This is a genomic window from Shewanella sp. SW1 (assembly GCF_025653545.1).
In the GTDB taxonomy this organism is placed as follows: domain Bacteria; phylum Pseudomonadota; class Gammaproteobacteria; order Enterobacterales; family Shewanellaceae; genus Shewanella; species Shewanella oncorhynchi.
Map to the genome: position 1 here is coordinate 1 of NZ_JAKKSG010000030.1, position 57,525 is coordinate 57,525.

At 43.8% G+C, this 57,525-nt stretch carries 60 protein-coding genes, 4 tRNA genes and 1 pseudogene; 33 read left to right on the forward strand and 32 right to left on the reverse strand.

Annotated features, from left to right (window positions below; all coding sequences use genetic code 11):
* Positions 1-236 (forward strand): annotated as a pseudogene (locus L5M71_RS20865) (ISAs1 family transposase); the annotation flags it as partial.
* On the opposite strand, the gene L5M71_RS20870 reads toward L5M71_RS20865, so the two are convergent.
* From L5M71_RS20870 to L5M71_RS20920, 11 genes are all read right to left on the reverse strand, one after another.
* The gene (locus L5M71_RS20870) at positions 224-451 is read right to left on the reverse strand and encodes a hypothetical protein (RefSeq protein ID WP_263209587.1); all 228 of its coding nucleotides are present in this window, start codon (positions 449-451) and stop codon (positions 224-226) included. The pseudogene L5M71_RS20865 and the gene L5M71_RS20870 overlap by 13 nt on opposite strands.
* 97 nt (positions 452-548) lie before the next feature.
* Positions 549-920, reverse strand: a complete 372-nt coding sequence (locus tag L5M71_RS20875) for a cytochrome c3 family protein (protein ID WP_263209589.1) — start codon at positions 918-920, stop codon at positions 549-551.
* Positions 921-932: 12 nt separating this feature from the next.
* Positions 933-2,432 carry a flavocytochrome c gene (locus L5M71_RS20880; protein ID WP_263209591.1) on the reverse strand — a complete coding sequence of 500 codons (1,500 nt, stop codon included), beginning with the start codon at positions 2,430-2,432 and terminating at the stop codon, positions 933-935.
* A gap of 966 nt (positions 2,433-3,398) precedes the next feature.
* Complete coding sequence (der, locus tag L5M71_RS20885) at positions 3,399-4,865, reverse strand: ribosome biogenesis GTPase Der (protein ID WP_263209593.1); 1,467 nt, start codon at positions 4,863-4,865, stop codon at positions 3,399-3,401.
* Positions 4,866-4,944: 79 nt separating this feature from the next.
* Positions 4,945-6,132 carry an outer membrane protein assembly factor BamB gene (bamB, locus tag L5M71_RS20890; protein ID WP_028761250.1) on the reverse strand — a complete coding sequence of 396 codons (1,188 nt, stop codon included), beginning with the start codon at positions 6,130-6,132 and terminating at the stop codon, positions 4,945-4,947.
* A gap of 11 nt (positions 6,133-6,143) precedes the next feature.
* On the reverse strand, positions 6,144-6,764 hold the full coding sequence (locus tag L5M71_RS20895; protein WP_168824527.1) for a tetratricopeptide repeat protein: 621 nt from the start codon (positions 6,762-6,764) through the stop codon (positions 6,144-6,146).
* Positions 6,765-6,777: 13 nt separating this feature from the next.
* Positions 6,778-8,055 (reverse strand): histidine--tRNA ligase, encoded by a 1,278-nt coding sequence (gene hisS, locus L5M71_RS20900; RefSeq protein ID WP_263209595.1) that lies wholly within the window; start codon positions 8,053-8,055, stop codon positions 6,778-6,780.
* 144 nt (positions 8,056-8,199) lie between these two features.
* A complete protein-coding gene (ispG, locus tag L5M71_RS20905) occupies positions 8,200-9,315 on the reverse strand; it encodes a flavodoxin-dependent (E)-4-hydroxy-3-methylbut-2-enyl-diphosphate synthase (RefSeq protein ID WP_105251894.1) in 1,116 nt (371 codons plus the stop codon).
* Between the two features lie 48 nt (positions 9,316-9,363).
* Positions 9,364-10,434 carry a RodZ domain-containing protein gene (locus L5M71_RS20910; RefSeq protein WP_263209597.1) on the reverse strand — a complete coding sequence of 357 codons (1,071 nt, stop codon included), beginning with the start codon at positions 10,432-10,434 and terminating at the stop codon, positions 9,364-9,366.
* On the reverse strand, positions 10,431-11,219 hold the full coding sequence (pilW, locus tag L5M71_RS20915) for a type IV pilus biogenesis/stability protein PilW (protein ID WP_028761255.1): 789 nt from the start codon (positions 11,217-11,219) through the stop codon (positions 10,431-10,433). Before pilW ends, L5M71_RS20910 begins: the two co-directional genes overlap by 4 nt.
* Before the next feature lie 32 nt (positions 11,220-11,251).
* Positions 11,252-12,373: a bifunctional tRNA (adenosine(37)-C2)-methyltransferase TrmG/ribosomal RNA large subunit methyltransferase RlmN gene (locus L5M71_RS20920; RefSeq protein WP_028761256.1), complete on the reverse strand. Its 1,122-nt coding sequence runs from the start codon at positions 12,371-12,373 to the stop codon at positions 11,252-11,254.
* 151 nt (positions 12,374-12,524) lie between these two features.
* On the opposite strand from L5M71_RS20920, the gene L5M71_RS20925 reads away from it, so the two are divergent.
* On the forward strand, positions 12,525-13,616 hold the full coding sequence (locus L5M71_RS20925) for a CNNM domain-containing protein (RefSeq protein ID WP_028761257.1): 1,092 nt from the start codon (positions 12,525-12,527) through the stop codon (positions 13,614-13,616).
* A gap of 144 nt (positions 13,617-13,760) precedes the next feature.
* A complete protein-coding gene (locus L5M71_RS20930) occupies positions 13,761-15,506 on the forward strand; it encodes a bifunctional metallophosphatase/5'-nucleotidase (protein ID WP_263209599.1) in 1,746 nt (581 codons plus the stop codon).
* Between the two features lie 84 nt (positions 15,507-15,590).
* Here the strand turns inward: L5M71_RS20930 and L5M71_RS20935 are convergent, their stop codons facing one another.
* The gene (locus tag L5M71_RS20935; RefSeq protein WP_113939435.1) at positions 15,591-16,484 is read right to left on the reverse strand and encodes a LysR substrate-binding domain-containing protein; all 894 of its coding nucleotides are present in this window, start codon (positions 16,482-16,484) and stop codon (positions 15,591-15,593) included.
* Between the two features lie 183 nt (positions 16,485-16,667).
* On the opposite strand from L5M71_RS20935, the gene L5M71_RS20940 reads away from it, so the two are divergent.
* Entirely contained in the window at positions 16,668-17,111 is a 444-nt protein-coding gene (locus L5M71_RS20940; protein WP_263142350.1) for a DoxX family protein, read from the forward strand.
* A 13-nt stretch (positions 17,112-17,124) separates the two neighbouring features.
* A complete protein-coding gene (locus tag L5M71_RS20945) occupies positions 17,125-17,835 on the forward strand; it encodes a pirin family protein (protein ID WP_263209601.1) in 711 nt (236 codons plus the stop codon).
* 251 nt (positions 17,836-18,086) lie between these two features.
* Here the strand turns inward: L5M71_RS20945 and L5M71_RS20950 are convergent, their stop codons facing one another.
* The 5 genes from L5M71_RS20950 to L5M71_RS20970 form a co-directional block, all read right to left on the reverse strand.
* A complete protein-coding gene (locus L5M71_RS20950) occupies positions 18,087-18,611 on the reverse strand; it encodes a GNAT family N-acetyltransferase (RefSeq protein ID WP_263209603.1) in 525 nt (174 codons plus the stop codon).
* A gap of 166 nt (positions 18,612-18,777) precedes the next feature.
* The gene (locus tag L5M71_RS20955; RefSeq protein WP_113939433.1) at positions 18,778-19,299 is read right to left on the reverse strand and encodes a GNAT family N-acetyltransferase; all 522 of its coding nucleotides are present in this window, start codon (positions 19,297-19,299) and stop codon (positions 18,778-18,780) included.
* Between the two features lie 186 nt (positions 19,300-19,485).
* Complete coding sequence (locus tag L5M71_RS20960) at positions 19,486-19,788, reverse strand: hypothetical protein (protein ID WP_006082493.1); 303 nt, start codon at positions 19,786-19,788, stop codon at positions 19,486-19,488.
* A 125-nt stretch (positions 19,789-19,913) separates the two neighbouring features.
* Positions 19,914-20,123 (reverse strand): DUF3820 family protein, encoded by a 210-nt coding sequence (locus tag L5M71_RS20965; RefSeq protein WP_006082494.1) that lies wholly within the window; start codon positions 20,121-20,123, stop codon positions 19,914-19,916.
* A gap of 152 nt (positions 20,124-20,275) precedes the next feature.
* The gene (locus L5M71_RS20970; RefSeq protein WP_263209605.1) at positions 20,276-20,746 is read right to left on the reverse strand and encodes a GNAT family N-acetyltransferase; all 471 of its coding nucleotides are present in this window, start codon (positions 20,744-20,746) and stop codon (positions 20,276-20,278) included.
* 526 nt (positions 20,747-21,272) lie between these two features.
* Here L5M71_RS20970 and L5M71_RS20975 point away from each other — a divergent pair.
* The 6 genes from L5M71_RS20975 (at position 21,273) to L5M71_RS21000 (ending at position 27,358) form a co-directional block, all read left to right on the forward strand.
* The gene (locus L5M71_RS20975) at positions 21,273-22,076 is read left to right on the forward strand and encodes a division plane positioning ATPase MipZ (protein WP_263209607.1); all 804 of its coding nucleotides are present in this window, start codon (positions 21,273-21,275) and stop codon (positions 22,074-22,076) included.
* The gene (locus tag L5M71_RS20980) at positions 22,036-22,473 is read left to right on the forward strand and encodes a CopG family transcriptional regulator (protein ID WP_263209609.1); all 438 of its coding nucleotides are present in this window, start codon (positions 22,036-22,038) and stop codon (positions 22,471-22,473) included. The genes L5M71_RS20975 and L5M71_RS20980 overlap by 41 nt, the downstream gene beginning before the upstream one ends.
* Positions 22,474-22,722: 249 nt before the next feature.
* Positions 22,723-24,126: an ABC transporter substrate-binding protein gene (locus L5M71_RS20985; protein ID WP_263209635.1), complete on the forward strand. Its 1,404-nt coding sequence runs from the start codon at positions 22,723-22,725 to the stop codon at positions 24,124-24,126.
* Positions 24,113-25,852 (forward strand): GGDEF domain-containing protein, encoded by a 1,740-nt coding sequence (locus L5M71_RS20990; RefSeq protein ID WP_263209637.1) that lies wholly within the window; start codon positions 24,113-24,115, stop codon positions 25,850-25,852. The genes L5M71_RS20985 and L5M71_RS20990 overlap by 14 nt, the downstream gene beginning before the upstream one ends.
* A 109-nt stretch (positions 25,853-25,961) precedes the next feature.
* The gene (locus tag L5M71_RS20995; RefSeq protein WP_263209611.1) at positions 25,962-26,786 is read left to right on the forward strand and encodes a zinc-dependent peptidase; all 825 of its coding nucleotides are present in this window, start codon (positions 25,962-25,964) and stop codon (positions 26,784-26,786) included.
* A 23-nt stretch (positions 26,787-26,809) separates the two neighbouring features.
* Positions 26,810-27,358, forward strand: a complete 549-nt coding sequence (locus tag L5M71_RS21000) for a nuclear transport factor 2 family protein (RefSeq protein ID WP_131523664.1) — start codon at positions 26,810-26,812, stop codon at positions 27,356-27,358.
* A gap of 97 nt (positions 27,359-27,455) precedes the next feature.
* Here L5M71_RS21000 and L5M71_RS21005 read toward each other — a convergent pair whose 3' ends face one another.
* The gene (locus L5M71_RS21005) at positions 27,456-28,931 is read right to left on the reverse strand and encodes an HDOD domain-containing protein (RefSeq protein WP_263179622.1); all 1,476 of its coding nucleotides are present in this window, start codon (positions 28,929-28,931) and stop codon (positions 27,456-27,458) included.
* Positions 28,932-29,125: 194 nt separating this feature from the next.
* Complete coding sequence (gene ltaE / locus L5M71_RS21010) at positions 29,126-30,139, reverse strand: low-specificity L-threonine aldolase (RefSeq protein ID WP_263209613.1); 1,014 nt, start codon at positions 30,137-30,139, stop codon at positions 29,126-29,128.
* A gap of 343 nt (positions 30,140-30,482) precedes the next feature.
* Here ltaE and L5M71_RS21015 point away from each other — a divergent pair, with 343 nt between their 5' ends.
* The 3 genes from L5M71_RS21015 to tpx all read left to right on the forward strand — a co-directional run bounded on the left by L5M71_RS21015 (position 30,483) and on the right by tpx (position 32,650).
* Positions 30,483-31,073: an OmpA family protein gene (locus L5M71_RS21015; RefSeq protein ID WP_263209615.1), complete on the forward strand. Its 591-nt coding sequence runs from the start codon at positions 30,483-30,485 to the stop codon at positions 31,071-31,073.
* 32 nt (positions 31,074-31,105) lie between these two features.
* Entirely contained in the window at positions 31,106-31,933 is an 828-nt protein-coding gene (locus tag L5M71_RS21020; RefSeq protein ID WP_028761273.1) for a mechanosensitive ion channel family protein, read from the forward strand.
* 123 nt (positions 31,934-32,056) lie between these two features.
* Positions 32,057-32,650, forward strand: a complete 594-nt coding sequence (gene tpx / locus L5M71_RS21025) for a thiol peroxidase (RefSeq protein WP_105251878.1) — start codon at positions 32,057-32,059, stop codon at positions 32,648-32,650.
* A 75-nt stretch (positions 32,651-32,725) separates the two neighbouring features.
* Here tpx and L5M71_RS21030 read toward each other — a convergent pair whose 3' ends face one another.
* Both L5M71_RS21030 and L5M71_RS21035 read right to left on the reverse strand, forming a co-directional pair.
* Positions 32,726-33,367, reverse strand: coding sequence for a trimeric intracellular cation channel family protein (locus tag L5M71_RS21030; protein ID WP_028761275.1), 642 nt, complete (start codon positions 33,365-33,367; stop codon positions 32,726-32,728).
* Positions 33,368-33,727: 360 nt separating this feature from the next.
* The gene (locus L5M71_RS21035; protein ID WP_028761276.1) at positions 33,728-34,288 is read right to left on the reverse strand and encodes a DUF4136 domain-containing protein; all 561 of its coding nucleotides are present in this window, start codon (positions 34,286-34,288) and stop codon (positions 33,728-33,730) included.
* 180 nt (positions 34,289-34,468) lie between these two features.
* Here L5M71_RS21035 and L5M71_RS21040 point away from each other — a divergent pair, with 180 nt between their 5' ends.
* The 4 genes from L5M71_RS21040 (at position 34,469) to ruvX (ending at position 36,379) form a co-directional block, all read left to right on the forward strand.
* Positions 34,469-34,786: a hypothetical protein gene (locus L5M71_RS21040; RefSeq protein ID WP_259213137.1), complete on the forward strand. Its 318-nt coding sequence runs from the start codon at positions 34,469-34,471 to the stop codon at positions 34,784-34,786.
* Positions 34,787-34,964: 178 nt separating this feature from the next.
* Entirely contained in the window at positions 34,965-35,294 is a 330-nt protein-coding gene (yciH, locus tag L5M71_RS21045) for a stress response translation initiation inhibitor YciH (RefSeq protein WP_263209618.1), read from the forward strand.
* A gap of 66 nt (positions 35,295-35,360) precedes the next feature.
* Positions 35,361-35,924, forward strand: a complete 564-nt coding sequence (locus L5M71_RS21050) for a YqgE/AlgH family protein (protein ID WP_263209620.1) — start codon at positions 35,361-35,363, stop codon at positions 35,922-35,924.
* Positions 35,925-35,953: 29 nt separating this feature from the next.
* Complete coding sequence (ruvX, locus tag L5M71_RS21055; RefSeq protein ID WP_006082513.1) at positions 35,954-36,379, forward strand: Holliday junction resolvase RuvX; 426 nt, start codon at positions 35,954-35,956, stop codon at positions 36,377-36,379.
* A gap of 87 nt (positions 36,380-36,466) precedes the next feature.
* Here the strand turns inward: ruvX and hemH are convergent, their stop codons facing one another.
* From hemH to L5M71_RS21075, 4 genes are all read right to left on the reverse strand, one after another.
* Entirely contained in the window at positions 36,467-37,480 is a 1,014-nt protein-coding gene (hemH, locus tag L5M71_RS21060) for a ferrochelatase (RefSeq protein ID WP_263209622.1), read from the reverse strand.
* Positions 37,481-37,512: 32 nt separating this feature from the next.
* Positions 37,513-38,052, reverse strand: coding sequence for a glutathione peroxidase (locus tag L5M71_RS21065; RefSeq protein ID WP_263178175.1), 540 nt, complete (start codon positions 38,050-38,052; stop codon positions 37,513-37,515).
* A 186-nt stretch (positions 38,053-38,238) separates the two neighbouring features.
* Positions 38,239-39,351, reverse strand: coding sequence for a PilT/PilU family type 4a pilus ATPase (locus L5M71_RS21070; RefSeq protein ID WP_028761282.1), 1,113 nt, complete (start codon positions 39,349-39,351; stop codon positions 38,239-38,241).
* 9 nt (positions 39,352-39,360) lie between these two features.
* Entirely contained in the window at positions 39,361-40,398 is a 1,038-nt protein-coding gene (locus L5M71_RS21075; RefSeq protein ID WP_006082517.1) for a type IV pilus twitching motility protein PilT, read from the reverse strand.
* A 35-nt stretch (positions 40,399-40,433) separates the two neighbouring features.
* Here L5M71_RS21075 and L5M71_RS21080 point away from each other — a divergent pair, with 35 nt between their 5' ends.
* The 8 genes from L5M71_RS21080 (at position 40,434) to L5M71_RS21115 (ending at position 47,531) form a co-directional block, all read left to right on the forward strand.
* The gene (locus L5M71_RS21080; RefSeq protein ID WP_113939493.1) at positions 40,434-41,132 is read left to right on the forward strand and encodes a YggS family pyridoxal phosphate-dependent enzyme; all 699 of its coding nucleotides are present in this window, start codon (positions 40,434-40,436) and stop codon (positions 41,130-41,132) included.
* A 217-nt stretch (positions 41,133-41,349) separates the two neighbouring features.
* Positions 41,350-42,168 carry a pyrroline-5-carboxylate reductase gene (gene proC / locus L5M71_RS21085; RefSeq protein WP_173497619.1) on the forward strand — a complete coding sequence of 273 codons (819 nt, stop codon included), beginning with the start codon at positions 41,350-41,352 and terminating at the stop codon, positions 42,166-42,168.
* A 46-nt stretch (positions 42,169-42,214) separates the two neighbouring features.
* Positions 42,215-42,763 (forward strand): YggT family protein, encoded by a 549-nt coding sequence (locus L5M71_RS21090; RefSeq protein WP_105251874.1) that lies wholly within the window; start codon positions 42,215-42,217, stop codon positions 42,761-42,763.
* Entirely contained in the window at positions 42,763-43,068 is a 306-nt protein-coding gene (gene yggU, locus L5M71_RS21095; protein ID WP_219233939.1) for a DUF167 family protein YggU, read from the forward strand. Before L5M71_RS21090 ends, yggU begins: the two co-directional genes overlap by 1 nt.
* 119 nt (positions 43,069-43,187) lie before the next feature.
* On the forward strand, positions 43,188-43,622 hold the full coding sequence (locus L5M71_RS21100) for a DUF4426 domain-containing protein (RefSeq protein WP_263209625.1): 435 nt from the start codon (positions 43,188-43,190) through the stop codon (positions 43,620-43,622).
* Between the two features lie 122 nt (positions 43,623-43,744).
* Entirely contained in the window at positions 43,745-44,362 is a 618-nt protein-coding gene (gene rdgB, locus L5M71_RS21105) for an RdgB/HAM1 family non-canonical purine NTP pyrophosphatase (protein WP_131523655.1), read from the forward strand.
* Positions 44,362-45,528, forward strand: a complete 1,167-nt coding sequence (gene hemW / locus L5M71_RS21110) for a radical SAM family heme chaperone HemW (protein WP_263209628.1) — start codon at positions 44,362-44,364, stop codon at positions 45,526-45,528. The genes rdgB and hemW overlap by 1 nt, the downstream gene beginning before the upstream one ends.
* Before the next feature lie 152 nt (positions 45,529-45,680).
* A complete protein-coding gene (locus L5M71_RS21115) occupies positions 45,681-47,531 on the forward strand; it encodes a DUF885 domain-containing protein (RefSeq protein ID WP_263209630.1) in 1,851 nt (616 codons plus the stop codon).
* A gap of 704 nt (positions 47,532-48,235) precedes the next feature.
* Here the strand turns inward: L5M71_RS21115 and L5M71_RS21120 are convergent.
* The 5 genes from L5M71_RS21120 to trmB form a co-directional block, all read right to left on the reverse strand.
* Complete coding sequence (locus tag L5M71_RS21120; RefSeq protein ID WP_006082526.1) at positions 48,236-49,177, reverse strand: LysR family transcriptional regulator; 942 nt, start codon at positions 49,175-49,177, stop codon at positions 48,236-48,238.
* A 439-nt stretch (positions 49,178-49,616) separates the two neighbouring features.
* Positions 49,617-50,438 (reverse strand): YggN family protein, encoded by an 822-nt coding sequence (locus L5M71_RS21125; protein WP_113939415.1) that lies wholly within the window; start codon positions 50,436-50,438, stop codon positions 49,617-49,619.
* A gap of 182 nt (positions 50,439-50,620) precedes the next feature.
* Positions 50,621-51,535, reverse strand: coding sequence for a glutaminase B (glsB, locus tag L5M71_RS21130; RefSeq protein ID WP_113939414.1), 915 nt, complete (start codon positions 51,533-51,535; stop codon positions 50,621-50,623).
* Positions 51,535-51,861: a YggL family protein gene (locus L5M71_RS21135; protein ID WP_028761293.1), complete on the reverse strand. Its 327-nt coding sequence runs from the start codon at positions 51,859-51,861 to the stop codon at positions 51,535-51,537. Before L5M71_RS21135 ends, glsB begins: the two co-directional genes overlap by 1 nt.
* A 48-nt stretch (positions 51,862-51,909) precedes the next feature.
* Complete coding sequence (gene trmB, locus L5M71_RS21140) at positions 51,910-52,626, reverse strand: tRNA (guanosine(46)-N7)-methyltransferase TrmB (protein ID WP_105251866.1); 717 nt, start codon at positions 52,624-52,626, stop codon at positions 51,910-51,912.
* Positions 52,627-52,826: 200 nt separating this feature from the next.
* Here trmB and mutY point away from each other — a divergent pair, with 200 nt between their 5' ends.
* Both mutY and L5M71_RS21150 read left to right on the forward strand, forming a co-directional pair.
* Positions 52,827-53,933 carry an A/G-specific adenine glycosylase gene (gene mutY, locus L5M71_RS21145; RefSeq protein ID WP_263209633.1) on the forward strand — a complete coding sequence of 369 codons (1,107 nt, stop codon included), beginning with the start codon at positions 52,827-52,829 and terminating at the stop codon, positions 53,931-53,933.
* A 2-nt stretch (positions 53,934-53,935) separates the two neighbouring features.
* Positions 53,936-54,214 (forward strand): oxidative damage protection protein, encoded by a 279-nt coding sequence (locus L5M71_RS21150; protein ID WP_011788659.1) that lies wholly within the window; start codon positions 53,936-53,938, stop codon positions 54,212-54,214.
* An 86-nt stretch (positions 54,215-54,300) separates the two neighbouring features.
* On the opposite strand, the gene L5M71_RS21155 is transcribed toward L5M71_RS21150, so the two are convergent.
* The gene (locus L5M71_RS21155; protein WP_028761297.1) at positions 54,301-54,876 is read right to left on the reverse strand and encodes a YceI family protein; all 576 of its coding nucleotides are present in this window, start codon (positions 54,874-54,876) and stop codon (positions 54,301-54,303) included.
* A gap of 4 nt (positions 54,877-54,880) precedes the next feature.
* Positions 54,881-55,432: a cytochrome b gene (locus L5M71_RS21160; RefSeq protein WP_219233931.1), complete on the reverse strand. Its 552-nt coding sequence runs from the start codon at positions 55,430-55,432 to the stop codon at positions 54,881-54,883.
* A 389-nt stretch (positions 55,433-55,821) separates the two neighbouring features.
* On the opposite strand from L5M71_RS21160, the gene L5M71_RS21165 reads away from it, so the two are divergent.
* The 5 genes from L5M71_RS21165 to L5M71_RS21185 form a co-directional block, all read left to right on the forward strand.
* Positions 55,822-55,897: transfer RNA gene (locus tag L5M71_RS21165), tRNA-Phe, on the forward strand.
* 34 nt (positions 55,898-55,931) lie between these two features.
* A tRNA-Thr gene (locus L5M71_RS21170) sits at positions 55,932-56,007 on the forward strand.
* A 563-nt stretch (positions 56,008-56,570) separates the two neighbouring features.
* Positions 56,571-56,646, forward strand: a tRNA-Phe gene (locus L5M71_RS21175).
* Positions 56,647-56,690: 44 nt separating this feature from the next.
* Positions 56,691-56,766, forward strand: a tRNA-Thr gene (locus tag L5M71_RS21180).
* 638 nt (positions 56,767-57,404) lie between these two features.
* Positions 57,405-57,525, forward strand: a 121-nt coding sequence (locus L5M71_RS21185) for a transposase family protein (RefSeq protein ID WP_263205711.1), incomplete at its 3' end; no start/stop codon positions are given.

Genomic DNA, 57,525 nt, shown 5'->3' on the forward strand with positions numbered 1-57,525 from the left:
CTCATTGGCAAACTGAAAATAATCAACATTGGCTTTTAGATAAGCTATTTCAAGAAGATAAGCAGAAAATGTATGATGAAGATGGCGCCAGTATCTTGGCCATTTTACGCCGCTGGGCCTTAAATCTGGTGAAATTACACCCAGCTAAAACCAGCCAAACTCAAAAATTTAATCGAGCATGTTGGAGTGATGACTTCAGAGAAGAGATTATTTTTGGAACTGGTCAAAAAGTGTAATCAGCCCCTGCATCTTCAGCAGCATCAATTGGAGCTTTATAAGACGCTCGAATACGTTCCCAACCTTCTTTAGAAATACTAACATCTTCACCTGACTTAGATATTTCCCAAAGTTTATCAACTGTCAATGAAGTGCCATCAAGAGTATAAGTTGCCGCGATGGAAGTCATAGGTAATATGGCTGCTATCACAATAGGTATCATTTTTAATTTCATGTTAAAACGTCCATTAATATTATGTGAGATTTTAAAATCTAATTTTACTTACATATTAAAACCTATTAAATGCCAAATTAATAAGTTAATTAAAAAATTATTTTAAGTTTGGAAATTCCACTATATGACAATCATTACATATAGCATGTGATGGTTTGTGCTCTGAATGACATGCTGTACACTCCAATGTATTTCGATAATGAGCAGAATCATGGGGGAATTTATCAAACTTATTTTCTTTAGTTGGAATTTCATCCATAGTGCCATGACATCGAATACAAGAGCTTGAATCTGGTCGTTCAGTAGGCATACTCTTACCATGGCACGTTTTACAGCTTCCACTTTTCCCCATCAATTTAAAATGATGTTCTTTAATGGGAACTCCACTTAAGGCGTTATCTGCAGAAAATGCAAATAAAGACGTCATTAATAAAGCACTAACTAAACCTAATTTAGATATATATTTCATTATTATCACCCATTACACTTTACGAATGGCAGCTTGATTACCTGCAATTTGCCCAAAAACTAAACCATCAATTGATGAGCAACCACCTAGTCGGTCCATTCCATGTGTACCGCCGGTAACTTCACCAGCTGCAAACAAACCTGCAATCGGTTCACAAGTATTAGAATCAATGACTTCTGCGTTAGGAGTAATAGCGACACCTCCCATACAATAATGCAATTTTGGTGACAAACGGATTGAATAATAAGGAGGTTTTAAAATTGTTTTTTCATCTAACGGTTTATTAAATGGATCTTTTGCTTTACCTTGAACAATTTCATTCCAATCATTTATTGATTTTTGTAATGCGCCTATCTCAACATCATAACGTTTTGCCAACTCTTCGAGCGTATCTGATTTTTTAATAGCACCATCACGGTAAGCAGCTTTAAAACCTTCTGCATGATTCGCCGTTGCTTCACCACAAAATACAAATGGCATATTTGGTTTTTCTTTCGTACCTGTTGCTAAAACAGCCAACTGAGCATCAGCACGTGTACGACGGTCTGCTAATTCATTCATGAATCGCGCCCCTGTTTTTGGGTCAATAGCGATCCCTTCTGCAAAGGCGTAATCAGCAAAGAAACTTGCAGGGCCAGCTCCCTTTTCATCCGGTGTAGCCCAAGGCCCTAATTGATACATATCTAACATGACAGGCAGCGCACGAATAGAGAGCAGTGACTTAATCATGGTTGCTGTAGCACCAGGCTGAGCCGTACTTTCGAGCATTTGATATGCTGGCATTGTCGTTTTAATAAATTTGTGGTCTTGCCCCCATCCACCAGAGGCAACAATCACCCCTTTTTTTGCTTTGTAAGCTAATTGACCTTTATTTGTGCCAGTCTTGAAATCATATTTTTTACTAACAACAATACCTGTAACACCACCATCGCCTCGAATAACTTCTTCAACGTTAGTTCGATTTTGAAATATGACTCCAGCTTTACGAAGGTAGTTATGCATAGGAACAACAATTCCACCACCTGATGCACTATCAGGTAAATGAGCGCGTGGTGCACTATGTCCACCAAGACGAATCACTTTATCCTGAAACTTAACGCCACATTCCATCAGCATATCGTAGGCTTTATGCGCTTCAGTCGCTAAAGTGCGGCAAAGATCAGGATGATTAAAACCCCGTCCAGCTTTAATCATATCTTTGATCATTAGCTCTGCCGAGTCTTCAATCCCCAATTTCTTTTGCATCGGAGTTAATGGCATGCACATCAAACCACCACATATAGCTGAGTTACCGCCAAATGCTTCCATTTTTTCTAGGACGATAATATTTTTTATCCCTGCTTTATGGGCAGCATAAGCTGCAGATAAGCCAGCAAAACCACTGCCGATAATGATAATGTCAAATTCTTTATCCCAAGCGCTTCCATAATTATCATTAGATGCTTTAATTGGAAATGCCATCGCAGCAGTTATGCCTGTCGCTAACTTAAGGAAATCTCTTCTTCCTGCCATAATACCCTCACCCGTAAAATAGTTTATTTAACAATCAAAAATAAAATTTAATAAAAATGAATCGCAATATAAATTAAGATTAAATTAATATTGCAATCCATTTAAAATCGCGAGTTGCGTTAAGACGTTTTAAAATACCCAATGAATCATCACGACATATAGCGATATTATTTTTATTAAACTTTTGTTAATGTGATGTGTAGCCGCCATTTTTCGCCATAAGTTTCACTTATCATCTTAGTGTGATCTAGATCTGCCCCTTTCCTCCCACTCACCCTATGAGATGAACAACCCAATATGGATAATCAATATAAAACTACTCTTTATTAAGAAACTTATTATTTAATTAAATTAGCGGAGGATGGATAAATACTCACATTACCAAAGAATATTATTTAATATTGAATAGTTAATAACTTTAAATGGTTAAATGTTGATTTTAGCAAGCAAAATTAGAATGAATTTAATTTATGTTTTACTTTTTAAGCGGGTTTTACGGAATACTACTGGAGGTTTTATGTAAAATTTAATGTGATCAGACTATTGCAAAAAATCCCACACACAAGAGGCTTGGTTTCCTAAATCAATTGAACTAAAACACTAGCTGCGGATCTGATCAACATAATGCACTTTATTCCCTATCAATTGTGTCAAAGCGTAAAACAAGCTAACAGAGATAGGTATACCTGAAACTCAATATGTTGTTTGATATTGGTTTATGTTAGATGGCTTTGTTTGCCGATCTGAATAAGGAAACAAAGCCAGATGCGACAAAAGACCATAAAGGTAGAAAAATAGACAACAAAAAACAACGACTCATATGCGTAAGTCTTATTCGATAATGTGATAGAAAGATATTATGGATAAGTATTAGACCCTAGCATTCAATAAAATGCAAAAAATCATCTTAAAACACAAAAGGAACCCTAAGGTTCCTTTTGTTTCAAATGTATCTGGTAAAAAACACTATTTGGTTTTTCTGTCTTTAATATGGCTTTGTGCGCGCTTGCGGCGGCGCTCTTGGCTCATAGTCAACTTCTCAGTCTTGTTTTCAAATGGGTTATCACCCTCTTGGAAACGCAGCTGGATTGGCGTACCTACGACTTTCAATGAACGACGGAAGTAGTTCATCATGTAACGCTTGTACGAGTCAGGCAGTCTACTCACTTGGTTACCGTGGATCACCACGATTGGCGGATTGTAACCACCGGCGTGAGCGTATTTAAGCTTAACACGGCGACCATTGACCAATGGTGGCTGGTGATCGTCCTGCGACATTTGCATGATACGGGTCAACATGGAAGTGCTGACGCGGCGTGTGGCACTGTCGTAAGCTTCTTCAATCGATTCAAATAAATGGCCAACACCGGTACCGTGCAGCGCCGAAATAAAGTGAATACGGGCAAAGTCGATAAAACCAAGACGACGGTCAAGCTCGCTCTTCACGCGATCTTTAATACCTTGGTCGATACCATCCCACTTGTTGACGGCAATAACCAAAGCGCGACCCGCATTGAGCGCGAAACCTAACAGACCCAAATCTTGCTCGGCGATACCTTCACGGGCATCGATGATAAGCAACACCACGTTAGCATCTTCAACTGCTTTCAAGGTTTTGATCACTGAGAATTTCTCAATGACTTGATGTACTTTACTGCGGCGACGAACACCCGCGGTATCGATAATCACGTACTCGCGACCTTCACGTTCCATTGGAATGTAAATACTGTCACGGGTCGTACCGGGTTCATCAAATACCACAACACGCTCTTCACCTAAAATGCGGTTAGTCAGGGTTGACTTACCGACGTTAGGTTTACCTATGATCGCCAACTTGATAGGCAAATCTTGCAGACGCTTTTGCTCAGCTTCGGCTTCTTCTTCGGTATATTCACGCTCTTCGGTCACTTCGCCTTCGTCTTGACGCACTATGCCCATCGCTTCGGCATAAGGGGTCAGCGCGTATTCGATCATATTGGTCACGCCACGTCCTTGAGACGCTGCCATTTGGTAAACTTCACCTAGACCTAAAGACCAAAACTCGGCGCAGGCAGAGTCGGCATCAATACCGTCCACCTTGTTAGCGACGACGAAAGTGGTTTTTTCACGGCTACGTAAGTGCTGTGCAATCGACAGATCCGCAGAGGTTAAACCCGCGCGCGCATCGGTCATAAATAAAACGACATCGGCTTCTTCAATGGCGGCAAGGGATTGCTCGGCCATTTTCGTCTCGATCCCTTCTTCAGTGCCATCGATACCGCCGGTATCGACCACAATGAACTCATAGCCGGATAAGAATGCTCGACCATATTTACGGTCACGTGTTAGGCCAGGAAAGTCAGCAACCAGCGCATCACGCGTGCGCGTAAGACGATTAAATAGGGTGGATTTACCGACGTTCGGCCGACCAACAAGGGCCACTACAGGGATCATGATTTTGCCTCTAAAAAACTTTTCAATAAAAAGCCCCCGGAACACACTTCCAGGGGCTCAGCAAGGATAACACTTTTAACTATGGAAGTGTTACAACAGCCAACTTTCCGCTGCGACCTTGAACATAGATTTTATCATCCACCACTAACGGCTGGCTGTATAATCCTGAGCTGTCCACTTGGACACGACCGACAATCGTCCCTGTACTGCGATCGATGAAGTGTAAATAACCTTCGAAATCACCCACAACTAAATAGTCTTTATATACAGCCGGAGATGTCAGAGTGCGGTTAGCTAACTCAGAATTACTCCACAGTTCCAAACCGTTACGTTTATCAACTGAGTAGATACGGCTGTGATCGTCAACTAAGTACAAGCTTAGGCCCGCTGATGCTAACTCGTTAAAGCTAGAATACTTACGTGTCCACACAACTCGACCCGTGCGCAGTTCCATCGATACTAAGTTACCGTTGTAGCTCACCGCATATAAGTTGTCGCCAAGGATCAAGGGCGTCATATCCACGTCGGCCATACGCGTAAACTCGTTACCGCCCGTTGGATTGTAAATAGCCTGTTCCCACGCAGCTTGACCATTGTTTTTAATCACAACAGCCACTTTGCCATCGGCGGTACCTATGAAGAAACCACCCGCTTCGTAAGCTGCAGAACCTGTACCGCGCAGGGTCAGATTCGGCAATTGCATTTCATACACCCACAGCTTGGCGCCAGTATCAACGTTAAACGCTTCGAGTGAACCAGAGCTGGTACTGACCACCACGACGTCATCGGCCACAGTGGGAGCAGACAGTAATTCACCGCCCGCAACGACATGCCATAACACTTGACCATCTTCAGCGTTCAATGCAGCAAGCAGCCCACTTTCACCACCTAAAAAGACTTTATTACGCGCAGCAGTCACACCAGCAGCAATACGCGCACCTTTATTTTTAGCTAAAGCGTTATCACGAAACTCTTCGCTGAAATCTTTAGTCCAAACGCGCTCGCCAGTGGCCTCATCGAAGGCAACCACTTCACCATAACGGTCGGCGGCAAAAATTTTTCCATAACTAACGGCGGGGGCGAGGCGAGAATAATAATCTCCAACACCATTGCCGACAGAGGTGCTCCAACTCACTTCAGGAAACACTGTCGCCTGAATGGCAGTTAACTCACTTACCGGTTCTTCTTCGACATCGCTCGACGAACAGGCGGATAACATGGCCAGACTTAATCCAGCGGCTAGCAGGTTTTTGCACCAAGACTTCATCAAGGGATCCCTTATGCCTGATTTAGGCTATCAAGTTTGATTTTAAGCGCAGGGCTTGTCACCACACCACCATTGTCCATGGCAGCTTGATAAGCTGTTTTTGCCTTCTCAACTTCACCTTGACGAACTAAGAAATCACCTTTCAACTCATCGCGCTGAGCAAAGAAAGCTTTATCTGTTACTTGATCTAAGGTCGCTAGAGCTGCATCAATTTGACCTTGCTCTGCTTGTACTCGTGCTAAACGCAAAGTCGCAATCACATCTAAACCAGCACCGGGTTTAGCCGCAATCACCTTGTTCAAAGCATCAATCGCTTTTGGATAATCCTTCGCTTCTACCGCAGTTTTGGCCACGATCAGTTCTAACAAGGCTTGATAGCCCTTTTGATCGTGATTTTTAGAAAACTCGGCGACACCCGCAAGCATTGCGGCTTCATCGGCAGATTTAGTGGTCAAATTTTGGAACGCTTTTGAAGCTTCTTCCGCTTGCGCCACTTTAACGTCAGAATAATAATTCCACGCATATAGGCCGCCTAAACCCACTACGGCACCGATTAAAATTGAATTTCCGTAATCTTTCCAGAACTGCTTGATAGCATCAACTTGTTGTTCTTCTGTGCTATAAATTTCCACGCGCACGTCCCCTTTATTTGATCAGTTCAGCCAAAAATGCGCCTAAGGCACTTCGAGCTACCCGTTGTTGTTCGATGTCATTGCGTAAATGTTTAACCGTAACCATACCTTCGGCCAATTCTTCTTCGCCGATCAGTAAGGCCACTTGAGCACCGCTTTTATCGGCGCGCTTCATTTGTTTTTTCACGTTACCGCCGCCACAGTGGCTCATCACCTTAAGCGTGGGTAATGCGGAACGTAATTCCTGCGCGACCTTGATGGCTTCAACCAGACAGCTATCACCCATGGCCGTGACATACACATCCACTTCTGGCGGAATATCTTTGGTCAGCTCTAAGGTTTCAAGCAGCAAGACAATGCGCTCTAAGCCCATAGCAAAACCGACCGCTGGAGTATCTTTACCACCTAACTGGGCGACTAAACCATCGTAGCGACCACCCGCAAGTACAGTACCTTGTGAGCCTAAACTAGATGTAACCCATTCAAATACAGTACGATTATAGTAATCTAAACCACGTACTAGACGCGGATTAATGGTGTATTTGATACCCACAGCATCAAGTAGTTCACGCAATTGTGAAAAATGTGTCTTCGATTCTTCACCGAGAAAATCCATTAACTCAGGTGCATCAACCAATATGGCTTGGACATTTTGATCTTTTGAATCCAATACTCGCAGCGGATTGCTGTACATGCGACGCTTACTGTCTTCATCGAGCGCATCTTTATGCTGCTCTAAAAACGCAATCAAGGCATCACGATAAACAGCTCGCTCAGCAGGATCACCTAAGGTATTTAGCTCTAGCGAGACGTGCTCGCTAATACCGAGTTTTTCCCACAGGCGTGCCGATAGCATCAAGACTTCAGCATCAATATCAGCCGAGCCAATGCCATACACTTCAACGCCAAATTGGTTAAACTGACGATAACGGCCTTTTTGTGGACGTTCGTGGCGGAACATAGGACCCATATACCAAAGACGTTGCTCTTGGTTATATAACAGACCGTTTTCGTTACCTGCACGCACTGTCGACGCGGTACCTTCAGGGCGTAGCGTTAAGCTGTCACCGTTATTATCTGCGAAGGTATACATTTCTTTTTCAACAATATCAGTCACTTCACCGATAGAGCGTTTAAAAAGATCGGTATTTTCCACTATTGGAGTGCGGATTTCGCTGTAACCGTAAGCACTGACGCTCGAACGTAGTACCGCTTCCACTTTTTGCCATAGAGGACTTTGAGTTGGCAGAATGTCATTCATTCCGCGAATCGCTTGGATCTGTTTTGCCACTGTATCGACTCGTCCGATTTCGCTAAATTAATAAAAATGTCACGCATTATAGGCTTTTGAGCGTAAAACGTAAAACGACCCCGTCGGTTTCGGGGCCTAGCTCAACATCATTAGGCGTAATCTATGCCCAAATGCGGGTACATATTACTCAGTTGTGTCTTTGATTTGAATACGGTTCGCCATTTGACTGGCTTTTGCGCGAATTTTCGCTTCGAGGGAATCGACAATGTTGTCGTTGTCAAAACGTTCTTTTTGACGTTCACCCTCATCATAGTAACCGCTCTTATTGTGCCCACCAGTTAAACCGATGTGCGACACTAAGGCTTCACCTGGGCCGTTGACTACGCAGCCGATAATAGACACATCCATGGCGGTAGTCACGTCTTCGAGGCGACGCTCTAACTCATTGACTGTACTGATCACATCGAACTCTTGACGAGAACAAGATGGACAGGCAATGAAATTAATGCCACGGCTACGAATACGCAGCGACTTTAAAATGTCAAAACCGACTTTGATTTCTTCGACCGGATCAGCGGCCAAGGAAATACGTAGGGTATCACCTATGCCTTCGGCCAATAACATACCTAAGCCTACGGCAGATTTCACTGAACCCGCGCGCGCGCCACCAGCTTCGGTAATGCCTAAATGCAGGGGTTGGCGAATTTGTTTTGCTAATAAACGGTAGGATTCGACCGCTAAAAATACATCGGAGGCTTTAACGCTGACCTTAAACTGGTCAAAGTTCAATCTGTCCAGAATATCCACATGGCGCATAGCTGATTCAAGCAAGGCTTCAGGTGTGGGTTCTTTGTACTTGTCCATTAGATCTTTTTCTAATGACCCACCATTCACACCAATACGGATGGGAATATTATGGTCACGGGCACATTCCACCACGCTACGAATACGCTCTTCATTGCCTATATTACCCGGATTGATTCGAAGGCAATCGACACCATACTCAGCAACTTTTAAAGCAATGCGATAATCAAAATGAATGTCGGCCACTAAAGGAACATTGACCGCTTGCTTAATGAGCTTAAAGGCTTCAGCCGCATCCATAGTGGGTACAGAGATACGCACTATATCGGCACCGACTTTCTCTAAGGCACGAATTTGAGCAATTGTCGCTTCAACATCTGTGGTCTTAGTATTGGTCATTGACTGAACAGCAATCGGCGCCCCATCACCAATCGGTACATTACCCACATAAATGCGGGTGGAAGGACGTCTTTTTATGGGAGTTTCATTATACATGCTTAATACGCTCTATTTCGGTACGTGCTGCAGATCATTACGCGGTCGTTAGGCTTTAGGCAAGGTTAAACGCGCGACTCGTCCCTTGGGGAAATCCGCTAGGCTAACAATTTGACCATCTAAGCTTAAGGTCGCTACATGGGGTGCACCTAAAATGACTTTAAACGGTGGCACACCGCTCACTTGCACTGTTGCGCCAGCGCCTTTAACACCATCGACTAACGCTTTACCTTTAGCATCAACAATGTTTATCCAGCAATCACCCGTCAACTGGACATCTATAATCGATTGTCCTGCAACAGCAACCAAAGTACTTGCTGCAGTGGCAGTGGTCGTTGATGTTGTGGTCGGTGAAGGCGTTGCACTAACAGGCTGTTGGACTACAGGAGCTGTCGTTTGCGGAACTGATGGCGTTGTCGTAGTGGCTGCGATTGCTGAACCGCCATCTTCATTACTCGTATCAACGGTCTGAGGATAATTATTGTCCGTTGGTCCTGTGCTGACATCAATAGTGCTTGCATCAGTATCTTTAATTGGACCATCGATAGACATTGAGCCGTTTGCGGCAATCTCAGTCAAACGAGGACTGGCATCCGTCTCGGTCAATAACACATCACCTGGCAGCGTCTGATTAGCTGCTGCGACCTCTTCAGCCGTGGGTTGCGACACATCAATAGTGCTTAGCAAGGTGGTTTTTTGCATCCACCAGACGACTAACGAACCGAGTAACACTATGACGATAAAAATACTCAGCCAAGTTAAACGTGTATCGCGAGCTTGATATGTGGTTTTGCGTGAAAAACTTTGCATTGCAGGCTCAGTCACAACTAGCACTTGCTGCACAAGACAAGCTTCAATCAAAGCCGCATCGGCACTGACCATACGCGCGTAGTTTTTCACATAGCCACGTACATAAGTCGATGAGGCAATATTTGTAAAATTGTCAGCTTCAATATCTTCAATAATACGAGGACGTAGATGCAGCTTTACAGCGGCATCTTGAATACTAAGGCCCATTTTTTCGCGGGCGGCTTTTAATAAAGTACCAAGCGTGACATCTAGCGCGACTGATTGCGGTGCTACCGACTCAACTGGCGCATTGGTTTCATGATCTTTCATTGATGCAAATTAACTCTGTATTGCTTGGCCTGAGGTGATGCTGGGAATTTGGCAAGCAATAAAATACCAAATCTCTTCACAGCGGCATCATCATTCACTGCCTGCTCTATTTTGATCCCGAGCGCTAAACTTTCTGGAGTTTGCTCAGCCACTTGGTGATAGCGCGCTAATTGGTTTCGCGCCTGAATAAAATCACCTTGATCGACTTCTAACTCTGCCAACTCCAGTAATGACACCGAGCGTCTCGGGTCATACTTTAACGCCATCTGAAAATACTGTCGTGCCTTTTCTGCTTGTCCTGCTTCGCGACTACAAAGACCTAAGTTCTCATAGCTTGAGGCAGTGCGCGTATATTTGGGCATTTCAATTGCGGCCAAAAACATTTTTTCAGCTTTGTTGTATTGCTTTTGTTGGCACAAAAACACCCCGAAATTATTCATGGAATCGCCAGAGGCGTCCTTAGTACTAATGGCATTCATGTACGACTCTTCGGTACGCACTAAATCGCCCACGGTTTGATAGTAATAAGCCAGAGCGGTATGCACATCTTCGAGCTCTGGAGCATATTCTAATGCTTTATCAAGATTGTATTTGGCTTGTTCCGTGCTACCTCGATTTAAATAGGTTAAACCGAGCTGCATCCGCTCTCTTGCGGCGGCGACTTTGTCTAACTTTCGTTCCGAAACAGGAATATCTGTCCCAGTATAAGTACGCTCAGTGACGCATCCTGTCATCAATAACGACAGGCTTAAAATCAACGAAAACCTTGGCAATCCATGCTTCATGGGCAAGCCTATAAATCTGTGCAAACAAAGAGTTAATTCATTGTGACTGAAATCTGGTTTTCTTGCATGCGTTTTTTCGCTAAACGTTTCGTTCTGTCGCGAATATCGCCAGCTAACTGACCGCAAGCGGCATCGATGTCATCTCCACGGGTTTTACGTACAATGACAGTAAAACCGTATTCCATAAGAACCTTAGAAAAACGGTCGATACGTGAATTAGATGAGCGGCCATAAGGCGAGCCTGGATACGGATTAAATGGGATCAGATTCACCTTACAAGGTGTATCTTTCATTAACTTAGCTAACTCATGGGCTTGGTCTGTGCTGTCGTTGATATGATCTAGCATCACATATTCAACCGTCACGCGGCCGCGGTTAGCATTTGATTTAGCAATATAGCGACGAATACCCGCTAAAAACTCATCCAGCGGATACTTTTTATTGATCGGGACCAGAATGTCACGCAACTCATCATTGGGTGCATGAATACTGACAGCAAGTGCCACATCGATGGCATCGCCCAGTTTATCTAACGCTGGCACTACGCCTGATGTTGATAAGGTCACGCGGCGCTTTGATAAACTAAAACCAAAATCATCGAGCATGATGTCCATCGCAGGGATCACATTGGCTAAATTGAGTAATGGCTCACCCATGCCCATCATCACGACGTTAGTGATCGGACGCTCGCCCGTGTCTTTTGCAAACCCTAAAAAGTGCGATACGCGCCAGATTTGGCCGACGATTTCAGAAACCGTTAAGTTACGGTTAAAACCTTGCTGACCCGTCGAGCAGAAAGTACATTCCAGCGCACAGCCAACCTGTGAAGATACACACAAGGTCGCACGATCATCCTCAGGAATATAAACCGTTTCCACTTCTTGGCCTTGGCCAACATTGATTGCAAATTTTATCGTACCATCGGTCGATTTTTGGAAACTCGAAATTTCTGGTGCAACGATCTCGCAGCGGGCCGCCAACTTTTGACGTAACACTTTGTTGATGTTGGTCATCTCTTCGAAGTCACTGACACCGAAATGATATAGCCATTTCATGAGCTGATCGGCACGAAAGGGTTTTTCACCCATTTCCGCAAATAATGCGCGCATCGCCTTACGATCAAGGTCTAATAAATTGATCTTCTTTTCACTCATATAGCTAACCTCAACACCAAAAACCGGATCCTGCAACAGGGCGGCGAATTATACAGACGCAAATAAATTTTAGCCAGTAACTCAATTCACCTATGATAGAATCTCCACGGGCTAATATTGGCCTAAAATACGGAGTTGTAATTCCACCTATATGTTAACCCTCATCATTATAGTGCTTGTCGCTGTCGCTGTTTCTTTTCTGTGCAGTGTGTTCGAAGCTGTTCTGTTATCGGTTACCCCAAGTTATATCGCATCACTCGAACAAACTGACAGTGCCGCAGCCGCGCGCTTACGTAGATTGAAAGAGAATGTCGAAGCCCCTTTGGTGTCAATCCTTACCCTAAATACTATCGCTCATACCGTCGGTGCCGCCGTTGCAGGTGCGCAAGCGGCTAAAGTATTTGGTGACGATATGTTAGGTGTTTTCTCGGGCGTATTAACCTTTATTATTCTGTTTTTCTCAGAAATCATTCCTAAATCATTGGGTGCAAACCATTGGCGCCGCCTCGCACCAAGTGTTTCTGTTGCCGTGCTGTGGATGAAGCGTACCACTAAACCGCTGATCTGGATGTCACAGCAAGTCACTCGCCTAATGGGCAAAGGTGATGAAGGCCACTACATACGCCAAGAGATGAGTGCTATGGCCAAAATTGGCCATGAATCCGGTGAGCTTGATGAGCAAGAGTCAAAAATTTTGACGCAAATGCTGAAGGTGCGAGATATGCCAGTCACGGCGATCATGACGCCGCGCACTGTGATGTTTTCTTTGCCCATAGATCTCACCCAAAATGAGTTTGTGCGCCAATACCGCGACAAGCCTTTTACCCGAATTCCAGTATACGACCAAGATCATGATGATGTGATTGGTTACATTACCCGCACCGATGTATTGCTAGCAGAGCGTTACACGCCAGAAGCACCGATTGGTGAACTTAAACGAAGTTTATTTGTGGTGCCTGAAACCGCAAAAATACTGCCACTTTTTGAGCGTATGATTAAACGTAACACCCAAATTGCGATGGTGGTCGACGAGTACGGCAGTAGCCAAGGTATCGTAACTCAAGAAGATATCATCGAATCTATGTTAGGATTAGAGATTGTCGATCTAAACGACCCCGCGACCGATATGCAGCAATTGGCACGTAAACTTTGGACTAAGCGCATGAAGCAAAAAGGCATTCGCCTATCCGATGACGGTGATTTTGAAGCCGCATCCGATGATGACGAAGCCAAATCCGGCTGAAGGCTAACCAAGTTTAGTGCTTGTTAATATAAAGGGAGCCTAGCTCCCTTTATTCTTTTAGAATGCGGATAACTCAGAGCCCTCTGAAACTCGCATTTTCAGGTTGCTTGGGTATATACTCACCCGCCGTAATAGAGGTAAGTTATGACACAGAGCTACACACTCTCACTCGCGCACATTAATGACACCCATTCGAATTTTGAACCCTGCCGCGTCCAATTTAGCCTTAACATAGGCCAGAATAAGCTAGATGTGACCAGCCATAGCGGTGGTTATGCCCGCATCGGCCATCACATCACAAAAGCGCGTCACACCGCTGCACAAACCAATACGCCTTTTATTTTCCTGCATGGTGGTGACAGCTTTCAGGGCACGCTGTATTTCAGCCATTTTAAAGGTAAGGCCAACGCCCACTTACTCAATCTGTTGGCACCTGATGCTATGGTCATTGGCAACCACGATATCGATGAAGGTAACGCCAGACTTGCCGAGTTTGCCAAGCAAATTGATTTCCCATTGCTTGCGGGCAATATGGATTTAAGCCAAGAAGATCTCAACAAACACGGTTGCCTGCGAGGTTTGCCTAATATCTTGGATTATGATCATGAGCAAAAACGCGCGAAATACCTGCTTAAGCCCTTCCACGATAAGACCTTAGCCATTGTCGGTATTACCTTAGATCAGATGAAAGAGATCGCTCGTCCCGATCCCGACACCCATTTTGTCGATGCTATCGCCACTACCGCGCGCACGGTTGAGCACCTTAAAAATCAAGGTATTAAGCATATTATCGTGCTCAGTCACTTAGGCTTAGATCAAGATAAACGCCTCGCGGCTGAAGTCGATGGTATTAGCCTTATCGTCGGCGGTCACACACATACACTACAGGGGGATTTTCGCGCCTTAGGTTTGAGCAACCTGCCCTACGGTGAAGTCATCAATAACACCCCTATAGTGCATGCGGGTAAGTATGCCGAAGTCGTCGGCTTGGCCGAGGTAGTATTTGACGCTGAAGGCAAAGTGCTGAGCTTAACAGGCGGCAACTACTTCATGCTAGATCAGCACTTTATCTTAAGTGCTAACACGGCCGTCGATAACCAAGATTACCAAGCTGTGCGCCAGCAGCTTAATCAGCATCCAAATATCTTTTGGGATGATGCCGATGCCGATATCGATGGCGTGATCCGAGATATCTACAAACCCGCTATCGCAGAGATGGAAAACAAAGTGTTAGCACTGGTGCCGAAGAACTTAGTCCATACCCGCTTACCCTCTAAAGCCCTGCCCCACGGCAGTGAAATAGCACCTTGGGTGAGTCGCAGCATGTTCCAAGAAGCCAAACTGGTCGACCCTAGAGTGAACTTTGCTCTGCATAATGCCGGCGGTGTGCGCCAATCGGTGGCCCAAGGACAATTGACACTAGCCGATGTGATGGGGCAATTACTCCCCTTCGAGTTACCATTAGTTAAGTATGAAATTCAAGGTCAGTTTCTCTATCAAGCGCTCGAATCGGCGATTAACGCGGCAACCAACAACAGTGTCCGAGGCACTGGTGCGGGTAGCTTCCCTTACACCTACGGCTTACGGTATTACTACGATGGGCGACGTCCACTGGGCGAGCGTTTATTTAGATTGGAGATGATGCAGCAGGACAGCCAATCACTATGGTATCCGGTTGAGCCTGAGTCACTGTATGTCGGGGTATCGACCTCTTACACCGCTGCAGGTAAAGAAGGTTATTCTCCATTGCTGCAAGCCCGCTGGCAGGAGTCGATGGAGTCACTGACTTTGCCACAGGCCTTTATTCGATTCTTGAATCGCTCACCGAATCTGTCTGATTTATTGTCACAGCATGTGCATTACACCAGCCACAGCCAACGTATCGGTTAGGCGCTATGCTCCTCATGGCGTAAGCATTAATGCTGTGAGGAACAAAGTGAGTGGCTGCTTACAAAGCACTAACCAAACCTGAGCTTAAAATTGCCAATCACATTGCGGTAAACGCGCAGTAAACCAATCCTGCGCCTTGCCTTCAGCATATTTACGCCATGCCATAAACACAGCTTGCGTTGGGCGCGGCATTTCCACATGACAAGCCACTAGGCTTCCCGCCGCCAACGCATCTAAGATCAAGTGCTTTGGAATGTAACCCACACCTAATCCCAATTGCTGCGCCTTAATTTTGGTCTGCATGTTCGGCACACGGATCACTTGGCGACTATCAAATAAACCACTTGATCGCTGTGCTAGGGCGGTCGAACTGTCTGCCACCACAATAGAAGGAAATTGCAACAATGCCTCAGTCGGAATTGGGCCAGCATGTTGCGCCAATGGATGCGAAGGATTTAAAGCAAATACAAACTCCAACTCCCCAATTTCCACCACGTGATATTGGCCTTTGGGCAACTCCCCTGTTACGCCGATAGCGATATCGGCACGGCCAGAATAGAGCGCATCCCAGCCGCCACCTAAGGACTCTTCGCTGATATTCACAGTCACTTGCTTACCCAGCTCAGTAAACTCACCAATCAACTGCAGCAGGGGTAAATCCGGCACCACTGTATCTATGGCTAAGGTCAATGAAGACTCCCAGCCTGTCTCGAGTTGACGCACCGCCTCTTCGAGCCTTGATGTTGCCGCAAGGATTTCTCTGCCTTGGCGCAGCACAAGTTGACCGACTAAGGTCAGCTCGGCGCGCTGGCCCTTACGTTCAAATAATTTTGTGCCTAAATCGCTTTCCAGTTTCTGCACTGTGTAGGTCAGTGCCGATGGCACCCGAAACAAGGACTCGGCAGCAGCGGAAAAACTGCCTTTTTTATCAATGGCATCGAGTACGATTAATCCATCAAGACTAATAGATGGCAACATATAAACCTCATATTCAAATTATTTGAAATGGACATTGAAAATGTTCCGATTTTCTTTGCCAAAGGTCAAGTCTACACTGCTTAGCAATGGAGAAGTTCTTCGGAACTGTAGCCAAACTGACTTAAGACTGAGTGAACAATACCCTTAACTATTCGTTAAATAATTTGAAATGAGGAATATCCCATGAAAGCACTGATCACAAAAACACTGAAATCAGCCCCGAGTTTTGCCCCACTGGCACTGCGCATTCCTATCGGGATCATCTTAATCGCCCATGGTTCACAAAAACTGTTTGGCTGGTTTGGCGGTTACGGCTTAGAAGGCACTGGACAATGGATGGCATCCATTGGTTTGACACCAGGTTACTTAATGGCATTGATGGCAGGTTCAAGTGAATTCTTCGGCGGCCTGTTCCTGTTGCTCGGTCTGCTGACTCGCCCAACGGCCTTCGTCTTGTCATTCACTATGGTTGTGGCGATTTTCTCGGTACATATAGGCAACGGTCTGTTCCTTGCCAATAACGGTTATGAATTTGGTCTCGCCCTATTAGCAGCCACAGTCTCATTGACGGTGTCAGGTGCTGGCAAATTCGCTGTAGATAACCTATTCGCTAACCGCATCAAATAAAGGGGAAAGCAAGATGATCACATTAAGAAAAGCACAAGATCGCGGTCAAGCTGACTTAGGCTGGCTAAAGAGTCAACATACCTTCTCTTTCTCTAGCTACTATGACCCAGAGCACATGGGAATATCATCCCTAAGAGTCATCAACGATGACAGAGTGGCACCCGGCGCAGGTTTTGATACCCATGGTCATAAAGACATGGAGATCATCAGTTACGTGATATCCGGTACTATCGCTCACAAGGATAGCTTCGGCAATATCAAAACCTTACCCGCAGGAGAGTTTCAATTGATGTCCGCAGGTAAAGGCATTTATCACAGCGAGTTTAATGCCTCTAAAACCGAGCCGCTGCACTTTTTACAGATTTGGATCCGCCCAGATACTTTAGGCATAGATGCGGGTTATCAGCAAAAAGCATTCGAGCAAAGCTCACCACTGACGGCCGTGGTGACACCAAACGGTGAAAATGGCACGCTCAAAGTGCAACAAGATGCGACCCTATATCGTTTAGTGTTGAGTGAAGGCGAAAAAGTAACGATGGACAGAAGCGCCGCTCAAGCAAATCGTCATCTGTATGTTCAATTGATTGAAGGTACGTTGGATATCAATGGCACAACACTCACGGCTGGGGATGGCGCACATCTGACACAACTCGCGAGTGTCGACTTTACTGCAACAAGCGGCCCAGTTACCGCATTAGTGTTCGACTTGTCGCCTAACACGTAATACAAATGATTTAACAAAGCGATTAAATAATGCGGCTTCACCATTTATTAGTTATTCGTTATTCGTTATTCGCAAACTACCAAGCAAACGATTGAGTAAGTGATTAGATGCCAGCTTGATAAGCACTGCCACAAGTCATCTTTGGCAGTGTTTTTTTATTGGCGCTTCTATGGCGATGCGATAAGGCTATGTGATAAAGCAGTACTAATTGCCTAATTTAGCCAACCAAATCAGTACCTTGATAAGTTGAGTTAGAGGGCGAGCGTCATGCTGAAGTTAACCAACACTTGAGCTTGGCCCTGTGCTTTATCCGCCGCATTCAAAAAACGCTTATGTTCATTACGACGAATACTGCGAAATCCCTGTTTCTCAAAAAAAGGCCGCGCGCGATAGGACGCTTCAACCGTTAATCGTTTCAGCGCTAAGATTTTAACTTCCTCAAACAACGCAAAATACAAAGAGGTAGCCACCCCAGAACGGGCATATTCTGGATGAACAAACAAACATTCCACTTCAGCAGCGGCTTCAACATCGCTGTCGGCGCCTATCTTAAGATTGATAAAACCCACCAGCATATTATCGGTTTCGGCAACCCAAATAGTGGTTCCCTGTAAGCGTTCAAGCCAATAGTTCTCACTGCGGGTCTCACCTTCGATATAAGCCCAAGCAGAGCGCTCGGCAAACGAGTAAAACTCGCCAGAGCCTTGCATTACACTCGCCTCAAAGATTGCCGCCAACTGCGAGACATCCGATGGCGTAAATAGTCGAATCTTCATTCTCTGCCCTCCATCTTGAATCATTAATTGACTTAGATTAACCGAATTCTAATTTAAGCTAAACAGTGCTGATTTAGTTAAATAATGTCACTAAATGGCGTTAAGCTAATGTTTTACTGTGGAATACCTTACATTACTTTCTAGCTGAAACCATAGTAAACGCGCGTTAAATATTCTTTCCTATATTCTTTTCCATATAGAAACCGGGGATCACTTGCCCAAGTTTTTGCTGATAACTGCGCTGTATTTGAATAAATCCCATCCGAGTAAACAACCCTTTAGAGAGATAAGATGCGTCCAAGCTCAAGCGCACATAGCCTTGTGCCTTAGCCCAAGCTTCTAAAACAAGATAAGCGCGCTCACCTAATCCCTGCCCTTGATAATCTGGATGTATATATAAACTATCTAAGTAACCTTGGCGGGGGAAATGGGTTTCGACATTGATAAAACCGCAACAAACTGAAGAAGCAGTCGCTTCATCTATGGCTAAAACCACCCACGCCTTCGAGCGGCTTAACCGTAAATGCCAATGTTTAGCCGATCTTGGCGCCGCAGACCAAGCCATAAGCTGCGCCTGCGAATAACGAACATGGGTAATGCTGTGCACGCAAAGGTGAAATAACTCACTCACTTCCCGTGCATAACATGACTGATAAGGCTGGATCTCGAACTGTTCAAACGCCATCACTTGAGTGATCCCCTGCTGAGTAATAACAGCTAGAAAAATAGCCGCTATTTTGCCGCCTTTGTCCCCATCGAGATAGTCACAAACTCAGATTTAGCGGCATTGAACGCTAAAAACAAAAACGGCCTCGAAAGTATCGAAGCCGTTGAATTACAGAGGCGCTCAGGTTAGCGCACTCGATACTGCTGACTATTTCTTATCGATTTGGCCAACAAATAACAGTTTATCAAAGGTGCGGTTCAAGGTTTTGCTGGTGAATTCGTTCATCCACATTTGCTCAACCACAGCCACTTTATCGCCTTTGCTCACTTCAGTTTGAGGACCCGCGGCCCAAAAAGTGGTATCAGCTTCTTTAATCTGTACGTAGGTGTAACCGCCACCGTTCATCGTATCAACAACAGTACCTTCGTGGGTGACACCCTGAGCCCAAGCACTTGACATGCCTAACGCTAAAGTCGCTACTGCCGCTAATTTTACCCATTTTGCCATCATGCCTGCGTTCCTTTTGTTTTGCTAATATGCTGCATTAAAGCATGCTAAAAACAATAAATCGCTAATCTCTATCACGAAATACAACACTTATCGCAAAAGCAGTATTTTTCTTAAAAGAAGGGAACTCATTTCAACAGCGGTTTTAGCATGCCTTCTAAGCCATTAAGTTTGATTTCGTACATTAGGGCTAATTGCTCACCAAGTTTCCCCTGAGGAAAACCTTGCTTATGGAACCACACCAGATAAGGTTCGGGTAGTTCAAGCAACTTACGTCCAGCGTACTTACCAAAGGGCATTTTTTGATTAACAGCATCAATAAGGAGTTGCTGATCCATAGGTTGTTATCTCATACAGAACGTCACGATAATCCTACGGATGCTACAACATAAGCGAACGAATGTCGCCGTTAACTCACGCAAAAGTGACGATATACCCAAGGGCTTAAATACGCGCTAGCTAACACCTAAAAGGCATTCTCACATGAATATCAAGCGATAATTTTTAACAAATTAGGCCCTAAATTAGCGCAGGGAGCATACTGAAAACCATATTCACTACATAAGCGCTCATGCTCACCATGGGCGGTCATACTGACACAAGTTCCCGCACTCGCATGGTCATCAACAAAGGCCATCACCCGCTCAAGTATTATCTTTGCTAGCCCATAGGATTGGTATTCGGGTAAGACAATAAAATCTTCAATCATCAAATGCCCGGGCTTGTTGCCATAAACACACGCCGTTGCCAATAGATTAGACTTAGCGGCCCCAGCGCCGGCATGTTCCAATTCAGTCTTGTCACTTAATCGAATAGAGACCCAGAACAATGCCTGTACATCCGCAAGTTCAACGCCAATAGAAGGGAGGCAAACTGTGGCCCGCAGATTAAGTAGTTCATGAAATAACGGTGCAGTTTCAACGAGTTCAAACTTAATAGGCATAATAGTTTTGATATCCATTTGGCATCCCTTCTCCATGGTTGAAATTTCAAGCGATTTAGACGTCAGTCTATAGAGATGATAAAGCCAGCATTTGGCAGTTTGATGACAAGTGCCTCACCAAACAAGACCACTTTCGACTGAGAAGCTGATAATTTACTCAGATCAGTTAATAACATTTAGAAATATAAAATTAACATTTGTACCAAGGAAGAAATAAAAAACTACACCCTAAGTCCTATGCACAGTTACCGATCACCACAAACAACCCTTTTAGCTGACGGATAACAGATAAAACAATGTAAAACCAATAAGATAAAAAAACATTTTTATAAATCCCTCGTCTCATCTTTTTTGTCAAATTAACGACATATGACCAGATACTGACAGAAAAACGCCTACGACAATTTAATTAAAAAACGTCAAAAATCAGCCAATTGACCGAGATTAACATTAGGTTTACATTCGATTTCGGACATCAATGCGGATAGCTCCAAACACATCAACTCGCTGCACAAGGGTCATCAAAAGAATTAAGGAATGCGTCATGATAGTCTTAATCGGTGGAGAAAAAGGCGGCAGCGGTAAAAGTTGCTTGGCCCAAAATATAGCTGTATTTCTAACCACAGAATGTAGCGCCTCAGTCATTATGGTGGACTGCGATCCCCAGCGCACCACCTCTGACTGGATCCATGCAAGAAACAACAATCCGCAACTTGCCAGCATCAATTGCGTACAGCTTTACGGTAAGATCCGTAATGACTTACTCAGTCTTGAGCAACACTATGATGTAGTCATAGTCGACTGCGGTGGGCAAGATAACCTAGCGCTACGAGCAACCATGTCTGTCGCCTCTTACATTTTAATGCCCTTAAGACCTAAGCGCCGCGATTTAAAAACCGTATGTCATATGGACGATATCGTCGCGACGTGTAAGATGATTAATCCCAAGTTACGGGCTTCTTTTGTGATCACCCAATGTCCAAGTCTACCCAATCAAGCTAACCGAATTTTGGAGGCCAAAGAAGTCTGTAAAACCTATGATATCCATGTCCTTGACGCGATAACTTACTGTCGTAATGTTTATGATGACAGTGAAGAATCAGGATTATCGGTAATTGAAATCGAGCCCGCAGGAAAAGCAGCCGAAGAAATTCGAACTATCGCCTGTGAACTATTCCAAGTCGATTGTGCTGCCAGCTTAGCCAATCTCCTACATCCCGCGTTACACGCTCAGGGGGTGAGTCAAATGCATCATTTGACCCATCAAACTCAATCCACTCACACGACTACTCAACGAAGGGGGCAAAATGGGACTCAGCGATCTCAAGAAAAACGCTATGTCATCTAGCAGCTTACAGCACTCGCTTTCGTTAGATGAGTTTATTGAAGCGGCAAACTTGTACGCAATGGGACAAAGTCTGAATAAGATAAAAAGCAATCTAGATCATAAAGCAGATGCAACTGTCACAAAAACCACAGACATGGCGCGGAGCCATTCCAATGTGTTGAGCTTGCACAAACAAAGCCTAGAAACAGACGTATTATTCCCGGCAAAAGTAGAAACTAAAACACACTATCGCAAAGCAACATTTTCCCTCAGTGAAGCGGCTATAACCCATCTTGCTACACTGGCAGAAGAAAGCAGTATATCCAAATCAAAGCTGCTCCGACTCTTGATTGAACAACACTTCGATCTACCTATTGCTTTGAGGCAATTACGAGAACAACAACGCCAACACCGTTAACGATTCACACTACTCCCACCCTTTTCCGGTAACTTAGCTAAGATCGAGTTACCGGCTTTTTGCTCAAAAAGTAAAAAACACAATAAAAATCATCATAAAATCGCGGCATAAGTTCTGATCCCACCTATCCTTAAATATACATAATGCTGAATTAATGATATTAACTCAGAGTCAACACGTAACATTAAGGTGTTATTTTTGTTAAACCAGATCAGATTTATTTTTCTTTGTTTAACCGCAGCGATAATGATGCCCTGTTACGCAGAATTTTCATTGGCACAAATCCCGCCGCTAACAAACAAAACCCCCATTACTTTGGTCGCTGAAAAAGGATTTTGGACCGACTATTTAACCCAAGAAATGTTACCTAAATTCACCGCTAAAACCGGCGTAAAAGTGCAGGTGGTCAGTACTGAATTAGAGGATATGTTTAACTTACAGACCCAGAATTTACTTCAAGGTTCAGGCAAATACGATTTACTCACAATGGAAGCGGGCTGGGCTAAAGAATGGGCTGCCAATGGTTATACAGTGCCCTTAATTGAACTCGCTAAACTTTACGATCCCGATGGCGAAAAGGCCATGGAGAAATACCTAGAACCCTATTACCCATCGCTACTTAACATCTTGTCCTATCAAGGTGAAATCCATGCTATTCCCTATAACAATTATGTTATGGGGAATCATTATCGAGCAGATCTCTTTGATAATAAAACTGAAAAAGCTCAGTTTCTGCGTCAGTTTGGCTATCCACTCGCACCAGCAAAAACCTTAACAGAGTTACGAGATCAAGCTCAGTTCTTCACTCGTAAAGCAGGCACTATATTAGCGGATAAAATACTGACTCATGACTTTTACGGTCTAGCGCTAATGTCGGGTGATAAACCCCATATTAACGATGAATTCTCTAGCATGATTTGGAGCTTAGGTGGCACTTGGATGCAGCCCGTCTATAACAGCCAGAAACAGATCTCCCATTTTGAAGTGCCCACCATCAACCATGAAGCCATTGAAGCGGCCAAGCAATATCGCGAATTAATGCCCTATGCAGTTCCCGCTAACGAGCAGTTTGCTTTCAATGAAGCAGCAAATGCTATTGCAACAGGTCAAGCGGCTATGTGGCCTTTTGCCTACAATAATCTGTGGTATAAATCCTTTAAAGTTGAACAGAACATTCTCGGCGCGCGTCTAGCCGTAAGCCAAGTGCCTGGCGGTTATCCCTACAATGGCGCTTATGCCTTTGCCGTTAGCTACGACAGCAAAAACCCTCAAGCTGCCTATTGGCTGCTCAAATATATGGGCACCTATGAGGCACAACATGCCTATGCTATGGGGGGGGGTAATCCCTGTCGTATGGATGTAGTAACAGCCCCAGAATTTAAAGATGAATCTTTAAGAGGCATAGCAGGCGCATTTGAGGCAAGCCACATAGCCAATATGTTTTGGTCTACTAAGGTCTTATCCTTTGGGCATTTCACCAGTACTGCCATGGGACAAATTTACCCTGAACTCAGCCACGCCTGTTTTAGCGCAAGCCGCAGATCCGCTAACAGTGAAGATATTTTCATTAAATTAAGTGCAGAGATAAAACACCTCCAAAATACCTATGGAGAGGAACCTGCTATTGACAAAGAAAATAATGCCAAGCACTAAACCACTGAAAAGTTTGAAACAAAAAATAACCTCAGCCTTCTATATCATAGTGGGCATGGCGCTATTTAATGGTGTAGTCGCCATACTACTGTCACAGCAACTCAAATCAGAAATTGAACACTTAGTCGGGGTAGATGTGGTAAAAGTCACCACTGCGCTGCAACTGGCAAAAAACAGTGAAAAACTACAAATCATTACTGCACGATTGAATCATTATCATAGTGAAAAACAAAGAACTAGCCTGTTAGGCGAACTTTCTGCACAATGGGAATTACTCATCAATGACTCACGACTACTGGCCTCAATAGAAACTTCTACTGTCAATAAGCAAGAATTAAATCACGCCTTAGATACTCAACTGTATTACTTACAACAACTGCCATTACTCAACACGTTAACCGATACTGCCTTACAAGCCAATTCACAGGCAGCCAATATTCAAGCCAACTTAACGTCAATGGCGTCGGGATTTAGCGATGAAATGCAAACCCAATTTCAGCGTATTAATACGGACTCTGAACGTCAGCTTAAGCTGAGAAACGTTGACCAGATTGCTTTAAATATCAATACCAATCAGCAGCTATCTTTATTTAGTCATCTAGGAGAACACTTATTTACCCAGTTAACTCAAGTGAATATCATCGACAATCTAGTTGAACTAAACCAAACCCAAAGAGATGCTATGCGACTGCTGTTAAGCATGGAGGCTATGCTTGATAGTATCGGTGGCGATAAAAACTTATATTTGAATTTGTTATCACAAATAAAACAGACCATGGTCGGTGAAGACAACCTCTTTGAACTTTCTCGCAAAGCGATTAGAAGCACTCATATCGCCAATGCGCATTTAGAATACCAAGCTGATGCCGCACAAATCGTTGCGACCTATACGCAGGATCTCGTTAACCAAGTTGAAAATGAAATTCAGCAAACAGGCCGCGAACTTAAAAACGATAGCACCGCATTTATCGTATTAATTTTCAGCAGTGGCATCTTATATTGCTTCTTCATCTGGCTCACCAGTTGGCACTTTATCACTAAGGGAATCATCAAGCCTGTTATGGCGACTCGAGATGCAATGAATGCCATTGCCAATGAAAAACTCGACGCCAGAATGCCTGTCACTGATAACTTAGAGCTCCAGCAAATGGTCAGCTCCTTAGAGACATTAAAAAGCTACGCAGCTCAGGTTAAAGGCATGGCCGAAACCGACGGATTAACTGGCTGCTATAATCGCCGCTATTTAGATTTACAACTCCAAAAAGAATTAGAGTATGCAAGGGACCACAACATGCCCCTAGGTATAATTCTGTTTGATATTGATAATTTTAAACAATTTAACGATAGGTATGGTCATGTCGCAGGCGATCAATGTCTTAAGAAAATCGTGAATGCCACCAAATCGATCTTGAAACAACCCACTTACATGCTTGCCCGCTATGGCGGAGAGGAGTTCATGATAGTACTACCATCGAGCAATCTCGAGGAGGCATATCATTTTGCTGAAGTATTACGCAATAAAATCATCAGTTTAAAAATACCACATGAAGACTCCCCCCATGACGGCATACTGACCATCAGCGCTGGTATTACTTGCTGGGAGCGATCACAACCTATGGATACGAATAGCTTAATTAATCAAGCTGATGAGGCTCTCTATCACGCCAAACTAACAGGTCGCAATCGTACAGAGACACGACTAAACCAACCTGTTCGCTATTCCTAACCATAAAATGCGGCGACTGTTCAGTTTCTTTTTTCACCAGAGGATTGAGTTACGCTGACTTCACCCCCATTAGCTAATACTAAGTTAATCAGGATTAAGTCAGGGAAGTATGCTCGCTATTGTTATCACGCTTATCCTAGGAATTGGCGCAATTACCTGGCTACTGTCGAGTCGTTGGCGCAAGACCTTACATCGTCGACGAGTCACGATGAAACCTTTTCCAAAAGAATGGCGCAGCATTCTCAAAAAAAGACTGCCTTACTTCCATGCTCTACCCGCAGATCTACAACTGCAACTCAAACGGCATATCCAAATTTTCATCGATGAGAAAGTCTTTATCGGCTGCGATAATTTTGAGATCACGGATGAAGTAAGAGTCACAATCGCGGCCCAAGCCTGTCTACTGCTACTCAATCGTAAAACCGACTTTTACCCCAAACTGAAACAGATTTTGGTCTATCCCGATGCCTTTATCGTCAATAATCAACATAAAGACACTAGCGGTATCGTGTGGGAACAACGCAATGTGCTGGCAGGGGAATCATGGGAATACGGTAAAGTTGTGCTCTCATGGAGAAATACTTTAGACGGCGCAGCCGATCCCCATGATGGTAATAATGTCGTAATCCATGAGTTTGCCCATCAGCTCGATCAAGAAGATGGCCAAGCCAATGGCGCACCCATTCTGCAGCATTTTGCCGACTACAGCACTTGGTCTGAAGTGCTAAGTAGGGAATTTACCCAATTACAACACTGTGCAAATTTTGGCACGCCCTCATTATTTAATTATTATGGTGCAACTAATCCCGCTGAGTTTTTTGCCGTCATCACCGAAGTCTTTTTTGAGAAACCAGAGGATTTTTACCAACAACACCCAGACTTGTATCGGGAACTGAGCCGCTTTTATCAACTCGATCCGATAAACTGGCATTAACCCATAAATGTAGAGGCACGCAAATGCTCAAAGACACTCATGCATTCTCAGTTAAAGGTTCCAATATTAATCGCGCTACCTTGGGGTTACTGCTCAGCGCGTTAATGCTTGGCGGCCTTAATATAAGCGTACAGGCACAGGACTCGCCAACACAAAGCACTCAAACGACTTCGAATCCTGATCAACAAGCGGCGGCTCACGTTTTAGATTTACTCAACCAATATTCAAGCGATGCCAATTGGGATAAATACTTTGCCCTGTACCGAAAAGACGGCATTTTTATTGGCACGGATGCGAGTGAGCGCTGGGGAATGGCGGAATTTGAACGTTACTCCCGCCTCACAAAAGGTTGGCGCTATGATTTAACTGAGCGTCATTTAATCCAACACGGCAATGTCATATTGTTTGACGAGTTATTAAATAGTCCAGCCTATGGCGTCAGTCGAGGAACTGGCACTTTAATCAAAACCAATGGCAACTGGGAAATAGCTCAATACCATTTAAGCTTCCCCATTCCTAATGAGGTAGCTAAGCAAATAACTGCCGAGATTAAAGCCGCAAACAAACAATAGCGCAGCACTCCCAAAAATACGGTTTGAAAGAGTGCAATTTCGAAAGAATACAGCTTGAAATTAAATCGCTTAAAAAGTAATCACTTAAGTTATGCCACTATCTCAAAGACACAGTAAAACACACATTCGCCAATTGGGAGAAGTGGATGAAACTTTGAAAATCCACGTCTTCAAATGCCCTTTCCGAAGGACCCCTATCCGCGTAGTAAAACCCGATCACTTTACTATCGACTAATAATGGTGCCAATAAAAAGCCTTGACGTGACACATGTTGCGCTTGTAATTCTTTACACTGCTCTTGCCATTTCTTAGAGCTAGGATCATCTACCCAAAGCGGTAACTTATGCTCCATCGCTTGGTAAAATAATCCCCGCCTATCGCTCAAATCGATAATAAACTCTTGCTTAATGGCATCTGCATCACGACCTAATATCACTCTAGGTTGAAGTTGTTTACGGCTTGGTGACAATAACAGCACGCCGCACCGGTCAACGCCAACGCCCTCAAGTATACCTTCGAGAACCGTTTGCATGATTTGGTTAAAATCGGCTTTATTAATGGCGAAGCCTGTAAGTTCTCGTAGCTTAGCTAACTGAATATTCAAATTAACTTGATAGACAGGCATATCTAACGGAATAGGAAGTGGAACAGGTTTAACTGTGACCATACGCTTAGGATCTGGTAGATAGTCTAGCAACACCTTAGCACCATATACTTCAGCTAACTTATGGGTCGCATTCGCGCAGCGTTGCATCCGCACCATAAACTCATTTTCTTCTAGTCCAGTAAAACTCGCCGCTTGCGTGATACGTTTCCCTAATTCCTGCTTATCAAGATTAGGCTGAGATAAAATATCGCAGAGCTTATCCGCAATAAAAATAGACCGAATTTCAGGTCTTTGGTCTTCAGGATTATTAACTGCATGGACCAACAGTTCTCCCAATCCCCAATTGCGGGCAATACTTTGAGTTAATAGTGAAAAAGAAGTGCCGAGGGCTTCGCGGGTTATACTTCGCTCCTCTGCTGGCGTTACACATTCACGCAGTTTTAGATCTAACTCTTCGGTGAACTCACCACCAATACTCCAAAAAGCGCTCTCACCTATGTGATACAGTAAAGAGGCTATAAAAGCTTCCTCCTGCATTTCTTCGTCATAATGGCTCAACATCATCCGTGCAATCATGGCGGCTTGAAATGCTTTAGCCATCAACTTTATTAATCTTTGATATACGTTAGGTGCCAAATTTTTACTCTCTAACAAGCTTGAGAGTAACTTGGCTGTGATACAGATATTTCGCACCGCATCAAAACCAAGCACTATAGCCGCTCGGCTGACAGTAGAGATTTGGCTACTACCTTTATGGTAAATAGCGCTATTAGCAACTCGAAGAATACGAGAGGTTAAGGCGTTATCGTGCATCACGCTACGCCCGAGTAATGCGAGAGAGGAAACGTCATCCTTGGCGAGCTTTTCTAGCGATTTAACAGTCGAACACAGTGCTGGCATTTCCAATTCACTGATCCGATTTGTCCAATAATCGACCCCTTTATTAGTATTGTTATTAGGTTTCAACCTAAAGTTACCTTAGCGATATAATCTTGTTGTTTTTAGTATAGATAAACGCAAACATTTCGCCTGTTGTCTAAAGCTTGTTTTAGAAAATCATTCATTAATTGCTTAATAATTCAACATTAAGCAATATCTGCCTATAAAAATGCCCAAGACAAAGCTCGGGCATTTCAGTAAAACAGGAAATCAATCCACACTTAGGCTTTGAGGTACTGCTTAACAACACGCAACACTTTATCTATGTCCTGACGGCTGATATCTTTATGAGTCACAAGCCGAAGTGTACGCCCTGGGCTTATCAGGATGCCTTCCGCTCGACAGTGTTTAGCCAATAAGTTCGCATCAATATTGGGTGCTAATGTAACAAATAACATATTTGTTTGTACTGCGGCTAAATTGACCTCGAACTCACTGAATTCTGCCAACTGCCGAGCTAAGTACGCCGTATTATCATGATCTTCACTCAGCCGTTGTACTTGCTCAGTTAAAGCAAGCTTACCCGCAGCGGCAAGTATCCCAGCTTGACGCATGCCACCACCAAGCATTTTACGCCAACGAATGGCTTTCTGAATCAAGCGTTCATCACCTAAGAGTAATGAGCCGACTGGCGCACATAATCCTTTGGATAAACAAATCGACACTGAATCAAAGTGCGCCGTGATATCACTTATTGCAATATTCTGCGCAACCGCAGCATTGGCAACTCGCGCACCATCTAAATGAATTTTTAAACCGCGATTAAAGGCTAATGCCTGCGCGTCCGCCAAATAGCTTTGCGGGAGAACCTTACCGCCAATCGTATTCTCTAAACTAAGCAAACGAGTACGAGCAAAATGGATATCATCAGGCTTAATTGCGGCTTCAATGTCAGCTAATGCAATAGTGCCATCTAATTGATTCATTAAAGGTTGAGGTTGAATGCTGCCTAGGACAGCGGCGCCGCCGCCCTCGAACTTATAATTGTGAGCCTGCTGACCGCACAGGTACTCATCTCCACGATCACAATGGGCCATCAAAGCCAATAAATTTGCTTGAGTACCCGAACAGGTAAATAATGCACTTTCAAAGCCAAACATCTCCGCAGCCATATCCTGCAAACTATTTACCGTAGGGTCATCACCGTAAACATCATCACCCACTTCGGCTCTGGACATGGCTAACCGCATGGCTGCTGTTGGCTGGGTAACAGTATCACTGCGTAAATCTATCATCTTGTCCTCAACTTAAAGTTTGGTTGGCGCATAATGGGCTCAAGACTCTAGCGCTAAAGGCTTATTTTGTATAGTTTATCGTCATACTTGTCGACAAATTTACCGATGTAGAACCTCGCTCATGCTTGAAGCAAGTATCGACATACTGACATCTACTAATAAAAACATAAATATACTCAAGATCTTGCCGATATCTATCTGTCGATGTATGGACGTTTGTACGCGTTTAGCTTGGCGAAAAGAGTCTTACTCGTTAGAATGCCACACTAAGATGGTCATGCTACAACAATGCGATCGCTTTAGTAATTTTGACTAATACTTATCGTTAAATAGGTGATTTGTAGTGAAAAACTCCCAATCTCGATGGATTCAGCTAGCGCTTTTGCTATTAAGTTTAAGCCTAACATCACAGGTATTTGCTTGGTCTGACACTGACCGAGATGGAGTGCCAGATATCAAAGATGCCTGTCCTAACACAGAGCCAAATACACCTGTTATGGCTAATGGTTGTGTGGAAGAAATCGCTGTGGAAATGACTGCATCACCAGTTTGCGATATGAGTCATTCAAATGCTGAGTTAAACACAGATTGTCATAATATTTCTGCAGCTATGGTGTATTTTGAATTTGCCATTGCCGAGGTTGACTTTTCTCAACGGAAAACTTTAGCCTTAGTAAAAGCATTCTTAGAAACAAATGATGCTGAATTAACCTTAGTAGGCCACACAGATATCGTTGGTACACCAGAGTTTAATTATCAACTATCACTTCAGCGAGCTCAAAATGTAAAACGTATTTTGGTTGAAGATTATGGCTTTAATCCAAATCGCTTTACCGTAATGGGTAAAGGTATATCTGAACCTGTAGCGGACAACCGTTCTAGCGAAGGGCGCAGTTTAAATCGACGAGTAGAATTTATCGTCAATAATAAATAGTTTTTGTTAGCGTATATTTAGGGAGTTATTCAATGGAAAACCTCGAAGGTTTATTAAAGCAAGCACCAGATCTGATCGTGACTTATGGCTTAAAAACATTATTCGCCATTATCATCTTCTTTGTTGGTAAATACTTTGCGGGCGTAGCACAGAAGCTTGTTCGTAAATTACTTAACAGCCGTAAAGTTGATCCGACAGTCGTTTCATTTGTCGCTAACCTCGCTTGGGCAGTGGTATTTGTTTTCGCGGTTATTGCTACGTTAGGCCAAATTGGCGTACAAACCGCATCACTGGTAGCCGTTATCGGTGCTGCAGGTTTAGCAATAGGCTTAGCGCTACAAGGTTCTCTGTCTAATTTTGCATCGGGTGTGTTAATGGTGTTATTCCGCCCTTGCCGCGTAGGTGACTATATTGAAGCTGCAGGTATCGCCGGCACTGTTGATGAAATAACCATATTCTCAACCAAGCTTCGCACTCCTGATAATAAAGTTATCGTAGCGCCAAACTCATCTATCATGAATGGCACTATCACTAACTACTCAGCGATGGATAGTCGTCGTATCGATTTAGTGATTGGCGTATCTTATTCCGCCGATATCGCACTCACTAAAAAAGTATTGACCGATATTTTAGATAACAACCAGTATGTGTTAAAAGATCCAGCATATACAGTTGGACTTTCTGAATTGGCTAGCTCTTCAATCAATTTCGTGGTTCGTCCTTGGGTAAAAACATCTGATTATTGGACTGCACGTTTCCAACTGCTTGAGCAAATAAAAAATGCATTAGACGCTGCAGATATCGGTATTCCATTTCCACAAATGGATATTCATGTCAAAGAATTGCCGCTAAGCAAATAACAATTAGTGGATAAAAAAGGTCGGTAATTACCGACCTTTTTTTATGGTTCTACGCATCATTTTAGCGTACCTTAATGGACAGATATTAGCGAAGGCACAGATATTCATGTGTGAGGAAATCCAATGCAAAAATATGTTTCATTTTTAGCCGCAAGCTGTATTTATAGCCTAGTACTGATGAGCCCCAATACACTCGCCAGTGAGAAAACACAGGTTTTAATGGGTGAAAAAACAGTCACCTTAGAAGGGAAAAGACCAAAATTGTCGCAAATGGCACCGGGGTTTAAAGTCGTTGATGAGCATTTCACGCCAGTGATGCTAAGTGATTTTAAGGGTAAAACTGTACTGATAAGTGCCGTGCCAAGCCTAGATACAGGTGTTTGCGCACTGCAGACGAAGCGCTTCAACAGCGAAGTTGGCCATTTTTCCGATGACGTCATCATGCTAACGATCAGTACCGATTTACCCTTCGCACAGAAGCGTTTCTGTAAAGTGGAAAACGTAGATAAAATCAAAGTGCTATCAGATAGCGTGTGGCGTGATTTTGGTGAAAAGTATGGTTTGTTAATTCAAGATTACGGCTTGCTGGCTAGAGCCATTTTCATCATAGATGCAGAAGGTAAGCTCCAATACCAAGAGTTAGTACCAAACATCACAGAGCATCCTAACTATGATGCAGCGCTTGAAGCCTTAAAAACCCTTCAAGCCCAGCAGTAATTCACAGCTAAAAACAGGGCAGCCTTAGCTGCCCTTTTGTTTAACGGTTCTATTTCTACAATTTGGTTTTACGATTTAATGTGTATGTTGATCGCCACTGGATTGGTAGTCAAAGGTCGGCATAGACCAATGATATCGCAGCGCCAACATCCGTAAGCTAAAACCAACGCTTAAACAAATAACCAGATTAATCCATTCCGTTAACTGATAGGCTTTTAAGACGATATACAAGCCTGCCGTCAGTAGTGAAATCACCGCATAGAGTTCTTTCTTAAAAATCAAAGGCACTTGGTTACACAGAATATCGCGGATAACGCCACCAAAGACACCAGTGACCAATCCCATAACTACGGCTATTGTTGGGCTAAATCCCAGCATTAACGTCTTTTGTGCGCCCACGATGGAGAATACGGCTAAACCTAAGGCATCAATAGCCAAAAATAACTTAGACAGATAACGCATCACAGGGGCGATAGCGACAGTGAGCAAAGAAGCGAATGCAATCGCAATAAGGTAATGCACATGCTCAACCCAAATTAAGGGGTAATTTCCGAGCATCATATCCCTTAGTGTGCCGCCACCAATTGCCGTTGCGCAGCCAATGATCACCACACCAAACAAATCCATCTGCTTGCGGCCAGCCGCCAGAGCGCCCGTCATCGCCTCGGCAATAATCCCAATCAGCCAAAGTAATCCAATAATCTGCGTCTCATGCATCTTTGCTACTACCAACAACTCAAAGAATTGATTCTGCCTGATAACCTCTCAGTTCTATAATGATTTTATTTTGAATTCATCATTAGAAAAATTAATTCATCATCTTATTAATAATCTGATGCAGACTCCTATTATATTATTAAGTTATAGGATAAATATTATACAAAATAGTCAGTTATAAAAATGTTACTTTCACATTGTCATCTATGAAAATAGAATTTTTAATAAGTATTAATAACGTAAATCCAATCAGATGATAAATAACTGCAGATCATCTAATACCGTAGACAAAAAGCATAAAAATCAACCACAAAAAAGCGGCCCTTAGGCCGCTTAATGTTCATTCAAACTGAATCAGAACTACTTAGTGTCAGGCTTAGGTGGATAATTTGCCATTACACTGCCCACTGCTTGATTGATGATCTGTACTCTTTCTTCTGGGGTATTTTTGTCGCGAATGGTATCGGCAACAGAACCACGCCAGATCAGTTTAGTGGTTTTATTATCAACCAAATCAATAATCAGGGTGCCGACTTCATATTCTCTTACTGTGGTTTGGGTCTGCATATTGCCGCCCCAACCCCATCCTGGACCATAGTATGGGTTGTAGCCAAAATTACTATTGAAGGTATCAACATTAATCTTCTTATCAACTTTGGTCAGATAATTAACAAGTACATCAGCATCTTTTGCATCAACTAATGTCATCCCCTTACTCGCTAACTGGCTATTCACCGCTTCTCTGACCCGTTGGTCCATCAAGCCATCCAAATGATATCCAGCAGAATCCGTTTTCTGAGCAACCCAAGCATAGGTTTTATATTGGGTAAAATTGGCGCTAGGATCAAAATCCCAACCTGACTTCATCGAACTACAGGCACTGAGTGCCAACACAGCTAATGCTACAAAAATATTTTTCATCTTAATTTCCTCAGATGTTCGACCCGAACAAAGACAAGTATCAGAGATATGAATTTAGCTTACAGAGCAATAGCCTAATCTACAACTCAATTGATTAAAAAGCGGCATCTCATTCAGCTTGACTTCAGCAAAACCAAAGATGATAATGATTATCAATTAAGATTTGAGGGAGGTGTTGAAATGTACTGGTTTATTAGCGCGTTTTTGGTTGCATCTGCCATTTTTTTCCTTGCACCAGAAAAAATTTCTCTCGAGGCCAATAACGCCAAAATAAAGCGCCATTTGCCTGTCAGCTTACTGATTTTACCTCTTATTGTACTTGGCTGGTTGGTCATTGATACCGTCGCGAATGGCACTAATTATGCCACAGTCGCCGCATTCGGCTTTGTGACTACCGCCTGCTTAATTGCGTTACCTAAGCTGCATAAATTTATTATGCCCAGCGCCTTACTGACCGCAGTGGCGCTGATCGTCATGGTCTTTATGCGCATGAATTAAAACGGCTGAAAACGCTCCCTTTTTCAAAAATATGCTTACTTCCCTGCAAAGAGTTAGCATTTTGTATTGGCCACTTAAGGAGAATCCTCAAGTGGTCTTTTTTTACCTCCCAGAACCTCTGCAAATTTGATAAACTGAGTCGGTATAAGTCACCTTCTAATATCAATGAATGAAACCAATGAAAGCAGATCCTAATGTATCCTTAGTGTACAGCACCGACAAAGGCCGTATAAATGCAGAGCCCGCCACTAAAGTGATTCCTGAATCCGATGGCATAGTCAGGATCCACAGAGACAGTAAAGGCCGCAAAGGTAAAGGCGTTTCGATTATCTCAGGGTTAGGTCTCGATGAAGCAGCGTTAAAAGCAATGGCACAAACCCTTAAGAAACAATGTGGTTGTGGTGGTACGGTTAAAGATTTCACTATTGAGGTCCAAACGGACAACCGCGAGCAATTAAAGCTATTACTTGAGAAACAAAACTACAAAGTTAAATTAGCTGGCGGTTAATCTCGCCCGACTTAGCAATATAGCAGCAAGCTAGATCAACTTAGCCACATCAAACGGAGTAGTTTAATGGAGAGTTTGCAGAACCATTTCTTAATTGCCATGCCCTCACTACACGGCACGTTTTTTGAACGCTCAGTCATTTATATCTGTGAACATGATACCAAAGGCGCCATGGGACTGGTGATCAATAAACCGCTCGGTATCGAAGTTAATTCGCTATTAGAGCAAATGGATTTGCCAGCAGAGCAAGTCTCCGCGGATTTAGTGCTCAATACCAATGTCATGATGGGCGGCCCCGTCTCCCAAGATCGCGGCTTTGTGCTGCATACCTCTCAGCCCTATTGGGCCAATAGCACAGATCTGGGTTGTGGTTTAATGCTAACCACTTCCCGTGATGTGTTAACCGCGATTGGAAGCAACAGATCGCCCGAGAAGTTTCTCGTCGCATTAGGTTATGCAGGGTGGAGTAAAGATCAGCTCGAACAAGAGCTTGCCGATAATTCTTGGCTCACAATTCCAGCAACGAATGCGCTCTTGTTTGACATTAAACACGAAGACCGTTGGCCACAGGCCAGCCGTGCTCTCGGATTTGATGCTTGGCAAGTTTCAGCTCAAGCGGGTCACGCTTAAGCCTATTTATTAATATAAGTCCGCACACTATGAATTCGAAAACCGTATTAGGCTTTGATTTTGGCACTAAGAGCATTGGTGTGGCTATAGGCCAAGAGATCACCGCCAGCGCCACACCATTGTTGTCAATTAAAGCCGTCGATGGTATCCCAAATTGGGATCAGATAGGCGACTTAATCAAAGAGTGGCAACCTGACTTAGTCGTCGTTGGTCTGCCCTTAAACATGGATGGCACAGAGCAAGATATGACCCACAGGGCGCGTAAATTTGCTAATCGCATCAATGCAAAATTCAAAGTCAAAATAGCCACTCAAGATGAGCGATTAACCACTACCGATGCAAAGGCAAGATTATTCGAATTGGGCGGGTTTAAGGCACTGACCAAAGGTCAAGTCGATGCGGTATCTGCAGTCCTTATCATCGAAAGCTACTTCGAAAATAACTTCAGCAAGTAATGCCACAATAAATAAAACCACAATAAAAAGAAAAGGATAAGTTGCCTTATCCTTTTAGTTTGATGTTTAACCCGATAAATTACCAGATCAAAAATGTGGCTTCACTAAGTTGGCCATCATAGTAATGTGCGCATCATCGTCATTTAATGCAGCGATGTAACGGAACTTCTCCCCGCCCGCCTCAGCAAAGAGATGACCATTCTCACCAACAATTTCTTCCAGCGTTTCTAAACAATCAGCGCTAAAAGCTGGGCAGACGATAGCAATATCACGCACGCCTTGTTGCGGCAACGCTTTCAAAGTCGCATCGGTATAAGGTTGTAGCCATTTGGCTTTACCGAAACGCGATTGGAAAGTCATGACAAACTCATCTTTACCTAACCCAAGCTTTTCGGTGACAAGTCGAGTCGTTTTCATACAGAAGCAGTAATAAGGATCGCCTAAATGCAAATTACGCTCAGGCATACCATGGTAAGACAACACCAATTTTTGCGGTTTACCATGGGCTTCAAAATCAGCCGTGATCGAATTAGCTAACGCGTTAATAAAGTCAGCATTGTCATGATAAGTATTAATAAAATGCAGTGCTGGAATAAAGCGCCACTTGGACAACTCAGCAGCAATCGCATCAAATGCAGAACCTGTGGTTGGGGCCGCATATTGGGGATATAAAGGTAACACGACGATTTTATCTATGCCATTTTGATGCATATTCTGCAAGGTGCTAGCAACCGACGGATTACCGTAACGCATGGCTAAATGGACAGAGACATCGTAGTTATCAGCTTTAAGCTTATCCGCTAACTTTGCGGTTTGACGCAAACTAATGTCCATCAACGGAGAACCTGCCGCAGTCCATACCTTTTGGTATAACGCTGCCGATTTTGCAGGCCGTACCCTCAAAATAATCCCGTGTAAAATCAACATCCATACTAGCTTAGGGATCTCGACGACTCGGGGATCCGCTAAAAACTCTGCAAGATAACGTCTAACAGCAGATGCTGTGGGTTCATCTGGAGTACCTAAATTCAACAACAACACGCCTACTTTGCCGCGCTGCCCGTGTCCAACTTCTTTGGATAAGCCTGAAAATTTAGCCAAAACAGCCTCTTAATTAATAAATATTCGTAATATTAAAGTACAGATTCTATCGCTTGCTTAAGCTCTTCACTATCTGGCTTCACTTTAGAATTGAACTGTTGCACAACCGCACCATCACCGCTGACGACATACTTATAAAAATTCCACTTAGGCGCACCGGTTTTTTCGGCTAAGTATTTGAAGACACTATTAGCGTCACTACCACGTACTGGCGATGTCGACAGCATAGTAAAGGTGACACCGTAATTGATGTAACACACCTTAGCCGTATCTTTCTCATCATTTTCTTCTTGGAAAAAATCATCCGATGGGAAACCAATGACCACTAAGCCTTTATCTTTGTAGTTTTCATGCAATGTTTCGAGCGCTTTAAACTGCGGGGTGTAACCACAGTTACTGGCCGTGTTAACAATCAACACTGGTTTTCCCTGAGTCAATTCGCACAGATTAACCGTCTCTTCAGAATGTAATTTTCGTACTTCGAGGTTCAGATACTCCGGACAAGTGACCGCCATAGCGCCAACACTCATCAAGCTCGCTGTCATAGCGAATATCATGGGTAATTTTTTCATTGCTTTCTCCTTTACCAGTACATTACGCAAACGCACTAGGTAAAGATCATATTGAATTAAAAAATAAAAGCTATGGATAATGGCAACATAGCGATGAAGTAGAACCGATTGAGCTGAACGAAAATCTAATACACAAACAAAAAGCAGCCCATAAAGAGCTGCCTAACCCAGAACCGGACTATCACGCTAGTCCATGTCTAAGGTGACACCTTCCATAAAACCTGAGCCCGTGGATTCTTTATTCTGCAATTTAATCATCAAACGTAAATCGTTTGGTGAATCAGCATGGTGCAGCGCATCGGCGTAACTAATCTCGCCATCGACATAAAGTTTCAGCAAGGCCTGATCGAACGTCTGCATGCCCTGCTCGTTGGATTTTGCCATGGTTTCTTTGAGCAAATGCAGCTCGTTCTTCGCAATTAAACTCGCCACCCTTGGGGTGTTAATCAATACTTCAATCGCAGCGCGACGCCCTGTGCCATCGACTTTCGGTATCAATTGCTGCGCCACAATACCGCGTAAATTCAATGATAAATCGAACAATAACTGTTGATGCTTACTCTCAGGCACGAGATGCATAATCCGGTCTAACGCTTGGTTGGCGTTGTTGGCATGCAAGGTTGCCATACAAAGGTGACCCGTTTCTGCAAATGACAGCGCAAACTCCATCGTCTCTTGGGTACGAATTTCACCAATCAAGATCACATCGGGTGCTTGGCGAAGGGAGCTTTTTAGCGCCGCATCGAAAGATTCAGTATCTATGCCCACTTCACGCTGGGTGATAATGCTTTTTCTGTGGTCATGAACGAATTCAACCGGATCTTCAATAGTCAAAATATGCCCACGGGCATGACCATTGCGATAACCCACCAAGGCCGCCAAGGACGTTGACTTACCCGTTCCCGTTCCGCCTACCATAATGATGAGGCCACGTTTGCTCATCACCAGATCTTTTAGAATAGGCGGCAATTTTAAATCATCGACATCAGGGATTTTAGTCTCAATACGGCGCATCACACAGCCAGGCGATTCACGCTGCCAAAAAGCGCTCACCCGAAAACGACCTAAATCCTTTGCCGCAAAAGCGAAATTACACTCACGAGTGGAATGAAACTCTTGCTTCTGAGCCTCAGTCATTAACGACTCAACAAAATCCAGTGATTGTGCTGGTGTAAACGCACTTTCTGCCAATGGACGCAATTCACCGTCAATCTTGGCACTCGGCGGAAAACCCGCTGTGATGAACAAGTCGGAGGCTTTGCGTTCCACTATCACTTTTAAAAACGGACGAACATCCATCATAAATCCTTAAAATGTCGCTTGTTTATTCGAACTCTTCGCCATTGCATCTTCACGGGTGATAAGACCGCGATTGACTAAATTCTGTAAACATTGCTCTAAGGTCTGCATTCCGTGGGCCATACCAGTTTGAATCGCCGAATACATCTGCGCCACTTTGTCTTCACGAATAAGGTTACGGATAGCGGGAGTGCCCATCATGATTTCATGGGCGGCGACACGGCCTCCTCCCACCTTTTTAATCAGGGTTTGCGAAATAACCGCTTGCAGCGATTCCGACAACATAGTGCGCACCATGTCTTTTTCACCGGCGGGGAATACGTCGACCACACGGTCAATCGTTTTCGCGGCAGAAGTAGTATGCAAGGTACCAAACACTAAGTGGCCTGTTTCAGCGGCGGTCATCGCCAAACGAATGGTCTCAAGGTCACGCATCTCACCGACTAAAATCACGTCTGGGTCTTCACGCAGTGCGCTTCTAAGCGCCGCATTAAAGCTGTGGGTATGGCGGTGAACTTCACGTTGGTTAATCAAACATTGCTTATTTTGGTGAACGAATTCGATAGGATCTTCAATGGTTAAGATATGATCATGTCGATTTTCATTCACGTAATCCACCATAGCGGCAAGTGTGGTACTCTTACCCGACCCCGTAGGTCCAGTCACTAGCACCAATCCGCGAGGGAAACTGGCAATTTTTTTAAAAATTTCCGGTGCACCTAATTGCTCAAGTGACAAAATGTCACTTGGAATGGTACGAAACACAGCCGCTGCACCACGGGATTGATTGAATGCGTTAACACGAAAGCGTGCAAGATTAGGGACTTCGAACGAGAAATCGATTTCTAAATGTTCTTCGTAGTCCTTGCGCTGCTTATCATTCATTATGTCGTACACTAAACTGTGTACACCTTGATGATCGAGCGCGGGCAGGTTAATTTTTCTCACTTCACCGTCAACACGGATCATGGGAGATATCCCTGCAGAAAGGTGTAGATCCGAGGCTTTGTGTTTTACACTAAATGCCAATAACTCAGTGATTTCCATCGTTTGGGATATCCTTGCAACTAGATAATTACATCATGACAACAATAGCAGACAGACTCGCAATCGCCCAGCGCAGGATCACACAAGCAGCGCAAAAATGTGCCCGCCACCCCAGCAGTATTCGCTTACTTGCCGTCAGCAAGACTAAACCTATTGAAGACATTATAGCAGCCTACCAAGCGGGTCAGCGTTGCTTTGGCGAAAACTATGTCCAAGAAGGCGCTGAAAAAATTACTGCGCTCAAGGGGGATTTCCCGGACATAGAATGGCATTTTATCGGCCCACTCCAATCCAATAAAACCAGCATAGTCGCCCAGCATTTCGATTGGATGCATACCCTCTCACGCGACAAAATTGCCCTACGTCTCAATGAGCAACGTCCGGCCGAATTGGCGCCATTAAACGTCTGTATTCAAATTAATATCAGTGCTGAAGACACAAAATCTGGCATAGATGCGGCTCAAATGCTGCCACTGGCCGAACTGATAGCTCAGCTACCTAACTTAGCACTGAGGGGCCTAATGGCAATTCCAACGGCTACCGCAGATACAGAGTTACAGCTTAAAGAGTTTTCCATGTTAAACAATCTATTTCAAGAACTTAAATCGCATTATCCCGCAGTAGATACGCTTTCAATGGGGATGAGTAATGACCTAGATACAGCGATTAGCTGCGGTTCAACTATGGTGCGTATTGGCAGTGCCATTTTTGGTGAGCGCAATTACGCTGCGTAAAATCCACGTTCGGCATTTAGTTAGAGGTCAGTTTAACCTTGTTTTTAGCACTTTATGCCCAAATACTGTATTTAAGAACACCGAACATTAACGATTTAAGAGCAATTAGCGAGAGTCGATAATCAGGCTCAGTCATTCAAATGACTAACCGTTTTTATCATCTTAATTTAAAGTGAAGATGTTACAAGTTAACGGTTAACACACTGAAGAGAATCAAATGGATCAACAGAAAATCTGCTTTATCGGTGCCGGCAATATGACGCGCAGCATCATCAGTGGCTTAATCAATAGCGGCTATCCAGCTCAACTCATCCAAGCGACTAATCCCAGCCAAGGTAAACTCGATGCACTAAAAGACGATTTTGGGATTTTGGTTTCTCAGGATAATTTAGCCGCGGCGCAAGCTGCCGATGTCATAGTACTTTCAGTAAAACCACAATTGATGCAACAAGTTTGTGAAGCATTACAGACAGTCGAACTGTCGAATAAGTTAGTCATCACTATCGCTGCGGGCATTAAAGCAAAGCGATATACCGACTATCTGGCACAAGACATCAAGCTTATCCGCGCCATGCCAAATACGCCGATGCAAATTAGTGTGGGGATGACTGGCCTCTATGCGCCTCAAAGCATTACTACCGAGCAGAAAGCCATTTGCGATCGTTTGATGTCAAGCGGCGGCGAAATAGTGTGGGTAAATGAAGAGTCAGATTTAGATCAAGTGATTGCACTATCGGGCAGTTCACCGGCTTATTTCTTTTTGCTAATGGAGTCTATGATAGATGCAGGCAAAGAAATGGGAATGGATGAAACAAAAGCCAGAAGTTTAGTGCAGCAAGCTGCGCTTGGCGCTGCTATGATGGCAAAGCAAAACCCACAACTGACCTTAGGTAATTTAAGGGAGAATGTTACTTCAAAGGGCGGCACCACCGCACAGGCGCTGGCGACATTTGAAGCTGCGGATATGCGCGGCTTAGTAAAAAAAGCCATGGAAAACTGTATTAATCGTGCTGAAGAAATGGCTAAAACATTTTGATCCACTAACACGTTTTTATATCGAACTTTAATAGGTAGAAATCTCGATGAATGCATTTACCTTTTTAATCACCACTCTATTCGATCTCTATTTGATGGTGGTGATTTTGCGGATTTGGTTACAACTGGCAAGGGCTGATTTTTACAATCCTTTTAGCCAATTTATTGTTAAAGCAACTCACCCGCTCATCGCACCAATGCGCCGTATTTTGCCTTCCTTAGGGCGATTTGATACCGCATCTTTCGTCCTCGCATTATTGGTTGTGATAGCCAAGCTGCTACTAATTAGCCTCATTGCGGGCGGTGGCATAGACATACTGTTATTTTTGCTGTTTGCCGTTGTATCTGTGGTCAAAAAAGCAGGGGTACTTCTATTTTGGATGCTATTAATACGCGCAATCTTAAGCTGGTTTAACCAAGGCTATAATCCAATTGTAATGATTATGGGTCAGTTAACTGAACCCGTATTAGCACCAATACGTCGTATCATACCGCCAATTGGTGGTTTAGATTTATCCGTAATGCTGGTCATTATTGGTATGAATTTCCTCAATATGTTACTTGCTCAATATATCCCTTATTGGGCAGTGATCTAATGAGTGCAGTGACTTTGCAGCAAGGTGACTTGCTGCTCAATCTCTACATTCAGCCTAAGGCTAGCCGAGATCAAATTGTAGGATTGCACGGTGATGAGCTAAAAGTAGCCATCACTGCGCCCCCGATAGATGGCAAAGCGAATGCCCATTTAAGCAAGTACTTAGCAAAAGCTTTTAAAGTGCCAAAGAGCGACATTCACATAATAAAAGGTGAACTTGGTCGACATAAACAAATCCGCATTATTGACCCTAAGATCATCCCAAGTGTCATTACTGAACTGATGGGGCAAGATAGTGAAAGGTAATTCAGTTAAAGAATCATACAACTGAAAACGAATTAATCCTTTGAATGCTATTAATTTATTGGAAAAAATAGTCACGGCGGCCCTATAATCCAACATTCCCTAATATGAGGTATCCCATCATGTTCCGTAATCTTCTCGCTGTATTAGCCCTCACTGCCAGCCTTTGCGGTGTTGCAAATGCCGAGCAAAAAGAAACTGTCGGCAATTTTGATATTCATTACATGGCACTTGGCAGTACATTTTTAACGCCTAGCATAGCCAAATCCTATGGCATTAAGCGCAGTAGCTACACTGGCATCATCAATATTGCCGTATTAGATATTAGCGAAGCAAATAAGCCCGCAGTACCCGTTGAAATTACTGGAGTTGCTAATAATTTGTTAGATGCGCGAATCAATCTAACGTTTAAAGAAATCCGCGAAGGTGATGCGATTTATTACATTGCCGAAGTGCCCTACCGCGATGATCAGGAAATCAACTTCAATATCGCAATTAAATATGGCAATCAACTGAACACGAACTTACAGTTCAAGCAAAAATTCTACATTGAATAAACCTATTTTATACCTTTGTTGGCGTTGCTTTCCTGTAGCGCCAACCCCTTTCCCTGTCCTTTACTATTGAGCTTGGGTATCATAGTGCCAACGCACGTCGCCCCATTTATGATAGGTATTCCATGCAACAAATCGTCCTCGCCAGCGGTAATAAAGGCAAACTCGCTGAATTCGATCAAATGCTCGCAAGCTACGGTGTCACTGTACTGCCGCAGAGCCAGTTTAATGTCAGCGAAGTAGCAGAAACGGGTACCACTTTTGTAGAGAATGCCATTATCAAAGCAAGGCATGCCGCCGAAATCACCGGACTTGCGGCCATTGCCGATGATTCGGGTTTAGAAGTGGATTTACTCCAAGGCGCTCCAGGCATTTATTCAGCACGTTACGCAGGCGAAAATGCCAAAGATCAAGACAACGTATTGAAACTACTTGAGACGTTAAAAGACCAGCCAGCACCTCGCGGGGCAAGATTCCAATGCGTACTGGTATATATGCGCCATGCGAAAGACCCTACCCCGATTATTTGCCAAGCCTCATGGGAAGGCCAAATCGACTTTAGCCAACGCGGCGCTAATGGCCATGGTTACGATCCGATTTTTATCCCTGAAAATTATCAATGTAGCGCGGCAGAGCTGAGCAGCAACGAGAAAAATGCCTTAAGTCATCGTGGTAAAGCTCTAGTGCAACTCATCGCCGCCATGCAAGCCCAAGGCGTATTAACAGGCGGGAATGCACAATAATGTCGTCAACTGCCGTGACTACTGCAATGAAGCTCGAACTGCCACCACTCAGTCTGTATATCCATATTCCCTGGTGCGTACAAAAGTGTCCCTATTGTGACTTTAATTCCCATGGCCAAAATGGCGAACTGCCACAAGAGGCTTATGTTGATGCGCTATTGGAAGACTTACGCCAAGATTTACATCTCGTCCAAGGGCGGCAAATTCATACCATCTTTATCGGTGGCGGCACGCCATCCTTATTCGATGCTTTGCAAATCAAACGCATACTCGATGGTGCCAATGCGCTAATCCCCTTTAGTGACAATATCGAAATCACTATGGAAGCTAACCCTGGCACTTTAGAACACGATGACTTTAGTGCTTATCGTGCAGCGGGCGTCACTCGTTTATCTATTGGTGTGCAGAGCTTTTCTAAGGATAAACTCAACTTACTCGGACGTATTCACGATCAAAACGAGGCACAAGTCGCCGCTCAAAAAGCCAGCCAAGCGGGATACTTGAGTTTTAACCTCGATTTAATGCATGGATTACCCAACCAAAGTTTTGCTGAAGCTATGGCCGATATCGACACGGCAGCGGCGCTTAACCCGCCACACCTATCTTGGTATCAGTTAACAATTGAGCCCAACACACTATTCCACTCAAAACCGCCGCAGCTGCCCGATGACGAAGCGCTCTGGCATATCTATGAGCAAGGTCAACAAAAGCTGGCCGCATTAGGGTATGAGCAATACGAAATATCTGCCTACGCAAAACCTGGTTACCAATGTAGGCACAATCTCAACTACTGGCAGTTTGGTGATTATCTAGGCATAGGCTGTGGCGCACACGGCAAAGTGACGCTGCCAAAAGAAAACCGCATCATACGCACGGTAAAAATTAAACATCCCAAGGGATATCTGAGTGCCAGCAACTACACCTTCGAATCGATTGAAGTTGCAGAGGAAGACCGCGCGCTCGAATATTTAATGAATCGACTGCGCCTGATGACACCTATCCCTAAGCAAGAATTTGAACTGCGTACCGGACAACACAGAGACACATTGACCGAAGGAATGGAAAAAGCCAAACAACGCGGTTTACTCACAGAATCCGCTGAACATTGGCAATTAACCAGTAAAGGTCATATGTTTGTTAATGATTTACTGACACAATTTTGCTGAGTTAGCCGTTAAAACATCTATATAAATAATGTGTTAGCTTTCAATAGTGCAGTTTAATACTATTACTGCTAACACATTTTCTAACACTAATATCCATACATTCTTGTCCAGCTTCTTTAGAATTGATGCAACTCAATCCAGGAAGCTTGATCATGCCAATAAAAACTAAAATCAGCTTAGTCGCACTGACCCTTTCAGCTCTACTGACCATTCCCGCATATGCAGCATCAACTTCGTCAGCCTTACACAGTGCAAGCGAACCTATGAATGCAGTGGTGCAAACCGAGTCAGACAAAGCCAATGCGTTGTTCGAAACTATCTTCATGGAAAACATCATGGCGAGCCCCATTTCGCAAACCTATATGGGGATCAAGCAAGACTATGATAAATGGGATGAACTGGGTGATGCCGCCGATGATAAAGCCCTAGCGCGCACGAAAAAACAACTGGCGCAGGTCAATCTGATTGATGCGGCCAAACTCGATCCACAAACAAACCTCAGCCTCACCTTACTCAAACAAAATCTGCAAAATGACATCGAAGATGACCAATGGCGCTACCATAATTACCCTGTGAATCAGATGTATGGCGGCCACTCTATGATCGCCTCCTTCTTGATTAACCAACATCAAATTACCGATGTCAGCGATGCCAAGGCCTATATCAGCCGCTTGAATGGCGTGCCTAAACGTTTAAGTCAATTACAGACAGTGTTAGAAGTCCGCGCAGATAAAGGCATTATTGCGCCTAAGTTTGTATTCGCTTATGTGATTTCAGACAGCCAAAACATTATCAAAGGTGCGCCTTTTGATAAGGGCGACGATAGCGCGCTACTCGCAGATTTTCGCCGTAAAGTGAACGCATTAGCGATTCAAGAGACAGAGAAGCAAGCACTGCTTCAACAAGCTGAACAAGCACTAGTGACTCAAGTCGAGCCCGCCTATAACAAACTCATCAGTTACGTAAAAACCTTAGCAGCCAAAGCTGATGACCGCGATGGTGCGTGGAAACTCCCTAACGGAGTCGCCTATTACAATAATGCCTTGGCCCGCACTACCACCACAAATATGACCGCCGATCAAATCCATGACTTAGGCCTTTCTGAGGTGGAACGTATCCATAATGAAATGCGCGCCATTATGAAGAAGGTCAATTTTAAAGGCGATTTACAGCAATTCTTTAGCTTCATGCGTGACGATCCCCAGTTCTACTACCCCAATACCGCCGAAGGTAAAGCCGCCTATTTAGCTGAGGCGACTAAGTTCATCGACAATATGAAGTCGCGCTTGGATGAAGTGTTCAAAGTAAAACCTAAGGCCACCATGGTAGTGAAGCAGGTTGAAGCCTTTAGGGAAAAATCCGCGGGTAAAGCCTTCTATGAACAACCGGCACCGGATGGTTCGCGTCCAGGTAGCTACTATGCAAACCTATATGACATGAAAGCCATGCCAAAATACCAAATGGAGGCGCTGGCCTACCACGAAGGTATTCCGGGTCACCATATGCAGATAGCCATTTCCCAAGAACTGCAAAATATTCCTAAATTCCGTAAGTTTGGGGGCTATACCGCGTATATTGAGGGCTGGGGTTTATATAGCGAATCTTTCCCAAAAGAAATGGGACTCTACGCCGATCCTTACTCTGACTTTGGTCGCCTAGCAATGGAGTTGTGGCGTGCCTGTCGCTTAGTCGTTGATACTGGCATCCACACAAAAAAATGGACCCGCGAGCAAGGCATAACCTATTACGTGGATAATACGCCAAATGCTAAATCAGATGCGGTGAAAATGGTTGAACGCCATATCGTTATGCCATCACAAGCGACAGCCTATAAAGTGGGCATGATTAAGCTGCAGGAACTCAGACATAAAGCAGAGCAACAGCTTGGCAGTCAATTTGATATCCGCGACTTCCATACGCTAGTACTTGCTAACGGCGCATTGCCACTGGATGTGTTAGAACAACAAGTCGATCTCTGGATAGCCAGTAAGAAGAAGGCCTAATACCCTAATGTTTTAATGCCTTAATGCCTTAATGCCTTAATGCCTTAATGCCTTAATGCTGAGTCGTGAAGCACTGTTAACTTGCTTCACGACTAAAGCGACATAAGTGAAAGTCTTAAGCTGCAGCCAATAAAAAAGCCACTCGAAAGTGGCTTTTTTATTGGTACCATTATCCCGTTAGATAACAGAACCCTTCTCACTGTGGGTCACTATATTTGTTGCATTAATATATGCTTTAGCACTCGCCTTCACATCATTTAACACACAGTTGCGACTTTAGGGTACAGGGAGACAAAACTTGTGCTCAAGGCTGCAAACCATCAATAAAAAAATTACCTCAGCGATAAGGCTGAGGTAAACCAAAAACTAGGATGATGGTTTAAAGAGCCAACATTGTTTTAGTTCTCAAACTTCTGTTGGCTGTGATCCAAAACTGCATTAACGCCGACCTGTATACAAAAATTGAAAGGGGTCATTTCCAATAAACGTATAGGACTCAGGTCATTCCGAATCAACTGCCACCATTGTATTCAATTAAGAACAGAGTTCAAGGATGTTATAAAAAAGTGCTTTAGGAACCCCTAAAAAACCATCAACAAATGCACTCATCAACTCAATCTAAAGTATTGATTTTAAATGACCATAAAAGTGCGCGCTCAATTTAAAACCACATAAGACTGCTTTTGAGAACAATGTTTCCTATTTTACTGACGTTTACTGAATAATTCGACATAGGGAGCATCCCAATACGGTGGCGTTCCTATGTGATCTTTGATGAATTCGATAAAAGAACTGACCTTAGGTGCTAAGTGCTTACGACGGGGATAAACCGCCTGCAATGGCAGATGGTGAGTCAATTGCCAATCCTTCAGTAAAGGCACTAATGTCCCTTTGGCAATTTCATCCTCCATCAGATAACTCGCAAGATACACAACTCCAAGACCACTGATTGCAGCAGATTTTAATGCAGGCGCATTATCCACCCTGAAATTACCCGATACGCCAATTTCACAGTAGTCATCACCCTTCTTAAATTGCCACATGCTGTGCTCGTGCCACTCGCCTTGATAGACCAAACAGTTGTGGTCAACTAGCTGCTCAGGTCGAGTTGGCTCGCCATGTTGAGCAATATAGCCAGGCGAAGCAACTAACAGGAATTGGCACTTCATCAGAGGTCTAGCAACCATGCCAAGTGGTAATTGCTCAGACATAGTTAACAGTAAGTCTAAGCCTTCGCTCACGACATCCACTTTATGGTCCAGTAAGCTCACTTGTAGCTCAAGCTCAGGGTGTTTTGCCATAAAAGATGGCAACGCAGGAATGATATGCATCACCCCAAAGGATTGGGAAATTCCCACCTTAAGCACGCCGCGGGTCGCATCATTTAAGTTATGCACGCTGGCTATCGCTTGTTCAGCGTCACGCAGCAGTTCTTCACCTTGCAGATACAGCAAATGCCCTGCTTCAGTCAGACTTAAGCTGCGGGTGGTACGTTGAATTAATTGAACACCAAGTCTATGTTCAAGATCGGCGACTTGTGTACTGACCTTAGACTTAGAGATCCCAAGCCTTCTTGCGGCGGCACTAAAACTACCTGCTCTGGCCACATGAGTAAAAATCGCAATAGGTTCTAACAGTTCTAACATGGAAGTCGCCTTAAGCTGTTTACGACAATGATATTAACTTTCGGTGAGCAGCTATGGTTAGCGTAATCATCGCTTAAAAATAACCATAGCATTGATATCTCGCATCAAAATGATATAACGCAGAGATTTAGACCGAAAAAGTCCACTAAAGTAGGGGGTTATATCTGACTGATATGCCAGCTTTTAATTATATTTTAAGAGTATACCAAATATTCGTCTCTAGACTGTAACATTCCGAACTAAATCGCTGCAAGCCTAGCCTATAAGCCACATCAACTTAGCCATAAGGGTTGTCACCACGATTAAACCGTAGCCAATAAAAAAGCCCCTAGTCGATAAATTGACTAGGGGCGTAGCATTCAAGTTTGACTCATGCACAAGGAGATAGAAGTTATTGCAGTTAAAACTAAGGGCGATTCGCAAGAACTATTTACAAGTACTATTCACGCAGTTCCTTGGTTGAGTTTTGTGTCAACACATAAGGTGCTAGTTCTGGCACTTCTTGGCGCAATTGATTTTCAAGCACTAACAAATTTTCAAATCGGTCGCACAAACGGTCAGCCTTAGTTTCTAATCCCTTAGATTGGCTCTCAATTTGTTGCTCAATATCTTTGCCTAAATTGTCCATTTTTTTGGAGAAGGTATCCATCTTGGCTTCAAAATTCTCACCGCCACCAGACATGATTTGGCCACCTAAGTTCATCATAATGGCGCCAATTGAATTCTGGACAATTTGTTCCATTTCCTGCTCGAATTCATCGTTAAATGTACTTTGCATCGAGTCTTCAGTCGCCCCTAAATAGAAGCTATCACCATTCTTATAAGCCACTGAATCAACCCGTTTTTGAACGCCAGCCATCATTTCATCAAATTTTGCACCAGCGGCATCACCCATTAAAGGTGTTAAGGCCATACCAACCGCTTTGGAAGCAAGAGATACTGCCTCATTCACCAGTTCAATCACTTCTGGCACTTGAGTCGAAACTTCATCGGCATATTGAGTAACCAATTTTTTCTGCTTGTCGGTTAAGTTAACTTGCTTACCTTCCACAAATAACTTGTCAACTTCGATACGATACTTTTCTGTGCCCTTCTCGCTCATGACCAATTTTTTAGGCTCGACCATAACGTCATAATTTAAGGAGACTTCACAGCGCTCATCTATTTTTGGCTCTGTTTGTGCTTGCGCCAGCTGTACGCTAGATGCTCCTAAAATCACGCCAGATAATGCAAATCCAGTTAATAACTTATTTAATTTCATTTTTGTTCGTCCTTTAATCTGAATAATTCGATAAACCTAAACTACTGAATAGCTTATAGCATGAGACGTGCCAATTTTATAACAATTTGATTATGTTGAATTTTGAAAGTTAGCACTAAAAGGTCATTAGCGAAATTCGCTAATATTTAGTCTGATAGTGCTAATAAAAACGTGAGGTAAAGCTAGAAAATAGAACGGCCGAGACGCTGACTTAGATGCTCAAGCATCGCAGTGCCCGCAAGTGAGTTGCCATTATTATCGAGTTCTGGCGACCATACACAAATCGACAGTTCTCCAGGGATCACGGCAATAATACCGCCGCCGACGCCACTTTTACCTGGCATACCAACACGATAAGCAAACTCACCCGCACCATCGTATAAGCCCGAGGTTGCCAACAGAGCGTTAAGTTGCCGAGTTTGCACTTGAGAAATAAGCTCAGTCCCTGTGATACTTTTGCCGCGATTAGCTAAATACAACATGGCCTTAGACAAGTCAGCACAATTCATCTTCAAGGCGCAATAATGAAAATAGGTGCGCAGCACAGTATCAACATCACCTTGAAAATTACCAAAGGACTTCATCAAATAAGCGATAGCCGCATTGCGCGCACTATGCTGATATTCTGAATCTGCTACTTGTTTATCGAAACACACTTTATCGTTTTGGCTTAATTGCCTGACTAACTCAAGCATTCTGTGTTTAGGTGCACCTAAACGACTCTGCAATAAGTCAGCAATCACTAACGCGCCAGCATTGATAAATGGGTTGCGCGGCTTGCCACGTTCTAACTCGACTTGTACTAAAGAGTTGAATGAATGGCCCGAAGGTTCTTTGCCAACACGGCTCCAGATTTCGGCTTCTTCATATAAAGTTAATGCTAAGGTTAAGCTGAAAACTTTGGAGATACTTTGAATCGAAAACGGCTCAAGGTAATCGCCCGCACCTAAGGTTTCGCCATCAACGGTTGTGACGGCAATGCCTAATTTGCCAGCATCAACGCTGGCCAGTGCGGGGATATAATTTGCAACCTTTCCTTGGCCGAGCAAGGGTCGAACTTTCTCGACCACTTCCTCAAGTAATGCCAACTCGGGCATTAACCCCACCAAATGTCGTACAGTTCGCTAACTTCAACCTGAGACACTTTTTGGGTCGCCCAGAATGCCTTAACTGCAGCAATATCTTCTTCGGTACATTTACCAATCGTTTGGGTGGCGATAATGCCTTCCCATTCGATGTGGCCGCCGCCATGGAAACCTAATTTACGGGTTTCGATCACTTCATCGATGAATTTATCTACAGTTGCATCAATATCGGCTTCAGATACTGATGCATCAAAAGTCCAAGCCATATCGAAACCTAACTCTTGGAATTCATCAACGCGCATTTTCTTACGTAAACGACGGCTACGATTAGTTGCCATAGTGATTTTCCCTTTTGTGTTTAAAATTAGCTAAAATTGAGTTCGTGATTAAGCGATACGCTCAAACATCAGATCCCATACACCGTGACCCAGTCTATGGCCGCGGGCTTCAAACTTTGTCAATGGACGATGATCAGGACGCGGCACAACACTGCCGTCGGCCGACTGGTTTTGATAACCCGGAGCGGCTTGCATCACCTCTAACATATGCTCGCTGTACTCTTCCCAGTCAGTGGCCATATGGAACACACCGCCAATTTTTAGCTTGCGACGAATAAGTTCGGCAAATTCAGCTTGTACGATGCGGCGTTTATGGTGACGTTTTTTATGCCAAGGATCTGGGAAGAACAATTGCACTCGGGCTAATGAACCGTCAGCAATCGCATGTTCTAATACTTCCATGGCATCGTGATGATACACACGTAAATTAGTCACACCAGCAATGGCTGCATCACTGAGGCAAGAGCCTACACCCGGTTTATGTACTTCAATACCAATGAAATTTTGCTCTGGTGCATCTTTAGCCATTTGTACTAAAGAGGCGCCCATGCCAAAGCCAATTTCCAGCACAGTATCGGCTTCACGACCAAAAACGTCGCTCAGTACTAATGGCACTGGGCTGTAATCTAAACCCATTGTTGGCCACTGGCTTTCAATAGCGTGTGCTTGGCCTTTGGTTAGGCGACCTTCTCTCAGGACAAAGCTTCTGATCTTGCGCAGATACTTGCCTTCTTCATTAAATTCAGCGGTAGTGACTTCGCTCATTTTTGCCTCGTCTAGTGGACAACACCATCATAAAAGAAGGGCATTATCCAAAGTTCAACATACAGTGCAAGCACTAATGGGGCGAAAGTATACCAAGATTATTTAAGAGTGCGAATTTAGCAGCGATTTTTAGCTTTAGATCCCTTGCCAACTTATCTTTGACGCTTGTCTAAGAAGATAACTGCCGCTACACTGCGCCGATGAAATCTACAGCCTCCTTCGCTACACGTATCGTCTCTTGGTACGACAATCACGGTCGTAAAACCCTCCCTTGGCAGCAAGATAAAACCCCATATCGCGTATGGGTTTCTGAAATTATGCTGCAACAAACTCAGGTTGCGACTGTTATTCCCTATTATCTTAAATTTATGGCGCGTTTCCCCGATGTGTTAGCACTTGCTAACGCGCCAGACGATGAGGTATTACATCATTGGACCGGTCTTGGCTATTACGCTAGGGCGCGTAATCTGCATAAAGCAGCCAAAATAATCCGCGATGATTATCAGGGATTATTTCCAACACATTTTGAACAAGTGCTCGCCCTACCCGGCATCGGCCGCTCGACGGCAGGCGCAGTATTGTCATTGTCACTTGGGCAACATCACCCCATTCTCGATGGCAACGTAAAACGTGTATTAGCAAGACATGGGGCAATCGCAGGTTGGCCAGGGCAAAAGACGGTTGAAGAGCAACTTTGGCAACTGACAGATGCCTTCACACCGCAGCAAGATATTCAGAAATATAATCAAGCCATGATGGATATCGGCGCCAGTATTTGCACTCGTAGCAAACCTAACTGTGCCGCTTGCCCTGTAGCGATTGATTGCAAAGCTCAACTGATTGGCAGACAAACCGATTTCCCAGGCAAAAAGCCTAAAAAAACCATACCAACCAAAGCGGCGTGGATGTTAGTGATGATGCAAGACAACCAAGTCTTTCTAGCTAAACGTCCGCCAGCGGGAATTTGGGGCGGGCTCTGGTGTTTCCCTGAATTCGCTACCCAAGCCGCCCTTGAAACTCATCTTGAAGAGCAAGGGTTTGCTGCGCAGCAACTCGAATGGTTAACTGGCTTTAGGCACACATTTAGCCACTTTCATTTAGATATTCAGCCCATGATGCTTAACTTAGATAAAACTCACGGCGATAAAACCCTCAGCAATAAACAGAGCGTGGGTGCTGTCATGGAACAAAACCAGTCTCTCTGGTATAACATAAGTCATCCTTCCAAAGTGGGACTCGCCGCCGCCACCGAGCGCGTGCTAGCCAATTTGGGATCACTCGTTCAATCCGCAGTCAGTAAGGAATAATCATGGCGCGTACAGTCAATTGCGTATATTTAAATAAAGAAGCCGACGGCCTAGACTTTCAACTGTATCCAGGTGATTTAGGTAAGCGCATTTTTGATAACATCAGCAAAGAAGCTTGGGGCCTATGGCAAAAAAAGCAAACCATGCTGATCAACGAGAAAAAACTCAACATGATGAATGTTGATGATCGTAAATTTCTTGAAGAACAAATGACCTCTTTCCTATTTGAAGGTAAAGATGTTGAAATTGAAGGTTTTGTACCAGAAAAAGACCAAGATTAATTCTGGTAGTTAGTCGGCCCTAAGTATAAAGCTTACAAAAAAGCGCCTTTCGGCGCTTTTTGTTTATCTAATGGCAGAATAAAGAGTTACTTACGCACGCCTTCAACCACCAGATCTAACTCAACATGGCTAGATGCTGGACCTAAATCCATCTTGATACCGAAATCTTTCATCGCAAAGGTAGTTGTGCCCGTAAAACCGGCACGGTAGCCACCCCAAGGATCCTGACCTTCACCCACAGCATGGGCCTTGATCGCTAAGGGTTTAGTCACACCATTTAAAGTTAAGTTACCGTTAATCACTAAATCGCCATTTCCTTTATCTTCCACCGAAGTAGATGCAAAGGTCGCTTTAGCGAATTTGCCAGTATTAAGGAAATCTTCACCGCGAATATGTTTGTCACGCTCAGCATGGTTTGAATCGACACTTAATGTATTCACAGTGACATTCACTTTCATCGCAGTAGGTTTAGCCGCATCGTAGCTAAAATCGCCGCTAAAATCATTAAAACGCCCCACCACATAGCTATAACCTAAGTGATTCACTTTAAATGTAATAGAAGCGTGAGCGCCTTCATGATCAATCACATAGTCAGCAGCTGAAGCCGCCACAGGAGCTAATAGAGATACACCGATCAGTGCGCTTAACAGTTGCTTTTTCATTGTATTATCCTCGTTTAAATTTAATCATTCTAAGTAGGGTGGCGTCTTTATCGATAAAGTGATGTTTTAATGCGCCCACGGCGTGAATAACGACCAGCGCGATCAAGCTGTAAGCCGCATATTGGTGAATATCACCCGCGATATCAGCTTGGTTTTCAAACAAAAGTCCCAATCCTGGTAGTTCAAACCAATCAAACACCCAGATACCACGGCCATCTGCGGTTGAGATCAAAATGCCAGCAGTCATGATGACAAAGAGCAAGATATAAATAATAAAATGCGCCAAATGTGCGGCCGTCTTTTCCCACGGTTTATGACTCGCCTCAGGTACTGGCTTGGGATTAACTAAGCGCCATACCAAACGAAATATTGTCGCAGCCAATAACAGAATCCCAATACTTTTATGTAGATGCGGCGCAGTCTTGTACCAAGTACTGTAGTAGGTTAACTCCACCATCCACACACCGACTGCAAATAACCCAATCACGACGAACGCACTCAACCAATGGGTCACAATGGCGGTAATTCCATAAGCAAACTGACTATTTCGAAACATACTGCGACTCCGTACTCGCGTTTTCTTCATGCTATCCATGAAATAATATTCATTATCATAAATCTAAATTTAAAAACTAAAATCAGTAAAAATCGCTTATATCTTTCTAAATTTTAGAAAGTAAGCCAAAAATCATGATCTGTGAGCACAAAGCTATAGTAAACATCAGTATCCCTCTGACTTGAAAAATACAGCCAACGAATGAAATTGAGCTGAATTCGCAAAATAAGAGATAAAAAACACTCAAGATGTGCATTAAACAGCCGAACGAGTGATTTATCAGGAAAAAGCACTTGCAGAGGTCAAACACCCTAGCTAATATAGCCGCACTTCGAACGATACGGCTTAGCCAACGAGTTCAAAGTAGTTAACTAACGCTTAGTTTAGTTGCCCGAATAGCTCAGTCGGTAGAGCAGAGGATTGAAAATCCTCGTGTCCCTGGTTCGATTCCGGGTTCGGGCACCATTATTCTGTAGTAAAAGTTGCAGTAAAGATTTAAGCCGGCATAGCTCAGTTGGTAGAGCAACTGACTTGTAATCAGTAGGTCCCGAGTTCGACTCTTGGTGCCGGCACCATATAAAACAATGAAGCCACTCAATGAGTGGCTTTTTTGTGTCTGAAATTTGAATAAAAACACAAGATGTCAGTAATGAACCGCAACTGATTTACCCTCGATAACAACAGAACAGTTGGCCTCGTGTTTGACTCTTGATACCAGCACCATATCAATAAACAAGCCACTCGCTTACTCTTAGTTGCTCCGCTTAGTTACACCCCATAAATATCAGCCAGCCATCAATCAAAGCTCAACAACACCCACTGCGCCCCACAGCCCCTTGCTTGCAACAAATGAGCTTAAACCTTAATTTTTCTCTCCAAAATAGAAGATAAATAAATGAGGAAGTTAGGATAAACAGCCAAAAGGAACACCTACTGGCGTTAAAGTGCTGAAACTTTCAGCGGTAAAATAAGGATAAAACGAAAGAATCAAATAAATAAGCACATTTTGTTCAATAGTTAATCAGTCACTTAAAAAGGGCTTGCACAGCTAAAGCGAGCACTATATTATACGCGCACTTCGAACGAACAAGGTCTTCACGACTTAATTCAAAGTAGTTAACTAACGCTTAGTTTAGTTGCCCGAATAGCTCAGTCGGTAGAGCAGAGGATTGAAAATCCTCGTGTCCCTGGTTCGATTCCGGGTTCGGGCACCAATTTTAAGGTAATGAATCCGATTGGGTTTATTACAATGCTTTACGCCGGCATAGCTCAGTTGGTAGAGCAACTGACTTGTAATCAGTAGGTCCCGAGTTCGACTCTTGGTGCCGGCACCATATAAACAAAAAAGCCACTCAATGAGTGGCTTTTTTGTATCTGTTTTTTGTATCTGAAATTTGAAGTGTTCAGTACAAAGCGCAACTGACTTACTCTCGATAATTTCAGCAGGTCCCGAGTTCGACTCTTGGTGCCGGCACCATATAAAACAAAAAAGCCACTCAATGAGTGGCTTTTTTGTATCTGAAATTTGAATCGTTTCAAAGCAAAACACAACTGACTTTCCTCAATAATAACGATAGCGCCCTCAATACTGGCACAATAAGCGCTCAAATTGAGCGTATAAGATAATGTATTGACTTCATGCAACAGACAATCACTTAATCCTTTCCACCTATAAATGATAGTTTTATATTCGCCACATAAAAAAGCCACTCATTATTGAGTGGCTTTGCGTTCTTATACAAACTATCTAGTTCCAAATGACTCAATCGTGCTTATTTGATGAGATCGAGTGGCATAGGCCTATCACCTGCTTGAACTTGATGTTGAACATGGCGCCACCCTTGAGCAGGGGCTGATCATACTCGATCGCTTTTTATGCATAACCCTTAAAAACAATGAGATAAGAAATAGCTTGATTGATCCCGCCAATGTGATCAAATAGGTCACTTTTTCTTTGTCTTTTGACCTATATATGCTCAAACATCTCGATAACATTGCTGATTGCCGTTCCCATATAAATCAAGAACATGATGTCATTGACATCTGTTTTCTTGTGCTTAGTGCCGTCATCTCAGGCGCTCAAAGCTGGTCTG

Coding starts and splice junctions, on each gene's coding strand:
- L5M71_RS20870 (WP_263209587.1), bottom strand. CDS start 451: ATGAAATTAAAAATGATACCTATTGTGATAGCAGCCATATTACCTATG.
- L5M71_RS20875 (WP_263209589.1), bottom strand. CDS start 920: ATGAAATATATATCTAAATTAGGTTTAGTTAGTGCTTTATTAATGACG.
- L5M71_RS20880 (WP_263209591.1), bottom strand. CDS start 2,432: ATGGCAGGAAGAAGAGATTTCCTTAAGTTAGCGACAGGCATAACTGCT.
- der (WP_263209593.1), bottom strand. CDS start 4,865: ATGATCCCTGTAGTGGCCCTTGTTGGTCGGCCGAACGTCGGTAAATCC.
- bamB (WP_028761250.1), bottom strand. CDS start 6,132: ATGAAGTCTTGGTGCAAAAACCTGCTAGCCGCTGGATTAAGTCTGGCC.
- ispG (WP_105251894.1), bottom strand. CDS start 9,315: ATGTATAATGAAACTCCCATAAAAAGACGTCCTTCCACCCGCATTTAT.
- L5M71_RS20910 (WP_263209597.1), bottom strand. CDS start 10,434: ATGAAAGATCATGAAACCAATGCGCCAGTTGAGTCGGTAGCACCGCAA.
- pilW (WP_028761255.1), bottom strand. CDS start 11,219: ATGAAGCATGGATTGCCAAGGTTTTCGTTGATTTTAAGCCTGTCGTTA.
- L5M71_RS20920 (WP_028761256.1), bottom strand. CDS start 12,373: ATGAGTGAAAAGAAGATCAATTTATTAGACCTTGATCGTAAGGCGATG.
- L5M71_RS20925 (WP_028761257.1), top strand. CDS start 12,525: ATGTTAACCCTCATCATTATAGTGCTTGTCGCTGTCGCTGTTTCTTTT.
- L5M71_RS20930 (WP_263209599.1), top strand. CDS start 13,761: ATGACACAGAGCTACACACTCTCACTCGCGCACATTAATGACACCCAT.
- L5M71_RS20935 (WP_113939435.1), bottom strand. CDS start 16,484: ATGTTGCCATCTATTAGTCTTGATGGATTAATCGTACTCGATGCCATT.
- L5M71_RS20940 (WP_263142350.1), top strand. CDS start 16,668: ATGAAAGCACTGATCACAAAAACACTGAAATCAGCCCCGAGTTTTGCC.
- L5M71_RS20945 (WP_263209601.1), top strand. CDS start 17,125: ATGATCACATTAAGAAAAGCACAAGATCGCGGTCAAGCTGACTTAGGC.
- L5M71_RS20950 (WP_263209603.1), bottom strand. CDS start 18,611: ATGAAGATTCGACTATTTACGCCATCGGATGTCTCGCAGTTGGCGGCA.
- L5M71_RS20960 (WP_006082493.1), bottom strand. CDS start 19,788: ATGATGGCAAAATGGGTAAAATTAGCGGCAGTAGCGACTTTAGCGTTA.
- L5M71_RS20965 (WP_006082494.1), bottom strand. CDS start 20,123: ATGGATCAGCAACTCCTTATTGATGCTGTTAATCAAAAAATGCCCTTT.
- L5M71_RS20970 (WP_263209605.1), bottom strand. CDS start 20,746: ATGGATATCAAAACTATTATGCCTATTAAGTTTGAACTCGTTGAAACT.
- L5M71_RS20975 (WP_263209607.1), top strand. CDS start 21,273: ATGATAGTCTTAATCGGTGGAGAAAAAGGCGGCAGCGGTAAAAGTTGC.
- L5M71_RS20980 (WP_263209609.1), top strand. CDS start 22,036: ATGGGACTCAGCGATCTCAAGAAAAACGCTATGTCATCTAGCAGCTTA.
- L5M71_RS20985 (WP_263209635.1), top strand. CDS start 22,723: ATGCCCTGTTACGCAGAATTTTCATTGGCACAAATCCCGCCGCTAACA.
- L5M71_RS20990 (WP_263209637.1), top strand. CDS start 24,113: ATGCCAAGCACTAAACCACTGAAAAGTTTGAAACAAAAAATAACCTCA.
- L5M71_RS20995 (WP_263209611.1), top strand. CDS start 25,962: ATGCTCGCTATTGTTATCACGCTTATCCTAGGAATTGGCGCAATTACC.
- L5M71_RS21000 (WP_131523664.1), top strand. CDS start 26,810: ATGCTCAAAGACACTCATGCATTCTCAGTTAAAGGTTCCAATATTAAT.
- ltaE (WP_263209613.1), bottom strand. CDS start 30,139: ATGATAGATTTACGCAGTGATACTGTTACCCAGCCAACAGCAGCCATG.
- L5M71_RS21020 (WP_028761273.1), top strand. CDS start 31,106: ATGGAAAACCTCGAAGGTTTATTAAAGCAAGCACCAGATCTGATCGTG.
- tpx (WP_105251878.1), top strand. CDS start 32,057: ATGCAAAAATATGTTTCATTTTTAGCCGCAAGCTGTATTTATAGCCTA.
- L5M71_RS21030 (WP_028761275.1), bottom strand. CDS start 33,367: ATGCATGAGACGCAGATTATTGGATTACTTTGGCTGATTGGGATTATT.
- L5M71_RS21035 (WP_028761276.1), bottom strand. CDS start 34,288: ATGAAAAATATTTTTGTAGCATTAGCTGTGTTGGCACTCAGTGCCTGT.
- L5M71_RS21040 (WP_259213137.1), top strand. CDS start 34,469: ATGTACTGGTTTATTAGCGCGTTTTTGGTTGCATCTGCCATTTTTTTC.
- yciH (WP_263209618.1), top strand. CDS start 34,965: ATGAAAGCAGATCCTAATGTATCCTTAGTGTACAGCACCGACAAAGGC.
- L5M71_RS21050 (WP_263209620.1), top strand. CDS start 35,361: ATGGAGAGTTTGCAGAACCATTTCTTAATTGCCATGCCCTCACTACAC.
- ruvX (WP_006082513.1), top strand. CDS start 35,954: ATGAATTCGAAAACCGTATTAGGCTTTGATTTTGGCACTAAGAGCATT.
- L5M71_RS21065 (WP_263178175.1), bottom strand. CDS start 38,052: ATGAAAAAATTACCCATGATATTCGCTATGACAGCGAGCTTGATGAGT.
- L5M71_RS21070 (WP_028761282.1), bottom strand. CDS start 39,351: ATGGATGTTCGTCCGTTTTTAAAAGTGATAGTGGAACGCAAAGCCTCC.
- L5M71_RS21075 (WP_006082517.1), bottom strand. CDS start 40,398: ATGGAAATCACTGAGTTATTGGCATTTAGTGTAAAACACAAAGCCTCG.
- L5M71_RS21080 (WP_113939493.1), top strand. CDS start 40,434: ATGACAACAATAGCAGACAGACTCGCAATCGCCCAGCGCAGGATCACA.
- proC (WP_173497619.1), top strand. CDS start 41,350: ATGGATCAACAGAAAATCTGCTTTATCGGTGCCGGCAATATGACGCGC.
- L5M71_RS21090 (WP_105251874.1), top strand. CDS start 42,215: ATGAATGCATTTACCTTTTTAATCACCACTCTATTCGATCTCTATTTG.
- yggU (WP_219233939.1), top strand. CDS start 42,763: ATGAGTGCAGTGACTTTGCAGCAAGGTGACTTGCTGCTCAATCTCTAC.
- L5M71_RS21100 (WP_263209625.1), top strand. CDS start 43,188: ATGTTCCGTAATCTTCTCGCTGTATTAGCCCTCACTGCCAGCCTTTGC.
- rdgB (WP_131523655.1), top strand. CDS start 43,745: ATGCAACAAATCGTCCTCGCCAGCGGTAATAAAGGCAAACTCGCTGAA.
- hemW (WP_263209628.1), top strand. CDS start 44,362: ATGTCGTCAACTGCCGTGACTACTGCAATGAAGCTCGAACTGCCACCA.
- L5M71_RS21115 (WP_263209630.1), top strand. CDS start 45,681: ATGCCAATAAAAACTAAAATCAGCTTAGTCGCACTGACCCTTTCAGCT.
- L5M71_RS21120 (WP_006082526.1), bottom strand. CDS start 49,177: ATGTTAGAACTGTTAGAACCTATTGCGATTTTTACTCATGTGGCCAGA.
- L5M71_RS21125 (WP_113939415.1), bottom strand. CDS start 50,438: ATGAAATTAAATAAGTTATTAACTGGATTTGCATTATCTGGCGTGATT.
- glsB (WP_113939414.1), bottom strand. CDS start 51,535: ATGCCCGAGTTGGCATTACTTGAGGAAGTGGTCGAGAAAGTTCGACCC.
- L5M71_RS21135 (WP_028761293.1), bottom strand. CDS start 51,861: ATGGCAACTAATCGTAGCCGTCGTTTACGTAAGAAAATGCGCGTTGAT.
- trmB (WP_105251866.1), bottom strand. CDS start 52,626: ATGAGCGAAGTCACTACCGCTGAATTTAATGAAGAAGGCAAGTATCTG.
- mutY (WP_263209633.1), top strand. CDS start 52,827: ATGAAATCTACAGCCTCCTTCGCTACACGTATCGTCTCTTGGTACGAC.
- L5M71_RS21150 (WP_011788659.1), top strand. CDS start 53,936: ATGGCGCGTACAGTCAATTGCGTATATTTAAATAAAGAAGCCGACGGC.
- L5M71_RS21155 (WP_028761297.1), bottom strand. CDS start 54,876: ATGAAAAAGCAACTGTTAAGCGCACTGATCGGTGTATCTCTATTAGCT.
- L5M71_RS21160 (WP_219233931.1), bottom strand. CDS start 55,432: ATGTTTCGAAATAGTCAGTTTGCTTATGGAATTACCGCCATTGTGACC.